51 protein-coding genes and 1 pseudogene (1 of these 52 running past the window's edge) are annotated in these 57,671 nt (G+C 40.8%); 23 read left to right on the top strand and 29 right to left on the bottom strand.

Annotation, left to right across the window (positions count from 1 at the left end; all coding sequences use genetic code 11):
• From BM380_RS17425 to BM380_RS17415, 3 genes are all read left to right on the top strand, one after another.
• Positions 1 to 1,695: the 3' portion of a S9 family peptidase gene (locus tag BM380_RS17425; protein WP_090495379.1), read on the top strand. Its footprint begins 477 nt before the window's first position; only the last 1,695 of its 2,172 coding nucleotides appear in the window; the start codon falls outside the window, past its left edge; the stop codon is at positions 1,693 to 1,695.
• Between the two features lie 159 nt (positions 1,696 to 1,854).
• The gene (locus BM380_RS17420; RefSeq protein WP_010392586.1) at positions 1,855 to 2,220 is read left to right on the top strand and encodes a DUF4870 domain-containing protein; all 366 of its coding nucleotides are present in this window, start codon (positions 1,855 to 1,857) and stop codon (positions 2,218 to 2,220) included.
• Positions 2,221 to 2,310: 90 nt separating this feature from the next.
• Entirely contained in the window at positions 2,311 to 2,751 is a 441-nt protein-coding gene (locus BM380_RS17415; protein ID WP_028834877.1) for a YqaA family protein, read from the top strand.
• Here the strand turns inward: BM380_RS17415 and folX are convergent.
• The 7 genes and pseudogenes from folX to ycaO form a co-directional block, all read right to left on the bottom strand.
• Positions 2,728 to 3,084 (bottom strand): dihydroneopterin triphosphate 2'-epimerase, encoded by a 357-nt coding sequence (gene folX, locus BM380_RS17410; protein WP_013463705.1) that lies wholly within the window; start codon positions 3,082 to 3,084, stop codon positions 2,728 to 2,730. The genes BM380_RS17415 and folX overlap by 24 nt on opposite strands.
• Before the next feature lie 3 nt (positions 3,085 to 3,087).
• Positions 3,088 to 3,642, bottom strand: a complete 555-nt coding sequence (gene folE, locus BM380_RS17405; RefSeq protein ID WP_008108996.1) for a GTP cyclohydrolase I FolE — start codon at positions 3,640 to 3,642, stop codon at positions 3,088 to 3,090.
• 23 nt (positions 3,643 to 3,665) lie between these two features.
• A complete protein-coding gene (gene folM, locus BM380_RS17400; protein WP_013463706.1) occupies positions 3,666 to 4,385 on the bottom strand; it encodes a dihydromonapterin reductase in 720 nt (239 codons plus the stop codon).
• A 127-nt stretch (positions 4,386 to 4,512) separates the two neighbouring features.
• Positions 4,513 to 5,349 carry an ammonia-dependent NAD(+) synthetase gene (gene nadE, locus BM380_RS17395; RefSeq protein ID WP_013463707.1) on the bottom strand — a complete coding sequence of 279 codons (837 nt, stop codon included), beginning with the start codon at positions 5,347 to 5,349 and terminating at the stop codon, positions 4,513 to 4,515.
• Positions 5,350 to 5,421: 72 nt separating this feature from the next.
• The gene (locus tag BM380_RS17390; RefSeq protein ID WP_175527479.1) at positions 5,422 to 6,054 is read right to left on the bottom strand and encodes a YceH family protein; all 633 of its coding nucleotides are present in this window, start codon (positions 6,052 to 6,054) and stop codon (positions 5,422 to 5,424) included.
• Between the two features lie 47 nt (positions 6,055 to 6,101).
• A pseudogene (locus BM380_RS17385) lies at positions 6,102 to 9,403 on the bottom strand (ATP-binding protein).
• A 118-nt stretch (positions 9,404 to 9,521) separates the two neighbouring features.
• Positions 9,522 to 11,282, bottom strand: coding sequence for a 30S ribosomal protein S12 methylthiotransferase accessory factor YcaO (ycaO, locus tag BM380_RS17380; RefSeq protein ID WP_090495378.1), 1,761 nt, complete (start codon positions 11,280 to 11,282; stop codon positions 9,522 to 9,524).
• Positions 11,283 to 11,438: 156 nt separating this feature from the next.
• On the opposite strand from ycaO, the gene BM380_RS17375 reads away from it, so the two are divergent.
• The 4 genes from BM380_RS17375 to BM380_RS17360 all read left to right on the top strand — a co-directional run bounded on the left by BM380_RS17375 (position 11,439) and on the right by BM380_RS17360 (position 16,590).
• Entirely contained in the window at positions 11,439 to 13,727 is a 2,289-nt protein-coding gene (locus BM380_RS17375; RefSeq protein WP_090495376.1) for a penicillin acylase family protein, read from the top strand.
• Positions 13,728 to 13,803: 76 nt separating this feature from the next.
• Positions 13,804 to 14,652: an MBL fold metallo-hydrolase gene (locus BM380_RS17370; protein ID WP_090495375.1), complete on the top strand. Its 849-nt coding sequence runs from the start codon at positions 13,804 to 13,806 to the stop codon at positions 14,650 to 14,652.
• An 88-nt stretch (positions 14,653 to 14,740) separates the two neighbouring features.
• A complete protein-coding gene (locus tag BM380_RS17365) occupies positions 14,741 to 16,273 on the top strand; it encodes a bifunctional GNAT family N-acetyltransferase/carbon-nitrogen hydrolase family protein (protein ID WP_016900226.1) in 1,533 nt (510 codons plus the stop codon).
• Positions 16,273 to 16,590, top strand: a complete 318-nt coding sequence (locus BM380_RS17360; protein ID WP_016900225.1) for a DMT family transporter — start codon at positions 16,273 to 16,275, stop codon at positions 16,588 to 16,590. The genes BM380_RS17365 and BM380_RS17360 overlap by 1 nt, the downstream gene beginning before the upstream one ends.
• Before the next feature lie 44 nt (positions 16,591 to 16,634).
• Here BM380_RS17360 and BM380_RS17355 read toward each other — a convergent pair whose 3' ends face one another.
• Positions 16,635 to 17,516 carry a DMT family transporter gene (locus tag BM380_RS17355; protein ID WP_013463714.1) on the bottom strand — a complete coding sequence of 294 codons (882 nt, stop codon included), beginning with the start codon at positions 17,514 to 17,516 and terminating at the stop codon, positions 16,635 to 16,637.
• Positions 17,517 to 17,759: 243 nt separating this feature from the next.
• On the opposite strand from BM380_RS17355, the gene BM380_RS17350 reads away from it, so the two are divergent.
• Complete coding sequence (locus BM380_RS17350) at positions 17,760 to 18,143, top strand: MAPEG family protein (protein WP_090495373.1); 384 nt, start codon at positions 17,760 to 17,762, stop codon at positions 18,141 to 18,143.
• A gap of 74 nt (positions 18,144 to 18,217) precedes the next feature.
• Here BM380_RS17350 and BM380_RS17345 read toward each other — a convergent pair whose 3' ends face one another.
• The 3 genes from BM380_RS17345 to BM380_RS17335 form a co-directional block, all read right to left on the bottom strand.
• The gene (locus BM380_RS17345; RefSeq protein WP_090495372.1) at positions 18,218 to 19,426 is read right to left on the bottom strand and encodes a M56 family metallopeptidase; all 1,209 of its coding nucleotides are present in this window, start codon (positions 19,424 to 19,426) and stop codon (positions 18,218 to 18,220) included.
• Positions 19,427 to 19,435: 9 nt separating this feature from the next.
• Positions 19,436 to 19,810, bottom strand: coding sequence for a BlaI/MecI/CopY family transcriptional regulator (locus tag BM380_RS17340; RefSeq protein WP_016900222.1), 375 nt, complete (start codon positions 19,808 to 19,810; stop codon positions 19,436 to 19,438).
• Between the two features lie 109 nt (positions 19,811 to 19,919).
• Positions 19,920 to 20,612, bottom strand: coding sequence for a pseudouridine synthase (locus BM380_RS17335; protein ID WP_090495371.1), 693 nt, complete (start codon positions 20,610 to 20,612; stop codon positions 19,920 to 19,922).
• A 91-nt stretch (positions 20,613 to 20,703) separates the two neighbouring features.
• Between BM380_RS17335 and BM380_RS17330 the strand changes: the two genes are divergently transcribed.
• Positions 20,704 to 21,009: a DUF6482 family protein gene (locus BM380_RS17330; protein WP_013463720.1), complete on the top strand. Its 306-nt coding sequence runs from the start codon at positions 20,704 to 20,706 to the stop codon at positions 21,007 to 21,009.
• Between the two features lie 41 nt (positions 21,010 to 21,050).
• Positions 21,051 to 21,470, top strand: coding sequence for a GNAT family N-acetyltransferase (locus BM380_RS17325; RefSeq protein WP_090495369.1), 420 nt, complete (start codon positions 21,051 to 21,053; stop codon positions 21,468 to 21,470).
• 14 nt (positions 21,471 to 21,484) lie between these two features.
• Here the strand turns inward: BM380_RS17325 and BM380_RS17320 are convergent, their stop codons facing one another.
• The 7 genes from BM380_RS17320 to BM380_RS17290 form a co-directional block, all read right to left on the bottom strand.
• Complete coding sequence (locus tag BM380_RS17320) at positions 21,485 to 21,844, bottom strand: HopJ type III effector protein (protein ID WP_033103666.1); 360 nt, start codon at positions 21,842 to 21,844, stop codon at positions 21,485 to 21,487.
• 97 nt (positions 21,845 to 21,941) lie between these two features.
• Entirely contained in the window at positions 21,942 to 22,652 is a 711-nt protein-coding gene (locus tag BM380_RS17315; protein WP_090495368.1) for an HAD-IA family hydrolase, read from the bottom strand.
• 10 nt (positions 22,653 to 22,662) lie between these two features.
• Complete coding sequence (locus tag BM380_RS17310; protein ID WP_090495367.1) at positions 22,663 to 23,607, bottom strand: tyrosine recombinase XerC; 945 nt, start codon at positions 23,605 to 23,607, stop codon at positions 22,663 to 22,665.
• A complete protein-coding gene (locus tag BM380_RS17305) occupies positions 23,604 to 24,215 on the bottom strand; it encodes a DUF484 family protein (protein ID WP_024601981.1) in 612 nt (203 codons plus the stop codon). Before BM380_RS17305 ends, BM380_RS17310 begins: the two co-directional genes overlap by 4 nt.
• Positions 24,212 to 25,042, bottom strand: coding sequence for a diaminopimelate epimerase (dapF, locus tag BM380_RS17300; protein ID WP_013463726.1), 831 nt, complete (start codon positions 25,040 to 25,042; stop codon positions 24,212 to 24,214). The genes BM380_RS17305 and dapF overlap by 4 nt, the downstream gene beginning before the upstream one ends.
• Positions 25,043 to 25,106: 64 nt before the next feature.
• Positions 25,107 to 26,360, bottom strand: a complete 1,254-nt coding sequence (gene lysA, locus BM380_RS17295) for a diaminopimelate decarboxylase (RefSeq protein WP_090495365.1) — start codon at positions 26,358 to 26,360, stop codon at positions 25,107 to 25,109.
• Positions 26,361 to 26,540 (bottom strand): LPS translocon maturation chaperone LptM, encoded by a 180-nt coding sequence (locus BM380_RS17290; RefSeq protein WP_013463728.1) that lies wholly within the window; start codon positions 26,538 to 26,540, stop codon positions 26,361 to 26,363.
• 148 nt (positions 26,541 to 26,688) lie between these two features.
• Between BM380_RS17290 and cyaY the strand changes: the two genes are divergently transcribed.
• The 8 genes from cyaY (at position 26,689) to add (ending at position 36,414) form a co-directional block, all read left to right on the top strand.
• Entirely contained in the window at positions 26,689 to 27,012 is a 324-nt protein-coding gene (gene cyaY / locus BM380_RS17285) for an iron donor protein CyaY (RefSeq protein ID WP_013463729.1), read from the top strand.
• Entirely contained in the window at positions 27,009 to 27,665 is a 657-nt protein-coding gene (locus tag BM380_RS17280) for an alpha/beta hydrolase (protein ID WP_090495364.1), read from the top strand. The genes cyaY and BM380_RS17280 overlap by 4 nt, the downstream gene beginning before the upstream one ends.
• 23 nt (positions 27,666 to 27,688) lie before the next feature.
• Complete coding sequence (locus BM380_RS17275) at positions 27,689 to 28,594, top strand: DUF2914 domain-containing protein (protein ID WP_028834864.1); 906 nt, start codon at positions 27,689 to 27,691, stop codon at positions 28,592 to 28,594.
• Between the two features lie 71 nt (positions 28,595 to 28,665).
• Positions 28,666 to 29,604, top strand: coding sequence for a hydroxymethylbilane synthase (gene hemC / locus BM380_RS17270; RefSeq protein WP_090495362.1), 939 nt, complete (start codon positions 28,666 to 28,668; stop codon positions 29,602 to 29,604).
• Entirely contained in the window at positions 29,604 to 31,445 is a 1,842-nt protein-coding gene (locus tag BM380_RS17265; protein ID WP_090495360.1) for a uroporphyrinogen-III synthase, read from the top strand. The genes hemC and BM380_RS17265 overlap by 1 nt, the downstream gene beginning before the upstream one ends.
• Positions 31,442 to 32,551 carry a heme biosynthesis HemY N-terminal domain-containing protein gene (locus tag BM380_RS17260; RefSeq protein ID WP_090495358.1) on the top strand — a complete coding sequence of 370 codons (1,110 nt, stop codon included), beginning with the start codon at positions 31,442 to 31,444 and terminating at the stop codon, positions 32,549 to 32,551. Before BM380_RS17265 ends, BM380_RS17260 begins: the two co-directional genes overlap by 4 nt.
• Positions 32,552 to 32,599: 48 nt before the next feature.
• The gene (locus tag BM380_RS17255) at positions 32,600 to 35,290 is read left to right on the top strand and encodes an ATP-binding protein (protein WP_090495357.1); all 2,691 of its coding nucleotides are present in this window, start codon (positions 32,600 to 32,602) and stop codon (positions 35,288 to 35,290) included.
• Between the two features lie 122 nt (positions 35,291 to 35,412).
• Positions 35,413 to 36,414, top strand: coding sequence for an adenosine deaminase (gene add / locus BM380_RS17250; RefSeq protein WP_024601988.1), 1,002 nt, complete (start codon positions 35,413 to 35,415; stop codon positions 36,412 to 36,414).
• 47 nt (positions 36,415 to 36,461) lie between these two features.
• Here add and BM380_RS17245 read toward each other — a convergent pair whose 3' ends face one another.
• The 5 genes from BM380_RS17245 to BM380_RS17225 all read right to left on the bottom strand — a co-directional run bounded on the left by BM380_RS17245 (position 36,462) and on the right by BM380_RS17225 (position 41,761).
• On the bottom strand, positions 36,462 to 36,875 hold the full coding sequence (locus tag BM380_RS17245) for a CBS domain-containing protein (protein ID WP_013463737.1): 414 nt from the start codon (positions 36,873 to 36,875) through the stop codon (positions 36,462 to 36,464).
• 171 nt (positions 36,876 to 37,046) lie between these two features.
• A complete protein-coding gene (gene fre / locus BM380_RS17240) occupies positions 37,047 to 37,760 on the bottom strand; it encodes an NAD(P)H-flavin reductase (protein WP_090495355.1) in 714 nt (237 codons plus the stop codon).
• An 86-nt stretch (positions 37,761 to 37,846) separates the two neighbouring features.
• Positions 37,847 to 39,313 carry a 4-hydroxy-3-polyprenylbenzoate decarboxylase gene (gene ubiD / locus BM380_RS17235; RefSeq protein WP_090495354.1) on the bottom strand — a complete coding sequence of 489 codons (1,467 nt, stop codon included), beginning with the start codon at positions 39,311 to 39,313 and terminating at the stop codon, positions 37,847 to 37,849.
• Between the two features lie 71 nt (positions 39,314 to 39,384).
• On the bottom strand, positions 39,385 to 41,415 hold the full coding sequence (locus BM380_RS17230) for a methyl-accepting chemotaxis protein (protein ID WP_090495353.1): 2,031 nt from the start codon (positions 41,413 to 41,415) through the stop codon (positions 39,385 to 39,387).
• A 67-nt stretch (positions 41,416 to 41,482) separates the two neighbouring features.
• Positions 41,483 to 41,761: an MliC family protein gene (locus tag BM380_RS17225; RefSeq protein WP_028834856.1), complete on the bottom strand. Its 279-nt coding sequence runs from the start codon at positions 41,759 to 41,761 to the stop codon at positions 41,483 to 41,485.
• Between the two features lie 122 nt (positions 41,762 to 41,883).
• Between BM380_RS17225 and BM380_RS17220 the strand changes: the two genes are divergently transcribed.
• The gene (locus BM380_RS17220; RefSeq protein WP_013463742.1) at positions 41,884 to 42,804 is read left to right on the top strand and encodes a DUF808 domain-containing protein; all 921 of its coding nucleotides are present in this window, start codon (positions 41,884 to 41,886) and stop codon (positions 42,802 to 42,804) included.
• A 15-nt stretch (positions 42,805 to 42,819) separates the two neighbouring features.
• Here the strand turns inward: BM380_RS17220 and BM380_RS17215 are convergent, their stop codons facing one another.
• From BM380_RS17215 to BM380_RS17205, 3 genes are all read right to left on the bottom strand, one after another.
• Positions 42,820 to 43,761, bottom strand: coding sequence for a tetratricopeptide repeat protein (locus BM380_RS17215; RefSeq protein WP_058153984.1), 942 nt, complete (start codon positions 43,759 to 43,761; stop codon positions 42,820 to 42,822).
• An 86-nt stretch (positions 43,762 to 43,847) separates the two neighbouring features.
• On the bottom strand, positions 43,848 to 45,251 hold the full coding sequence (locus tag BM380_RS17210) for a M20/M25/M40 family metallo-hydrolase (protein ID WP_090495352.1): 1,404 nt from the start codon (positions 45,249 to 45,251) through the stop codon (positions 43,848 to 43,850).
• 157 nt (positions 45,252 to 45,408) lie between these two features.
• On the bottom strand, positions 45,409 to 47,484 hold the full coding sequence (locus BM380_RS17205; RefSeq protein WP_090495350.1) for a TonB-dependent siderophore receptor: 2,076 nt from the start codon (positions 47,482 to 47,484) through the stop codon (positions 45,409 to 45,411).
• Positions 47,485 to 47,678: 194 nt separating this feature from the next.
• Here BM380_RS17205 and dbpA point away from each other — a divergent pair, with 194 nt between their 5' ends.
• Positions 47,679 to 49,067, top strand: coding sequence for an ATP-dependent RNA helicase DbpA (gene dbpA, locus BM380_RS17200; protein WP_024601994.1), 1,389 nt, complete (start codon positions 47,679 to 47,681; stop codon positions 49,065 to 49,067).
• Between the two features lie 9 nt (positions 49,068 to 49,076).
• Here dbpA and BM380_RS17195 read toward each other — a convergent pair whose 3' ends face one another.
• Positions 49,077 to 49,658 (bottom strand): DNA-J related domain-containing protein, encoded by a 582-nt coding sequence (locus tag BM380_RS17195; protein WP_090495348.1) that lies wholly within the window; start codon positions 49,656 to 49,658, stop codon positions 49,077 to 49,079.
• Positions 49,659 to 49,828: 170 nt separating this feature from the next.
• Here BM380_RS17195 and BM380_RS17190 point away from each other — a divergent pair, with 170 nt between their 5' ends.
• Entirely contained in the window at positions 49,829 to 52,651 is a 2,823-nt protein-coding gene (locus BM380_RS17190; protein ID WP_090495346.1) for a tetratricopeptide repeat protein, read from the top strand.
• A gap of 79 nt (positions 52,652 to 52,730) precedes the next feature.
• On the opposite strand, the gene rho is transcribed toward BM380_RS17190, so the two are convergent.
• Entirely contained in the window at positions 52,731 to 53,990 is a 1,260-nt protein-coding gene (rho, locus tag BM380_RS17185; RefSeq protein ID WP_013463749.1) for a transcription termination factor Rho, read from the bottom strand.
• A gap of 188 nt (positions 53,991 to 54,178) precedes the next feature.
• Positions 54,179 to 54,505, bottom strand: coding sequence for a thioredoxin TrxA (trxA, locus tag BM380_RS17180; protein WP_090495345.1), 327 nt, complete (start codon positions 54,503 to 54,505; stop codon positions 54,179 to 54,181).
• 91 nt (positions 54,506 to 54,596) lie between these two features.
• On the opposite strand from trxA, the gene rhlB reads away from it, so the two are divergent.
• Together rhlB and gppA are read left to right on the top strand one after the other, a co-directional pair.
• Positions 54,597 to 55,874 (top strand): ATP-dependent RNA helicase RhlB, encoded by a 1,278-nt coding sequence (gene rhlB, locus BM380_RS17175; protein ID WP_010392673.1) that lies wholly within the window; start codon positions 54,597 to 54,599, stop codon positions 55,872 to 55,874.
• A 45-nt stretch (positions 55,875 to 55,919) separates the two neighbouring features.
• The gene (gene gppA, locus BM380_RS17170) at positions 55,920 to 57,413 is read left to right on the top strand and encodes a guanosine-5'-triphosphate,3'-diphosphate diphosphatase (protein WP_090495343.1); all 1,494 of its coding nucleotides are present in this window, start codon (positions 55,920 to 55,922) and stop codon (positions 57,411 to 57,413) included.
• The last annotated feature ends 258 nt before the right edge of the window (positions 57,414 to 57,671 follow it).

Here is a 57,671-nt window from a genome sequence, read left to right as displayed (position 1 = left end):
AAGGAACATGATTATTATGCCGTAAGTGGTTTAGATGTAAGTCCAAACGGCAATTTAATGGCATATGGTGAAGATACCGTAAGTCGTCGTATTTATGATATAAAAATAAAAGACTTAAGCACTGGTAAATTACTCGAAGATACGCTTGAAGGCACAAATGGCAGTGTTGTTTGGGCAAACGACAATAAAACGCTTTATTACATAAAAAAAGATTTGCAAACTTTACTAGGTTACCAAGTTTATCGTCATACGCTCGGTACCCCACAGGCTGAAGATGAACTCGTTTATGAAGAAACAGATACCAGTTATTACATGGGTATTAGCAAAAGCAAAGACGATTCAGAAATTTATATTTGGCACAGCAGTACAACTGCGTCAGGTGTATCGGTTTTAAGTGCTGATGATGTTAAGGCTATGCCAAAACGCTTGATTGAACGTGAAGCGGATCTGGAGTATGGAATTTCTAAGCTGGGTAATACTTACTATATTGTCACTAATTTAAACGCAGTCAACTTTCAGTTAATGAAAGTAGATATTGATAAAGCTGGCGATAAAGCTAATTGGCAAACGGTGATCCCCGCTCGCGATAATATAAAATTAGAAGGCATCGACTTATTTAACGATTACTTAGTGTATCAGCAGCGTGAAATGGGTCAGTCGACTATTATTGCTCGTAACTTAACCACGGGTAAAGAGATACCGCTTAGCTTTAACGACAGTGCTTATACAATTAGCACCTACGGTAACAATGATTTAAATAGCGATACATTACGTGTGTATTATACCAGTATGACAACACCCGCTTCATCGTATGATGTTAATTTAGCTACTGGCAATAAAACATTACTTAAACAACAAAAAGTACTCGGTGATTTTAGTGCAGATAACTACGCATCAGAGCGAATTTTTGTCACTGCACGAGATGGTATTAAAGTACCGGTAAGCCTAGTCTATCGCAAAGACATGTTTAAAAAAGAGGGGACTAATCCGCTGCTACAATATGGTTATGGCTCGTATGGCGCGACCATGGACCCTACCTTTTCTAGCGCTCGCTTAAGTTTGCTCGATCGGGGTTTTGTATTTGCCATTGCGCATATTCGCGGTTCACAAATGTTAGGTCGCCCTTGGTATGAGGACGGTAAACTACTGACTAAAAAGAACACCTTTAACGACTTTGTAGATGTTACCAAGGCATTGGTAGAGCAAAAGTATGGTGCAAAAGATAAAATATTTGCTCAAGGTGGCAGTGCGGGTGGCTTGTTAATGGGGGCAGTGGCAAACCAAGCTCCTGAGTTGTATAAAGGTATGGTGGCTGCGGTTCCATTTGTTGATGTAGTGACCACGATGCTTGATGCAAGTATTCCACTTACAACCAACGAATACGGTGAGTGGGGTAACCCTAACGAGAAAGAATACTATGAGTATATGTTATCGTATTCACCTTATGATCAGGTCAGTAAGCAAGATTACCCAAATATGTTAGTTACTACTGGCTTACATGATTCACAGGTACAATATTTTGAGCCTGCAAAGTGGGTGGCTAAGCTGCGAGATTACAAAACAGATGATAACAAGCTACTGTTTAAAATCGATATGGAAGCAGGGCACGGAGGTGCATCAGGTCGCTTCAAACGCTTAGAAGATACTGCATTAAATTATGCTTTTATGCTTGATTTAGCGGGTGTGAATAAGTAACTGGTCTGGCAATATCAATAAGCGCAGCTATTTGCTGCGCTTTTTTATTTTTAAATATACACAAATGCTTTGCATTGGATAAATAAGCATTTACATTAAGGTGGCTAATGAGTGTGAATATTATTTTAGCGCAAAATAAAAACGAGAAGGGAGAGTGTAATGGAACAAAATCAAGAGATTAAAGTCGTCAATAAAGATGACCGCACATGGGCAATGCTATGTCATTTAAGTGCATTAGCGGGGTTTATTGTGCCATTTGGGTCGGTACTCGGCCCTCTTATTATCTGGTTAATTAAAAAAGATGAAATGCCAATTGTTGATATACATGGCAAAAAAGCCCTTAATTTTCAAATTACTATGGCTATAGCTTATTTTGTTTGTTTTTTACTAATTTTTGCAGCGGTTGGTTTACTACTGTTACCTATGGTGGCTATTTTTTCATTTGTGATGGTGGTTATCGCAAGCGTGAAAGCCAACGATGGCAAAGAGTTTAATTATCCCCTTAGCTTAAATTTGATAAAATAACTGTTTTTATTATTCAGCGCTTTGGTTTTAAGTTAAAAAATCGTCAAACCCAGCTAATTGCTGGGTTTAGTTTTTAGTCATAAGGAAAAAATGCTTTATATAACATTATTTTTTACAGCATTTATATCTGCCACGTTATTACCTAGCTCGTCTGAAGTATTGATGGGTGGCATGATCATGCAAGGCAATACTAACTTATGGCTGATTTGGTTTGCAGCAACCTTGGGTAATGTACTGGGCAGTTGTGTTAACTATTGGTTAGGGACGCAGGCATTGCGTTTTAAAGATAAAAAATGGTTTCCAGTATCTGAAAAAGGGCTTAAAAAAGCACAAAAGCAGTTTAATAAATATGGTGTTTATAGCCTTTTGTTTGCCTGGCTGCCCATCGTTGGCGACCCACTAACCGTTATTGGCGGCGTGTTTAAAGTTCGCTTTACTACGTTTTTAGTGCTGGTAACGCTCGGCAAGGGGTTACGTTATTTAGCGGTAATAGCCCTTGCCGTTGGATTATTTGTGCCAGTCGAGGGTTAAAGAAACCGAATCGGCAAAGCGCAACGCATGAGGTTTATCTACTCGAGCCTTAGCATAATTAACGCTTGGGTGTGAGTGGCAAACAGCAAGGATTTCAGCAACTAGTTTTTCTAACAATAAAAAGTGTCCTTGCTCCACTAAGCTAATTACCTCTTTAGTAATCACTTTGTAGTTAAGTGCTTGGTCTACTTCATCTGTTTCACAAGCTTGATCAGCAGGGTAGTGAATTTCAAGGTTAATGACCACATCTTGTTTTTTTTCACGCTCATCAGGATTAAAACCAATAAATGTGCGTAGTCGTAAATTAGTTACATTAATAATTGCGTTTGCCATACATTATCCTTTGATCAGCTGTAAAAACTCATTACGTGTTTTCGGATCGGCTCTAAAGTTTCCTAGCATTACCGAGGTACGCATGCTTGAGTTCTGCTTTTCTACACCACGCATCATCATACACATGTGTTTTGCTTCAACAATTACACCCACACCTTTTGCACCGGTTACTTCCTCAACCGCTTTTGCAATTTGATGGGTAAGCTGTTCTTGAATTTGAAAACGACGCGAAAACATATCAACAATACGCGCAAACTTAGATAAGCCTAATACTTTGCCATCAGGAATATAAGCAATATGACAGCGGCCAATAAAAGGAAGTAAATGATGTTCACACATAGAGTAAAGCTCGATGTCTTGTATCAATACCATGTCGTCAGCGTCAGAGGTGAATACCGCATTGTTAGTGATTTCGTTAAGCGTTTGACGATATCCTTGAGTAAGGTACTCCATCGCTTTTGCAGCGCGTTTTGGGGTATCAAGTAACCCTTCACGCTCAGCGTCTTCACCTACAGCAGTTATAATTTTTTGATAGCTTTCTTTTAATTCGTTATGCATAAGTTTCTCAGTTTTATTAGGACTTACTTAAGATGGCGACCACCATCAACAGGTAAAGCACGCCCTGTGATGTAATGGCTGTTCAGTAGTAGGTCTATACTATTGATAATTTCTTGGCATCCAGGTTCGATACCCATTAATGACTTTTTTAAAGTTTTAGCGCGATACTGCTCATCATCATGTTGGTTAAAAATAATTAATGATGGTGCGACTGAATTTACTTTTATGTTAGGTGCATATTTAGCACTAAATGATTTAGTTAAGTTATCCAGTGCGGCTTTACTGGCCGCATAAGCAAGATGCTTTGGACTGCCTGTTTCCACTACATAATCAGTCAAATGAATAATGTCAGCGGGTTTAGCATGCGACGCCTGATAATTTAATAGTAAATCTGCGCAGTGTAAGTTTACCAAGTACGGTGTTTTTGCATGAATGCGCATCATATTGTCAAACAGCTGCTCAAAGTGGGGGTTGTTAGCTTCACAGTCCCAGCTTGATGCATTATGAATAACGGCCCTTAGTGAGTCAGTGTGTGATTTAAGCAACGTAATAAAAGTATTAATGCCCTCATCAGTACTAAAGTCAGCATAAAGACAGGTAACCCCTTGTTGTTCCAACGAATCAACAGCCTCATGACGGGTCCGATAAGTAATAATGACCGCTTGCCCTTGGGCTATAAAGTGCTTTGCCAGCGCAAGCCCTATACGTTGTGCTGCACCAGTAATCAAAATAGGGGGTGTCATAAAATATAAAACTCTCTGTTGGCAAGCGTTAAGGTTAACTTTTAAAAATTTAAGCCACTTATTTTCACGTCATGTTTACGTAAAATACAAGCGGCTCGATCAGTTAAATCACGCTTATAATATTGATTTAAAAAGCATCGTATATTGTTGGAATAGGCTGGCGCTTATGTTGCGTGCGCTGGTAAATTGCAATTAGCGTTTCTTCTACATGACTTGAAACTGCTTTACCTTCTAAAAAGTCATCAATTTCTTCATAACTTAAGCCAAGTGCTTCTTCGTCTGTTAGTCCGGGTCTATCACTTTCTAAATCCGCTGTTGGTGCTTTCTCAACTAAAAGCGCAGGCGCACCCAATGTGGTTGCTAATGCACGAACTTGGCGTTTTGATAGGCCAAATAAAGGAGCCAAATCGCATGCACCATCACCAAATTTAGTGTAAAAACCAGTAATATTTTCAGCACTATGATCGGTACCGACCACTAAGCCTTGGCAAAAGCCGGCTATTTCATATTGCGCGATCATGCGTTGGCGAGCTTTGACATTACCTTTAATAAAATCGATTTTATCTTGCGAAGGGAGTGTTTGTTCGGTACCCGCGAGAGTTGCCATTGTCTGCTCATGCAGTGCATCGGTTGCGGGTTTAATGTTTACCGTCATGCGGGTGCTCGGCTTAATGAAATCAACCGCCATTTGCGCTTCACTTTCATCAGCTTGAACGCCATAAGGTAGGCGTACAGCAATAAATTGATAATGAGTGTCAGGGTGTTCTTGGTTTAGCTCATCAATAGCAAGTTGACACAAACGGCCACAGGTGGATGAATCTACACCACCACTGATCCCTAGTACAAGTGAGGTTGAATATGCCGCTTTTAAACGTGCTTTAATAAAATCCACTCGGCGTTTAATTTCAGCGTTTACATCAATCGAAGGCTGAACTTTCATTTCAGCCATAATCTCGGCGCGCATGGCCCGCTCCTTTAGTTAAATAATTTTTACGCTCTACATAGAGCAACTATTATGTGATTTCATATTTATGAATTAAAGCCCTAAGTGAGCTTTTATTTGTTTAAGCTGGACTTTTAGCTCATCAATTTCTGCAAGTAAGTCATTTAGCTCAGTGTTTTTTATATCATCAGTGTGTGTTTGTGCCTCAAGTGAAGCCTCGTTCACAGATGATTGATCTGCAAATAAATGAATATATCGACAATCCCGTTTACCTGATTCGCGCGGCATCTTTTTAACATGATTGCTTTGAATTAGTTGTTCAAGTGACTTTTCAACATCATCAATACGAGCAAAGTCGGCAAGGCGGCTACTACGTGTTTTTAATTCGCCAGGTGTTTGTGCGCCTCGCAATAATAATAAACAAATAATCGCCCTTTGCTGTTGATCAAATTGCAGGTGACTAAACTCAGTATTACAAAAACGATGATCGTATTTATTAACTCGCCCAGACAGCCCTTCATTTACAGTGACTAATCGCATACTGATTAATTCATCAACGGTTGTTTGAACTTGCTCTTCTGTATAATTAACAACTGGCGCGCGATTCGATTTTTGATTACAGGCATTTGTTAATGCATTTAACGATAAAGGGTAGTGCTCAGGTGTTGTGCTTTGTTTTTCTAATAAACAACCAATAACGCGTTGTTGCTCCATTGATAATTGCAATTGCATACCTTATCTCACCTAATAAATTCTATTTTTAGCTTACACTGTTATTTGCTTGTAAGCCATTGCTGGAGCTTAGAATGAAGAGTTGTGGCATTGAGGGGTTTAGTTAAATAGTCATCCATACCAGTGGCCAAACATTTGTCTTTATCACCCTGCATTGCGTTTGCGGTAAGCGCTATTATTGTTATGTTTTTATTTACCTTGCCTGCTTTGCCTTCTCTGATGGCAATAGTTGCTTGATAGCCATCCATCGTAGGCATTTGGCAATCCATTAATATTAATTGATAAGTGTTAGCTGGGTTTTGATTCAACTGTTCAACTGCCTCAGCACCATTTTCAGCAATCTCAAATGTCACGTTCAACTGTTTTAAAAAAGCAGCGGTAACAACTTGGTTAATTTTATTATCTTCTACTAATAAAACATGCGCCGCGAGTGTATCTGTCATAACCTCAGTGGCAGCAAGCGACTTTAGTTGTGTATCAACGTGTGTTTGCTCGATAGTGCTTTTTGCAGTCAGCGCATTTTGTAAATCAAAAGGGGTGAGTGGTTTAAATACGAGGGTTTCTTCGGTTAATGGTAAGGTCGCGTTTTTATTTGTATAACTCATGGGAGCCATAATAATTAAATGGCTATTACTTTTTGTTAAAAACTGCTTAAGTGCGAGTGCTTGAGCTTCGTATAATGGTTCAAATAAAGCACTGTCAACGAGCACAATGTTTGGTGGGGTATCTTCATGGCTATTAATGTAGGCACTTATAGACAGGTAATCGCAGATCGTGCTGACCTTAGCCCCCCAGCGAGTTAATTGTTTTTTGGCAATAGTGGTATTGAGTAAGCAATCATCAATAACCCAAATACGCTTATTTTTAATTGCTTGATATGCTTCGTGCTCTTGAACTAATTGAGGGATTATCTTTATAAAAAAGGAAAATGTACTGCCTTTATTTGGTGTACTGCTCACATTCACTTCGCCACCCATGAGCTCACAAAGCTGCTTTACAATAGCAAGACCCAGGCCTGTGCCACCATATTGGCGTGTGGTTGATGTGTCTGCTTGAGTAAATGAGTCAAATAAATGGGGCTGTTTCTCTGCGCTGATTCCTATACCTGAGTCAGCGATTGCACATTCTAAAACTGTGGCGTCAAGTGTGTGGGCAATTTTAGCGGTTATCAATATTTCACCGTTTTGGGTGAATTTAACGGCATTACCAATTAAGTTACTTAAAATTTGACGTAATCTATTCGGATCGCTAATAAATTCACTGCTGGTGATATGTGTTGCATCCAAAATTAACGTGGTGTTATTTTGCTCGGCTTTTAATGCAAATGACTCAACCACTTCACCCAGTAAGCGAGGTAAATTAAATTGAATATTTTCAATGTCTAACTTGCCAGCCTCTATTTTAGAAAAGTCTAAAATATCATTAATAATTCCTAACAATGACTCTGCAGATGATTGTGCAAGTTTAATATGATGCTTTTGTTGTTGATCTAATTGGGTTGCTTTAACAATATTAAGCATTCCCAACACCCCATTCATGGGTGTGCGAATTTCATGGCTCATACTGGCTAAAAACTCACTTTTTGCAATCACAGCTTGTTCTGCGGCTTCTTTTGCCTTGACTAGTTGTGCCTCTGTTTCTATACGTTGTTGGCTAGAGTAAAGGCTGCCAATTAAAGCCCCTACAGCAATTAAAAAGCTTTCTTCATTATGGCTCCATGTTCTAACTATATCTTGCTCAGCACAAACTATTCCAATAGAGCCACTGCTTGCAGGAATAAGAACACACAGCATCGCCTTTACTGAAAGCGGTTGAAGGTAGCTTTCTTTGATGGGGGCTAAGTAGGGATGTTGTTGAGCATTATCAACACAAAATATCGCTTTTCGTTCTATTGCGGTAAAAAAGTCAGGAATAGTTTCTTGCAGCCACGGAATATTATTTTCGCTACCTGAACGATTAAAACTCGCAAATTGAATTAGCTGGGTTCTTTGTTGATTAAACAATTTTATACTGGCGCAGTTTACATCAAGGGCTTGGCAAATAGACTGCGTGATTAATTCTTTAGATTGGCTTAGTTTGCCATTTAATATTTCATCACTCACCGTTAAGGAGGCCAAGGTTTCGTTAAAACGAGCAATTTTACGATTTTCTAATTCTACTTTTTTACGGGCATCAATATTTTGTAATGAACCAAATATTCTTACACAACGGCCATTTTTATGTTCAGCTTCACCGTGAACAAGTGCCCATACAGGCTGACCATTTGCATTGATCACTTCAAGCTCAGTTTCGTAACTTTCACCTTCTTTAAAATAGTTTAAATTTTCTGACCATTTTGGTTGCTCATCTAATGGGTATTCAAATATTTTTTTAGTCATATCTGACCAAAACACGTGTTTTTTTTCTAAGTTAAACGACCATGCACCGACTTGTGCTAAATTACTCATCACCTCAAGCATTCTTTCGCTTTCTTGTTCACGGTTGAGTATTTTTAGATAAAACAAAAAGGCAGAAATGAGCAAGCCTAACACGGTTAAAATAATGAACCGTAAAGGCCAAATCGAAGAACTCACTGGTTGCCAGCCTTGCTTGGGTATAACATAAAGCTGCCAAACACCTCCTTGAAAGTTTAAAGTAAATTCTAGAGGGTCTTGATCAGTAATAGAGGGGTCACCGAAAAAAACTCACCTTGCTTACCTAATCCATTACGTCCTTGTATTGCTATATTATAATTTTGCTGTAGTTCAATAATCCCCGAGTTTTCATAAACTTTTTCTATATCGAGTACCACTGAGAGCAATCCCCAAAAGGCGTTATTTTCTGGCAAGTATACTGGTACGCGCGCAATCAAGGCTTCGCTGCCTTGGACAAGCTGAAGTGGACCTGCCATCACGATCGTATTCGTGTCTCTTGCTTTAATGGCATCTTTGCGCTGTGCTTTATTTTCCAAAAAATTAAGACCTATCGCTTTTTCGTTACCTTTAAGCGGATGGGTCATTTTTATTACCATGTCTGGCGCCGCGCCAATGTTACGTAGCTCATTTGAGGTTTCAAAAAGTGGGGCTGCAATTTGTTCAAAGCGATTTTGATCTAAGTTTGGCTCAGCGGCAACAGCAATAGCTAAGCCACGAATGAGTTGAATATTAGACACTAATACAGCTTCAAGTTGTGCTCTATAGGTACTTACCTGCGACAGAGTGCGTAATCGATAAGCATCTTTCTCACGGTGATAATTGACGTGATCAAGCACCAAGCTGATAGTGATTATCAACACCAGCGATAATAAAAAAGTCAGCTTAGCGTTATTAATTCGGGTGCGTTTGTTTTTGCGCTGCGGGGACATAGAATGTAATTAAGTTGTTAATCAAGACAGGCTAACTATAGTCAATTTATCGAAGAAATAAAAATGGCGCAGTTAAAAATGCGCCATTTTATTTTTATAATTAGTAGTTTAGGTGTGGTTATGAGTCGCTAACTTCGCGCGCCCAATGCTGTTGCTTTGCAACGTGTAATTTGCGGTAACCATCAAGAAGTGCTGCATGCTTTTTAAAGCCCTCAAGCGATAAGCCTGGGAAAGTTAAGCCGTTAAATAATTTACGACCTTCAGCAATTTCAATAGCAAGCGTGACATTGTCGCTACCAAACATTAAACCTAATGCATCTTGATAACTTGCATATTCGCGCTCGTCATCATATTTAATTTCAAGGATTGCTTTTAAGCAACGAAAGTGACGCATCGCTTCGTCGTTTACTTGGCCGGTATGCAAAATCCAATCAACCCAGTCAATAGCTTCTTCATTACCCGCCGCTAAGCATAAATGTGCTTTAAGCTCACCAATGCGTAGTGTGTGCCAAGGTGTATCGGCGTCGGTTGCTAAGCCAATGAATTCAGCTGCGCGAATAATATCGCTGTGGCCTGCTTCTTCGAGGTTGTCGTAAATTTCCATCCATTGTTCGCTATCGTACTGATCAAGCGATAAGAAGTCTTCACGGAATTTAGCGCCTTCATTATTGTTGCGCCAAATTAACTCATCTACTGGATAAATGTCTGACATACCAGGAACTAAAATACGACATGCATACACGTTTAAGTGGGTGTAATCCATAATATATATATCGTGACCCATGCTATGAATTAAATCAGTACAGAAGTTGTATTCTTGCTCAGTTGAACCACTAAAGTCCCAATGTACAAATTCAAAATCTGCTTCAGAGCGGAAAAAGTCATGTGAAATTAAACCGCTTGAATCAATAAAGTGCAGTTCAATGTTCTCAGGAGTAGCGACTTCGTCGTTATCAAATGTAGCAGGTTGGAATACGTCTAGTTGATCTAGGCGACGACCTTGCAGTAATTCAGTAACGGTACGCTCTAGCGCTACTTCAAATGAAGGGTGGGCACCAAAAGAAGCAAATACTGACCCATCAACAGGGTTTATAAGCGTGACACTCATTACTGGGTATTTACCGCCTAGTGATGCATCCGCAATGCGTAAATGGAAGCCATGGCTACGCAGCTCTTCACAAGCTTCATGAATTTTAGGGTATTGTTTTACCACCTCTTCAGGCACGATTGGCAAGCTGATACCTTCGGCAATAATGCGGTTTTTAATAGCGCGCTCAAATACTTCAGATAATCCCTGAACACGGGCTTCAAATTTAGTATTACCGGCACTCATACCATTAGAAACAAAAATATTACCAATCACATTCACCGGAATGTAAATGTCTTGGTTGTCGCGCTGACGAGTGTACGGTACAGAACAAATACCACGTTCGAAATTGCCAGAGTTAAAGTCATAAAGGTGTGATGCGGTTAATTCACGCTCTGGGTCAAAATAATCCCATAAGCTTTCATTCATAATACCCTGTGGTATTTCATCGTTTTCAACTTTAAACCATTTCTCGTTTGGATAATGAGTAAAGTCATCATTGGCAAATTCTTCGCCTAAGTAAAAATCAGCAAAAAAGTAGTTACAGCTTAAACGCTCAAAATATTCACCTAGCGCAGAGGCGATAGAGGCTTTATCAGTGGCACCTTTACCATTAGTAAACATCACACCGCAGTCGCTATCTTTTATATGAACTGAATAACAGTTTGCTACAGGGTTAAGCCACAGCGCTTCTTCAATATTAATATTTAGCGCTTTTAGCTTGTTTTGCATGGTAGAGATAGACGATTCTAAATCGCGGTCTTTACCTTTAATAAATGTTTTTTCAGTCATTTTGATCTCAACTAGGTCTGCACAATACATGGACTGTGTATTATCGTGGATTTTGATGTTTATTTCACCCTTTACCCGCTTTTCGTAGCGTTTTTAATAGAACGAATATGAATATATGCTAATAATAGTTTATTGAAATAGTTAAAGGGTATGTTTATGTTTAAAGTAATCAAACGGTTGCTATTGGTTGTTGTGGTTTTAGCGCTCGCCAGTACTGCAATTGTTTACGGCGTTTTGACCTTAAGTTTGCCAGCTCTTGACGGTAAAGGCCGAAGCGATGCAGTAACACAGCCCGTTAAGGTCGCTCGTGATACGCTTGGCCAAGCCGTTATTACTGCAACTACTCGTCATGACGCTGCCTATGGCTTAGGGTATGCTCATGGGCAAGACCGCTTTTTTCAAATGGATTTATTACGTCGTAATGCGGCCGGTGAGCTAAGCGAACTATTTGGTGAAGCCGCGCTTAGGCTTGATAAAAAAATGCGTTTTCACCAATTACGTAAACGCAGCCAAGCTATTTTAAAAACCCTCCCGAAGGCCGACAAACAGCTGCTACGCAGTTATGCCCAAGGTGTAAATGAAGGCCTTGCACAAGTAGGGTACCCCAGTTTTGAATATTTACTCACGGGGGCTGAGCAAAAGCCTTGGCAAAGTGAAGACAGTTTATTAGTTATTTTTAGCATGTACCTTGATTTACAGTCATCTACATTTGAGCGCGACCAAGCTTTAATTCAAATAGAGCAGCAGTACGGGGCTGAAATGGTAAGTTTTTTAACTCAGCCTAGCCAATATCAAGCCGCATTGGATGGCAGTCAGCTCGCTCTTTTGAATAACCCAATCCCCGAGCTTTTATCGCAACCAATCACCGCGATTAAACCCATTACTGCTAACTTAGAAGTGGGTAGTAATAATTGGGCGGTCACCTCAAATTTAACCAACACTCAGGCTGCGATGCTCTCTGATGATATGCATTTATCAATGGCTGTGCCGGTTATTTGGTATCGAGCCCAATTAAACTATTCATTAAATAATAAACCCATGCAGGTAACGGGTGTCTCGCTTCCGGGAGCGCCGGCGATTGTAGTAGGCACAAATAACAACGTTGCATGGGGGTTTACCAACGGGTATTTAGATACCGCCGATTGGATTGCGCTTAATAGCGATAGCAAAATGTGGCAAGTAGATGAGCCTATTGCATTACCCAGTGGCAAAGTAGAAAGTTACTCTCTTACGCTCAGTGAATACGGTCCGGTAAAATACATTAATGAAAAGCCTTACGCACTGAGCTGGGCTGCACATCAACCATACGCCGTTAATATGCAGCTATTACAGCTTGAGCAAGCACAGAGTGTTGATGATGCGCTTGATATTGCAAGTGACGTAGGCATCCCTGTGCAAAACCTGCTGGTGGTCGATGACCAAGGAAATGCAGCATGGAAAAATATGGGCGGCATACCTGCGCGAACAACACCCAGTGAATTAGCCGTAAAAGAAGAAGATTACTCCGCGCTTTGGGAGCAAAACGAAATCGATCGACCTTTTATTAAAAATCCTGAAAACGGGCGATTGTGGACAGGTAATTCTCGAGTGGTATCTGCTGATGATAACGTCCGTTTTGGTAATGGCGGCTATGCGCTTGGAGCCCGTGCAACGCAAATTCGCGATAGGTTATTTGAAAAACAACGCTTTAATGAAAGTGATTTTTATCAGTTGCAGTTAGATAACCAAGCACGATTTTTAATGCCTTGGCATGCCTTATTGCTTGAGCAGTTAAAAAAGCAGCCCACGCGCTATAAAGATCATATAAATGCCCTCGAAAACTGGCAGCAATGCGCTTGCCCGCAATCAATAGGGTATACCTTAGTAAAGACGTATCGTGATGAACTGATAAATATTTTATTTAGCAGTATTGAGACAACACTCAACCAGCAAGATGGCACATTAAAATATGTGAAACGTGATTTAGAGCCTGCTGTTTGGCAGTTAATAAAGGCTCAGCCAACAAGTTGGGTTAATCCGCAGTTTACTAATTGGGAGCAGCAATTACAGGGTGCCTTTGAGCAAACACTCACGCAGTTAACATCAAGGTTTGGTAATAACATAAAAAACTGGCAGTGGGGAAAAGTAAACGAATTAGCGATTGAGCACCCGTTTGCTAAACAAATGCCCATACTAAGTAAGTTACTTAACATGCCAATAGCCCCCGGATTTGGTGACAGTTATATGCCAGCGGTGCAAAAACGTAGTTTTGGCGCATCACAGCGTTTTATTGTTCAGCCTGGGCACTTAAAGAATGCTATTTTAACGATTCCGGGTGGGCAATCAGGGCACCCACTTTCTGAGTTTTACCGAGCTGGTTTTGATGAATATGTAAAAGGCAAGCACACGCCATTATTACCGCAAGCATTAATGCATCAAATTGAAATTGCACCAATGAACGACTAGCCTTGGATGCAAAGTGAGCTAAATAAGTAGTAATAACGTTTTATAACCCAGATAAAGCAATTATAGGAAAACAAAAATGAAAAAATTACTACCGGCATTAATCACCAGTTTACTGTTAAGCAATTATGCATTTGCGGATGAAAACCCTGTTACGGCTACACAATTAAGTGAACATGTTTACGTGTTATTTGGTCAAGGCGGTAACATTGCCGCAAGCGTGGGGGATGATGGCATTTATATTATTGACGATCAGTTTGCCAAGCTTTCCGATGATATAAAAAAAACCATTAGCGAATTAAAGCCAGGCAGTGCGGAGTTTGTAATTAATACCCATCATCATGGTGACCATACTGGTGGTAACGAGAACTTTGCCAAAGCGGGCGCACATGTGATTGCTCACGACAATGTGCACAAACGCTTAAAAGAAAAACATGGTGAGGGTTCTGATTACTTACCGCGTATTAGTTTTGGCCATGATTTAAAACTGCACTTTAACAATGAGCATGCGCATGTTGTGCACTACTCAAATGCACACACAGATGGCGACTCGGTTATCTTTTTTAGTAACGACAACATAGTGCACATGGGCGATATATATTTTAACTTTGGAAGCTTACCTTTTGTTGATGTAGATAGTGGCGGTAGTGTTGATGGTGTTTTAGCGGCGGTTGATGATGTGATCAAACAAATTGATGAAAAAACAACCGTTATTCCAGGGCATGGCCCGATAAGCGACCGTTCAGGGCTAATGACGTATCGTAAGCTGGTACAAAAAGCGAAAGATGTTATGCTTAATGCTATGCAAAACGATGCCAGTTTAGAGCAAGTCCTCAAAGCCGATCCATTATCAGAACTTGGCCTTGAATATGCAAACTGGTTACCAAAAGAGCGTGTAACCACCCTTTTTTATCGCAGTTTAAAGTAGCGCCTAGCGCGAACCATAACGCATAAACCTAATTAAGCTGAGCATTTGTTCAGCTTTTTTGATTTTTACGTGCCTAAAGGAGTTGTATATGTCGGCAGAAAAAACCCATCTTGAAATTTGTAATTTAAGCAGAGAACAATACCCACAAATTAAAACCTTGATGGACGAAGCGTACCCTGATTTAGGCGGCGCATGGCCAAGCCATACAATTTTTAGACTTATAGATCAGTTCCCTGAAGGGCAAATTGGTATTGTTGATGATGGCGTGCTGGTGGGTTTAGCGCTGAGTGTACAAGTGGATTATGCACGTTTTTCAAACCCGCACACCTATGAAGATATTGCTGATGGCCATGACCGTGTATTTAGTGATACCACCGGTGACGCGCTATATGGTTTAGATGTTGCTATTAGTGAGCAGTACCGAGGCATGCGATTAGGGCGTCGTCTTTATGATGCCCGTAAAGAATTATGTCGCCAATATAACTTACGCGCTATTTTAGCGGGTGGCCGCATTCCGCGTTATTACAATCACAGCGACGATATGACGCCAATGGAATACATTGCCAAGGTGGATCAAAAAGAGATATACGATCCTATATTGAGCTTTCAATTAGCTAACGATTTTCAGGTAAAGCGTTTACTTAAAAAGTACCTTCCAGAGGATCAAGAATCAGTAGGTTATGCCACGTTACTTGAGTGGAATAACATTATGTTTGAGCCAACCGATACCGTTATTGAGTCGACTAAATCAATCGTACGTGTTGGGGCTGTGCAGTGGCAAATGCGCTGTGTTGAGTCGGTTGAAGAAATGCTTAAGCAAGTTGAATATTTTGTTGATACGGTGTCTGATTATAAAAGCGACTTTATTTTATTTCCGGAGTTCTTTAACGCGCCACTGATGGGGTTAACTGAGCAAAGTAATCAAACCGAAGCCATTCGTTATTTAGCTGAATACACTGAGACTTTTAAAAACGCGATGTCGCGTATGGCAATTGAGTACAACGCGAATATTATCACCGGCTCTATGCCGCTTGCCGAGGGGGATAAAATCTATAACGTGAGTTACCTGTGCCACCGCAGTGGCAAAATAGATGAGCAACGTAAAATTCATATCACCCCGCATGAGCATAATGATTGGGTGATTCAAGGCGGTGATAAAATAGCGGTATTTGAAACCGATGCCGGTCGCGTAGGGATTCAAATTTGTTACGATGTAGAGTTTCCAGAGTTGTCGCGTATTTTAGCAACCCAAGGTCTTGATATTTTATTTGTACCATTTTGGACCGACACCAAAAATAGTTATTTACGTGTTCGCCACTGTGCGCAAGCGCGGGCTATTGAAAACGAGTGTTATGTGGTTATCGCAGGTTCGGTGGGTAATTTACCCGAAGTAGAAAGTTTAGATGTACAGTACTCGCAATCTGCTGTTCTTACACCGTCTGACTTTTCATTTCCACACGATGCCACACTAAATGAGGCCACCACCAACACCGAAATGCTATTATTTAGCGACTTAGATATGGACAAGTTAAAAATACTTCACAGTGAAGGTACCGTGCGTAACTTAAAAGACCGCCGCAGTGATTTATATGAAGTGATATTGAAAAAGAGAGATGTTTAATGGCGTGGATGTACTTAATAATTGCAGGGTTACTTGAAATTGGTTGGCCAATAGGCCTAAAAATTTCACAAAACCCAGATACCCGTTGGCAAGGCATTGCAATTGCAATCGCGTTTATGGTCGCAAGTGGCTTCATGCTTTGGTTAGCGCAAAAGCAAATCTCTATGGGGACTTCTTATGCGGTATGGACGGGGATTGGCGCAGCAGGTACGTTTTTAGTTGGTATATTATTTTATGGTGATGCAGCCACTTTTGGCCGTATTGCTGGTGTATTAATGATTATTTGTGGTGTCATCACCTTAAAAATTAGTCATTAATTGTTAGATTAAAAAACAAGCGCAGATTTATACCTGCGCTTTTTTTAACTACTTGGCAGCATAACCAATATGGCAGCCACTGCAATCAGCACTAGCCCCGCACTGTCTTGGCGCTTTAGCGGCTGCTTTAGCCATAAAATAGAGATTAACATGGTAAAAAATACTTCTATTTGACCGAGCGTTTTTACATAGGCGACATGCTGTAAGCTCATGGCACTAAACCAGCCGACGGAACCTAAGCAGCTAAATACACTCACTGCACTTGTCATTTTCTTATATTGATACATCATTTTAAAGGTATGGCGCTCTTTTAAAGCAATGTATATACATAACATCAATGTTTGTAAGCTAATAATCAGTAACAAAACCCACGCGGGTGCATAAGGAAAAGCAATACCCGAGCTTAAACTCGCTTCGCGGATCCATGACGATGACAACGCAAACGAAGTACCGCAAGCAAGCCCTGTTAAGGCGGTTTTTAAGCTAAAATGTTTCACATTCGCAATGCCGCTTAATAGCAATACAGCGAGTGCGCCAATAAATACACCAATCCAACCTAAAAATGAAAGCGCCGAACCAAAAAATAGTAATCCTAATATCGCCGCCATTAGCGCTTCGCTTTTAGCAAGGCCCGCGCCTACTGCAAAATTGTTCATTTTAAACAACTTCACCATGAGCCCTGTGGCAATAATTTGCACTATGCTGGCTCCAATAATATAGCTAATAAATAAAGGATTAAATGAAGGGAGAGGCGCATCTTGGTAATAATAAAGCGCATATAAATACAGCCCTGCAATAGGGCTTGCGACAATAAAGCGGGCTAGAGTAACGCCAGCAACGCTGACATGAGCGCTTAATTTGCTTTGCAGCGCATTACGCCATGACTGCATAAATGCGGCAAAAATAGTGAGTAAAATCCAAATCATCTTAAACAACATACAAAAAAGTGGAGAGCTAATTTAGCAGTACTCTGGCATTAAAGCGACCATCAAAAAGGCATAATGAATATTCATCACCTGCGACAATTTGCCACAGTGACGCACTGCTTAAATCGGCTATAGTGTGAGGGATGTTACTGCTAGCCGCCAGAGCTCAGGTTATTTATATTTGGCGGCTTTTTTCTATTTGCTGTGTTATTTTGGGTCATAAATAATAACTCGAGAATTATAATGACGATTTTATTGGTTTGCGCCTTAATTGCAGTGATCATGCCTTATGTTGCGAGAATCCCAGCTATTATAGAAATGAATAAGCTCGGTGGTTACGATAATAAACATCCACGGCAACAACAAACACAACTTACAGGACTCGGAGCACGGGCGCTGGCTGCTCATCAAAACTGTTTTGAATCGTTAGCGGTTTTTGCCGTTGCTTTGGCTGCTGTATTAGGCACAAACAATGTTAATGCCGTAACCGAAACTTTAGCGATGACGCATATTGTAGCGCGTATTTTATTTTGTGCTTTTTATTATTTAAACCTCGATATTATTCGCTCGATCACTTGGCTGGTGGGAATAGGCACCGCTATTGGCATGATCGCCGTCAGTTTATAACGAGAATAAGCAAAAACCACAAAGCAAGCAGCCTAAAAGGGTGCTTGCTTTATAGTCTTAAACACTTATTCCCATTAATGCGATATGTTAACCCGCTCTATTAAATCACTTTTTGTAACTGTACTGTTGAGTGCAAAATCAAGTTGTATTAGTACGTTCTGTTGTCCCATTGATGAAGGCGTATATTGCCATTGCATCAGTGCTCTTTTTGCTTCTTTGTTAAAGACTGCTTCTGGTTCAGCTTTTACAACAGTAATGTTAGCTGTTTTACCTGCTGGAGTTATGTCGTATTTTAATACCACTGAACCGCTGATGCCTTGCTCCGCCGCTTGTTTTGGGTAAAGCGGTTCGATTCGCATTACGGGAGCAATAGATGTTTCTTTTTTAGCTGATGCTTCAGGTTGCTTTGCTACTGCTAAGCCACTGAGCAAGCTCGCAGCGATAAGTAACACGCTTCCTTTTGCTAGGCGCGAATGTGCGCCGTTATGTTTGATATTAGTAAGTCGTTGTAACATGGTTTTTTTATCTCCGTAGTGTGAATAAGCCATCAGACCCGCTGGCGCATTGGCAGCGCAGTTTATTAAGGCTTTGCTGTATAAAATTTGTTGCTGTGTGGTTTTATTGCTTAGTACCCGTTCATCACAAGTTAGCTCCTGCAAACGTCTACAGCTTGCGTAAGCCATCCAAGCCAGAGGGTTAAACCACAATAAAATTGTAGCCAGTAATAGCACCACATTTATAAGGTTGTCTTTGCGCTTTATATGCACGTTTTCGTGCTCTAGAATAAGCGCTAGAGTAGCATTATCAAACTGAGTATTATAATTGTGCGGCAATACCAGTTTGCTATTAAAAACACCAATGACCATGGGCGTAGCCACCTGAGCGCTGGTATAAGTTTTTACTCCTATTGTTACTTGCTTAAAATGGGCTAACTCAGTGAGCTGTAGGCCTTTAACAAATCGGGTATGGGTAACAACAGCGGCAATTAATAGGACCGTGGTAATAATGACATACAGTAGCGCCCAACTAACACTTAAGCCGTTTGTAAGTGCTTGATTAGGCGTAATTAAATGGTAACTAATGCCGCTATTTTGCAGTGGCTTAATTGCACTAGGTAAATTAGCCAACAGAACTGATACAGGTATTAACCAAGCTAATTTATACACAAAGCGTGAGCCAAGGGCTTTTAAGCCAAAGCGCTCAAGTAAAACAAACCCTGCAAACAACAGACTTAATAATAGCTGCTGTTCAATGAGCCAATTAAATCCTATTTGAATCGCCATGCTAACTCCTTACTTTTGATTCTTTTCCCAGTCATCAATAACTTTTTTAAGCTCGTTTATATCTTGCTGAGAGAGTTGCTCCGATTTAGCGAAGCCACTTACCAAAGGAGCAATACGACCACTAAAAAAGCGCTCTATGAAGTTCTTACTCTCTTTTAAAGTATAATCAGCACGGGCAATACATGGCGTATAAATATATTGGCGGCCGTCTTTTTCAAAGCTAAGCGCGCCTTTTTTTACTAAACGACCCAATAAGGTTTTAATGGTTTTTTCGTGCCATTGTTTATCGTCACTTAAACGCTCAATAATTTGGCTGGCTGTGGCGGGGTAGTTAATCCAGAGTGCATCCAGCACTTCAAATTCTGCTTTTGATAATTCGATCATTTTATTGCCTACAAGTGTAATCTTTCATTTAAGACTACACTTGTAATCTATTTTTGCAAGTTTATTTTTTGTTTTTTAATCACGCTAAAGGGAGGGGATTAGTGTGAGCTTATTGGCTTAAAATATCGTTTTTGTTAATTTTTATAAAGTGGTTTTCTGGGAGGTTTAAATTATCTAATAGTAATTCACTGATCTGTACGCGGTATAAATCAATGACTGTGTAGCCACAGTAATGCGCCATTTTACGTATTTGCCTGTTGAGCCCTTGTTTTAAAACAATACTAAATTGATTACTCGCTATTTTAACTACTTCACAAGGTCGTGTTATTTGCTTATCAACGGGGACGCCTGCTGCCATTTTTTCACAAAAATGCGCGTCTAATGGTTTATTCACAGTGACTAAGTAGCGTTTGGGTTGATGAAAGTCTGGATGAATCAGTTGATTACAAAAGTCTCCGTCGTTGGTCAAGATAATTAAACCACGAGAATCTTTATCAAGGCGGCCAATAGGGTAAACACGGGTAAGTTGAGGCAGGTGATGGATAAGGCTGCTGGGGTCGTGATGATTGAGTTTACAGTCAATCCCTACCGGTTTGTGGTAGGCAAAGTACATTAAATCGGCTGGGCCTTTAATGGCGTGACCATTAACGATAACACGGTCGTTTTCGTCCACATGATCAATATGATTAGCGGGGCGATTATTAACGATGACAACGCCTTCATCAATCAAGCGCGACGCTTGTTTTCGTGAGCAAATACCGGCATGAGCAATGTATTTAGCGAGTCGAATTTTTGTATCCATAATGCAGTGTAATTAAAAAATATTGATCGCGATTATAGCAAAGCTGCGTATTGATTACTTGGACAGTTAATTTAACAGTAGGTAGGTTACTATGGGTATTCAATTTTCAGAACTAAAAAAGCATCAGCCATTACAAAAAGTGGTTGTTCATTCACTGGAAATGGCCTTGTACCAAGTGTCTGTTGTCATTAATAATGTTGAATACTATGTACAAGAAAGTAATGGTGAATTTGTGAAGGCACTAAGCCCATTACATATTCAAAAACGCTTTGAAGATATCGCCTATGCACAAATGATGCTAAGGCACACCAGTGCTTATGATGAAATGTGTGGTCAACCAGAAAAAATTTCCAGTAATATGCTCGAAGTGCCCTTTGGGCAAAACAACCTGTTTTAATATCAGGTATTTGCTAATATAGGTTTATTTGGAATCATCCAATGTACCTATTACACCCCGATAATTCTGAGCAATTAAATCAAGCACTGCGCGCGCACATGCTTGAGTTTAATGCTCAGCACTTCGACGCACAGCGTCAACCTCTTGGCTTTAAATATCTCGATAAACAAGGTGAGTTAGTTGCAGGCATAAGCGGTCATGTGTTTGGTAACTGGTTGCTAATAAGCTGGTTATGGTGCGATGAATCGGTACGAGGCAATGGCTTGGCTGATTCGTTATTAATGTCATTAGAACACGCGGCAATTGAACAAGGCGCTGCTCAGGCTCAGCTTGACACCTTAGATTTTCAAGCCAAGCCTTTTTATGAAAAACGGGGTTACCAAGTTAAATATCAACTTGATAATTACCCACTTAATGGCACTCGTTACTTTATGGAAAAACCGCTAATAGGGGCTAAATAACGCTGATTGGAGCGTTATTTTTTTGCTGTTAATGGCGTACCATCAAAGGTAATACCTAAAAATGGGGTGGCTTCAGGCGCTAACATAAAGGTGCGAATATTCATGTGATCGTCTGCATCTGGGTTGTTTAGTACATCTTCGCGATAAAATGCCCCAAAACAATCTAATGTATTTTGCTTACTAAGACCATTGAGCTTAGCAAACGCAAAAATTTTGCATGAACCGTTATTCTCACTCGCAGAGCTCAATAACCCATGGTTACTAAAGCTGCATGCTGTAAAAGTATAATGCTCATCAATAACGGCCATAGTATCAGCAAAACCAATGCTTTTAGGCTCATTCGCGAGCGTTGTTAAGTAGTTTGTAAGCGTCATACGCTGTCCTTGTTATTATAAGATATTGTTAAGTAATTACCCCTAACCTATCTTATGATTGATTTATATTCAATTGAGCCAATAAAACAAGCATAGTTTATTTACCAATTAAGTGGGTTAACGCATGAATGTTGGTTATTTCAATATCAGCAAGTCCTTTGTAGCCATAGGCTTGTGCTTGATTATTTAACCACACAGACTGGCAGCCAGCGTTATTAGCACCTTGCACATCGCTATCAAGGCTGTCACCTATGTGTAAAATTTCACTGTTGTTAATACGCAAATGTGTTGCAGCTTGATCAAATAAGGTCGTATGTGGTTTAGCTTTACCGTGCAAGCCAGCTTGCAGCACCAGTTCAAACTTATCTTTTAAATTAAAACGCTCAACCTCTACATTACCGTTAGTAATGGCAATTAATTTGTAGTGCTGGCTTAGTTTATCGAGCAATGTTAGTACGTCTTCGCTCACTTCAATATTACTGCGCGCATCAGCAAATGCTTGATAAGCACTGTGTGCATGATGCTCTACTTCATCGTCTTTAAAACCAAGCTCAGACAAAACTAAGCGTAGGGTATGTTTACGCCACTGAGTGACGTTATCAATGAGTTCAGGTTGGTGTTGAACAACTCGCTCACGGCATTGTTGCCAAAACTGTGGCCCCTGTTTTTTATAGCCTGGCAGCGCATTTAAATAATCAATTTGCGCCTGAACGGCTGCGGTTATGATTGGGCGGTTGTCGTATAAGGTGTCGTCTAAGTCAAAGCTTAGTACAGAAAAAGGAGAAATTGCGCGATTAAATCGGATCATGGTTATTACCCTAATCGGTTCGTTTTTTAGCACGTGGATGGGTGTTGTCGTACACCTTAGCCAAGTGTTGAAAATCTAAATGAGTATAAACTTGGGTTGCAGATAAACTACTGTGGCCTAATAGCTCCTGTACTGCTCGTAAATCGCCAGACGATTCTAAAATATGCGACGCAAATGAGTGGCGTAATTTATGCGGATGCACTTGTGAGCTTATACCTTGTTTAATGCCCCATTCTTGCATTCGCAAACGGACTTGGCGCACAGAGATACGGTTTTTTTTACTACTTAAAAATACCGCGTGTTCGTCTGCGCCCATAAATAGCGGCCGAACCGCGAGCCATTTCTTTAATGCCTCAAGGGCCTTAGAGCCAACCGGTATTAGGCGTTCTTTTGCACCTTTACCACGTACCAGTATTTCACCATTACGGGCGTTTATATCCTGCATGTTAGCACCAACTAACTCGCTAATGCGCAGACCTGATGAATACATGAGTTCCATCATGGCTTTATCTCGAATGGCAAGTGGATCGTCATCGGGTATTTCGAGTAAACGTGCCATTTGGTCAACATCAAGATTTTTAGGTAAAGGCTTGGCAAATTTAGGGCCTTTTATCCCTTGCGCGGGGTTATGGTAATGCGGTTGCTCAGTAATATTTTTTGCTTTTAAAAACTTATATAAACTTCGAATGCAGCTTAGCTTTAAGCTGATTGTTCTGCCGCTCAGTTGCTTAGCGCGCAGCTCCATGCTGTAACGGCGAATGTGCTCACTTTGTACGGCAAACCAATTGTCGCATAGCTTATTAAAATACAAGGCGGCAAAACCTAATTGGCTAACATATTGATTGACGGTGTGCGCTGAATACTGGCGTTCAAATTTTAAGTAATCACTAAATAATGTAATGGGTGTACGCCAGCTATCGCTTAAGTCGCTAATATTTGGCGTGTTGTCGCTCATGCCAGTTCCAGTAACCGTATTTGTAATGAGCGTACAAAATCTAACACAAATAAGTTATCTTGTGAGGGCTCAAAGTGGTTCTCATCGTGGCTGCCAAAAGCCAAAATTGCGTAGGGGTTAGTGGGTTCGCCAATTAAATACAGGGCGGTCGATTGGGTATCATCGTTAAAGAGTAAGTCGCGCTCTTGCTGATTTACCCGCCCTAAATAATGATTACTATCTGACAATCTGTGCTTTACTAAGCCCTCAAACGCGCTGTCGTATCTTACGAGTTTGCACTCATTAATAGTCGGGCTCATGCAAATAATGTTGCGTAAGTTACTTGCCAAAGTATTAAAGTCGTAATTGCTCCAAAGCTGACGATGGCATTGACTGAACAAGCGGTACACGAGTTCATTTTGCGTGGCATGCTTGGTCATCGTCTCGATTTGATGTTTTAACTGAGTATTATGTTCACGTAGTTGACGTTGCTGAATATGTACTAACGAAGTCGCCCCCTGAACTTGCTGTTGTAACTCAAGTTGCGCTAATAGCGCAGGTTGATTTATTAAAAAATCAGGGTGCTGTTGTAAGTAATCTATTACTTGCTGTTTAGTTAATTCACTCATAGTGCAACTTGCCCATCAAATACATGTTCAGCGGGGCCTGTCATACGCACTGGGTGGCCTTCGCCACTCCAGCGAACTTGTAAGCTACCGCCTGGTAAATCAACTTGCACTGTGCTGGTGAGCTTGTTTTGAATAAAGCCAATCACCATAGCGGCACACGCTCCGGTACCACAAGCAAGTGTTTCGCTTACACCACGTTCCCACACTCTGAGTTTAATGTGTTCTTGAGAAATAACCTGCATAAAGCCAATATTTGCGCGCTGTGGAAAACGTTCATGATTTTCAAGCAACGGGCCAAGGGTACTCACTTGTGCCGTTTCAATGTCGTCTACTTCCATGACGCAATGCGGGTTACCCATAGAAACAGCACCACTAAAAACGGTATGTTCTTCTGCACGAATAATATAAGTCAGCTCACGTTTGGTTGCTTTAAGCGGGATTTTACTCGGCTCAAAATTAGGGTGTCCCATGTTAACCGTTACTTGGCCGTCTTTTTCAATATACAGGGTGAGGTTACCAGATTTAGTTGAAACGCTAATTTTATGTTTATTGGTTAAGCCTTTCATGCGCACAAAGCGGGCAAAGCAACGGGCGCCGTTACCACATTGTTCTACTTCGTGGCCGTCGGCATTAAAAATCCGATAGTGAAAATCGAGATCGGGTGAGTAAGGGGCTTCAACCATCAGTAATTGGTCAAACCCAATGCCGAAATGGCGATCGGCCAGCTTTTTGATTTGATCACGGGATAAAAAAACGTTTTGTGTAATATTATCAATCACAACAAAGTCGTTACCTAAGCCGTGCATTTTGGAAAAATTAACTAACATAGCGCTCTAATTCGGTTTTGCTCTGCGCTAATCATGCCACAGAGCAGCTAGGTAACAAAAACGTTTATGGTAAAATTTTCTCACCTTGGTACAGGCTCTCGATGGTTTCGCGTTCGCGAATAAGATGATGTTGCTCACCATCTACCATTATTTCGGCAACCCGTGGGCGTGAGTTATAATTTGAACTCATTGTAAAGCCGTATGCTCCAGCGCTACGCAGCACTAATAAGTCACCTTGTTTGAGTGCTAGAGGGCGGTCTTTACCTAAAAAGTCACCGGTTTCACACACCGGCCCAACTACATCATAGTTGTGGGTAGGTGTTTCGTCATCACGCACCGATACAGGAATAACTTTTTGCCACGCTTGATAAAGTGATGGGCGCAACATGTCGTTCATACCCGCATCAACAATCGCAAAGTACTTGTCTTGATTTTGCTTAATAAACTCAACCTGAGTCACTAAAATCCCAGCGTTGGCGGCAATAGCTCGCCCTGGTTCAAAAATCAGTTCAAGGTGGCGATAATTAGTAAGGCGCTGTGTTACTTGTGCTGCATACTCACTCGGGTGGGGAGGCTGTTCGTCGTTGTAGGTTACGCCAAGGCCTCCACCAATATCTAAATGGCTTAATTCAATACCTGTATTTTTTAACTCATCAATTAATGCCAGTAGTTTATCAAGCGCCTCTAAAAACGGTTTGGTTTGTGTCAGCTGTGAGCCAATGTGACAATCAACCCCAACTATATTTAAGCCAGGTAACGACGCAGCATGTTGATACACACTTAACGCGGTTTCGATACCAATGCCAAATTTGTTTTCTTTTAGGCCAGTAGAAATATACGGGTGTGTTTTAGCATCAATATCAGGATTAACACGAATAGAAATTGGCGCGTCTAGATTAAGCTCACACGCTACTTCTGAAATGCGCTCAAGCTCTGAGATTGATTCAACATTAAAGCATTTAATACCTAACTCTAACGCATAAGCAATTTCGTCAGCGGTTTTAGCAACCCCAGAAAACACCACTTTATTAGCTGCGCCTCCCGCTTTGATGACCCGCGCGAGCTCGCCTTTTGAAACAATGTCAAAACCCGCACCAAGTCGCGCCAGTATATTTAATACTGCAATATTTGAATTTGCTTTAACGGCGTAGCACACTAGGCTTTTATGATCTTGGGCTGCATTGGCAAACGCTAAATAATGGCGTTCAAACGTCGCTCTTGAATACACATAACACGGTGTACCATAGTGCTGTGCAATCGTTGCTACGCTGACATCTTCAGCAAATAGTTGGTTGTTTTTATAATTAAAAAAATCCATTTACTGCTCCTGTTTTTGCTCAATAGGTGTTTGCTTGTTGGGGGTGTCTGTTGGCTGATTTTGTTCAGTAGGCTGCTCTGGCAAGTACAGCGGGCCGCTTTGACCACAGCCAGCTAACGCACACAACAAAACGGTGCTGATTAATAGTTGTTTTAATTGTAAGGTATATGTCGCTTTCATTAGATTAATACGGTTGCTGGCTTTATAATCGCAGAGTAACAGAATATCTAAAAAATGCAGCTATTCGCGGATGATTTTATTCCTGTTACACTAGCTGTACAAACATGCACCCATTATTTAGGCGTCTTGCCTGCAAAGGAAATTAACGATGACTGATCACGAATATCACCAGTTAGCAGAAGCTCTTATGTTCACAATTGAAGAACAAGTTGATGATTGTGAAGCAGATTTAGATTATGAATCGGCTCAAGGTATTTTAGAAATTATTTTTCCAGATCGCAGTAAAATTGTGATTAATAAGCAAGCACCGTTGCATCAAGTGTGGGTGGCAACAAAATTTAATGGTCACCATTTTGAAATGCGTGATGGTCAATGGATTGATAACCGCTCAGGCGCAGAGTTTTGGAGTTTCATCAATGAAGCGTCAACACGTCAAGCGGGTCAAGAAATTAAGTGGCAATCATCGCTATGAGTTTAGAGTTTGTTCAATACCCAGCTCAGGGGATGCATAAAGCCACGGTTATTTGGCTACATGGTTTGGGTGATTCAGGTGATGGTTTTGCCCCAGTAGCGCCACAGCTCGATTTACCCAGTGAACTAGGTGTGCGTTTTATCTTTCCGCATGCGCCAATGCAGGCTGTTACTATCAACGGCGGTATGCAGATGCGCTCATGGTATGACATTAAATCGATGGATTTAGACAAACGTGCAGATGAACTAGGGGTTAGGGAGTCTGCAGAAAAAGTTGAGCAATTAATAACGCAAGAAATTGCTAACGGCATACCGGCGAACAAAATTATTTTAGCGGGATTTTCACAAGGTGGCGTCATATCGCTACATTTAGCCCCGCGTTTAGAGCAAAAGCTTGCTGGCGTTATGGCGCTATCAACCTATATGTGTGTGCCACATAAATTGGCTGATGAAGCAAAGCAAACACAGCTAAATATATTTATGGCTCATGGGAGCCAAGATGACGTTGTACCGCATAGCGCGGGTAGAAGTGCGTTTGAAGTATTATCAACGCATAACATGGATGTGAGTTGGCAAGAATACCCTATGGGGCATCAGGTTTGTACACAAGAGTTACAAGCTGTGCGCCAATGGTTAATTTCTCGCTTAAGTTAGTTTAGGAGCCGCTGAGGGTCAAAATGAGTCAAAAAATAGTAATAACAGCAAATGTAAAACGTGAACCACAGGTTAGCGAACCCAGCGTGAGCTATGAGTGGCATTGGCGTCGGATTGTGAGTATTTCTATGTTGGTGATTATGACCTCTGCAGCGGTTATTTACGGCCTGTCTAGCGCTGTGAATGCTGATCAAGGGGCGCCGCATCCTAATGAGCAGCTCGATTCTACTGAGCAACAAACAGCAATTGTGTCGTTAAGCGATGATACTGCAGCATCAGCAGAGAGTGAAAACGCAACAGATGCTGATGAGGAGCTGCTGAGCAGTGTCGCAATTGCAGCACCTAAAATCCTTTCCCCAGATGAGCAAAAACCAGCTCCTATTACCGAACAAGTAACATCAGAGCCTGAAGTTCAACAAAGTATTATTGAGCAAGAAGTAGAGCCAACGATCACTGCTGAGCCTGAAGAAGCAGCCATGGCTGCAACAGATAACCAAACGCCTGAAACCGAAACGGCCAGTGAAAAACCGGCTGAGCAAAAAGTATTTGCTGAATCAGCACAAGTTGCGAGTGTGGCCATTGGTGCCAAAATAGATACAGCTACTATTAGCCGCGCCGTATTGACGCGCAGTGTGAGTAATCGTGAACCAACCAATGTATTTGCCGCCGATGTGCGTTTAAGCCAATTTGAAGAATCATTGTCATTTTTTAGTGAGCTTAAAAACTTACAAGGTCAGCAGGTAAAGCATATTTGGTTATTTGAAGGCGAAGTGATGGCGGAAGTGTCGCTCAAAGTTACTTCTCCGCGCTACCGAACTTACTCAACTAAAAATATTATGGATTCCCAGTTAGGGAATTGGCGCGTTGATGTGGTTGATGAGCGAGGTTTACTCATTGCGCAAAAAGAATTTAGAATTTTAGCTGATTAAATCGCCCTCAGATAGAACAGGTTTTAATCCTGGAAGGTCAACAGACCCCAGTAATTATTAATGGATATTTTATGACTGAAAAAACAAAGTTAGTTCGCATTGCTACTCGTAAAAGTGCATTGGCACTGTGGCAGGCTGAATTTGTAAAAGCGCAGCTAGAGCATTTTCACGATGACGTGCATGTAGAGCTGGTGCCTATGTCGACTCAAGGTGACATTATTTTAGATACACCACTGGCTAAAATTGGTGGTAAAGGCTTATTTGTAAAAGAACTAGAACAAGCCATGCTTGATGGGCGAGCAGACATTGCAGTGCATTCAATGAAAGACGTGCCAGTCGAATTTCCAGATGATTTAGAGTTACACGTTATTTGTGAGCGTGAAGACCCGCGTGACGCGTTTGTCTCAAATAATTTTGCCAATATTGATGCGTTACCGCAAGGCGCCATTGTTGGCACCTCAAGTTTACGTCGCCAATGCCAAATCAGAGCGTTGCGTCCAGATTTAGAAATTCGTGACTTACGTGGCAATGTAAATACACGTTTAGCAAAGCTTGATAGTGGTCAATACGATGCGATTATACTCGCAGCGGCTGGGCTAATTCGTTTAGAAATGGGTGAACGTATTCGTGACTTTATTGAGCCAGAAGTGTCGTTACCTGCTAATGGTCAAGGTGCTGTCGGTATTGAATGCCGTATAAATGATGAAGTTACTAAAGCCTTATTAGCTCCGCTGGAGCACAGTGAAACTCGTATTCGTGTTAATGCCGAGCGCGCAATGAACCGCCACTTAGAAGGGGGCTGCCAAGTTCCGATTGGTGCTTATGCATTGGTTGATGGTGAGCAAGTACATTTACGTGGTTTAGTTGGGGCGATTGATGGCAGCGAAATTTTACGCGATGAAATTAGTGGGCATGTTGATGATGCGGAAAAATTAGGAGTTGAGCTGGCTAAAAAACTCTTAGCACAAGGCGCAGATAAAATCCTTGCTGACGTATATCGAGACGCATAATGAAACACATCTTGATAACTCGGCCCGAAGGAAAAGGCGCAGCCCTTGCACAGCAACTTGAGCAAGCGGGTTATCAAGCGTCTTTATGTCCTGTTCTAAAAATAACGTATTTAACCCCAACCAGCGTTGAGCTAAGCCCGTTGGTTAATGCCGACAAAATTATTTTTGTTTCGCAAGATGCAGTACATGCACTGAGTGCGCTTAAGCCTGCAATTAACACCAAAGCGCAGTTTTATGGTGTTGGCCAACAAACAGCCGACACCATTTATGAAGTATTTGGTGTACGTGCTGCTTTGCCAAAACAACATGACTCTGAGGGGTTGCTGGCGCTTAAGTCATTGGCTGAGGTTGATGGCAGTAATATCGTGTTGGTTAAAGGCATTGGTGGGCGGCCTGAGATAGCAAAAACCTTAAAACAACGCGGTGCTTTTTTAAATAATTGTGTGGTGTATCAGCGTGAGCCGGTAGCGCAACAACCCGCTGACTGGATAGACCACTGGCAAAGCCAGAATGTACACGGTATAGTCATTACTAGTAATGCCGCCGTTGATGCCATTTTTAATACCCTTACCGCGGCGCAACTAACATGGTTACAACAGTGCGAATTTTATGTTGCCAGTGAGCGTATTGGCGATTATTTACAACAGCAAAAAATAAATTCGACACATATACATACTGCGGCAGGGGCTAGCGACCACGCTATGTTTGCCTGCATTAATCAGCAAGGTAGCAAAATGAGTGAACAGTCAGCGACGTCAAAAGTAGAAAAAGCAGCAGCGCAACCAATAGCCAATAACACGTCTAATACCGCTAAAAACGACACTGCAAAAGCCAATAATCAAACGCAAAATAATACCCATAAAGTGAGTAAGGTGGGCAGTTTAGCGTTGGTGATTTCGTTACTTGTTGCTAGTGGCGTGGGTTATGAGTTTTATCAAAAGCTCAATGCCGGTAAAGTGCAAAATTTAGCGGTTAATGCATTAACAGAGAAAAATAAGATATTGCAGCAAGAGCTGCAAGCGCTTAAGTCTGAGCAACTCAGTCTACAGCAAGCGTTACAAAAGAGCGAAGAGCAAATTGCTATGGCGCTTAATGAAAACTCTGTAAAAAATCAGCAAGCATTAAAAGCAGCACTGCAAAAAGTGCAGCAAAGTGGTAACACATTAAACCCACAAGAAGTGACTAGCTTACAACGCATGGCTGAATTTAAATTGTGGGCTGAACAAGATTACCAAGGCACAAGTGCAGTGCTTAAACGTTTAGATTCACTTTTAAGCGACCACCCAGGCACGCTTGAGTTGCGCCAAGCAATTATACAAGACATACAAACGCTCGATAGCATTAAACCCGTTGCAACAGAGGCGATTTACTTACAGTTAAATAGTGTAAAAGATCGTATCGATAACTTGGTATTTAATGCGGTTAATTTGCCAGAAGAAGCGTCAGTAACTGACGAAAACGCGCTCTCTGAAAATATGAGTGATTGGCAGCAAAACATCCGAAATAGCTGGAATAAAATAGTTGATAGCTTTATTACAATTCGCCATCACGAAGGGGTATTAATAGAGCCGCTATTAACTGATAGAGAGCGCCACCTGATTAATCAGCGCATAAAGCTCAATATTACTCAGGCGCAAGATGCGCTAATGAGCAAGCAAGCCAGCATCTATTTTAGCGCCTTAAACGACACAAAACGTTTGGTTAATGAATACTTTAAGCAAGATGATAATGCCACAAAAGTGGTACTACAAACTTTAGTAAACCTTGAAAAAGAGCCGCTTAACTTTAACCCTGAGGTGACATTGCAAAGTACTGAGCAAGTTAAGGAGTGGGCACAATGATAGGGTTGATCATTTTTATTGTCGCTATTGTATTGGTATTAGCGATCACTCCTTTCGTGTTAGATGAAAAAGGCTATGTGCTGATTTCATTTAATAACACCACCATAGAAGGTACGATTGTTTCGTTTTGTATTATGGCGGCACTGAGCGCAGCGGCTTTGTATTTAACTTATAAACTCGTACGCTACTGTTTATCTATTTACAGAAATACCAAACATGGATTTTTTGCTCGCAGCCAAGAGCGCAAGCATGCAGCTATAGAGCAAGCACTGTGGAGCTTGATTAATGACGATTACGCGCAAGTGGAAAGCGCGTTATCAAGTAACAGTGTGCCAGCTAAATTTTTAGACATACGTTTGGCGTTACTAGCAAAAGCTGCACTGGCAAATAATCAACCCGATAAAGCGCTGGAATACTTGTTTGAAATAAGCCCTGAGCAGCAACTAAAAGTGGCTAAACTATGGTTAGCCAGTGGCGACAGCAGTGTTATTGAACCGCAAATACGGATGGCGGCTGAATCTAAAAAAGCCACGGTACTTGAGCTTAAACTGTACACTGAAGTGTTGGTGCAACAGCAGCACTTTAAAATATTAGAAGACTTTTTACCGCGCTTATTACGTAAAGATGCATTGAGCGATAAGCAGTGGCAGCAGGTGTTTTTAGCTTATTTTGCTGCTCAAGCAAGTGATCAGCTAACCAGTAAGTACCAGCAATTAGGTAAGAAATTGCAAGCACATGCGCACACTGCGTACTTAACTCAAATGGCAAAAACAGGGCAGTTGGCGAGTATTGAAAACGAGTTAATTAAAATGCTCAAACACGCTAAGCACCACACTGAACTTGCCGACATTTTACGTGAAGCTGCGCCAAGTAATGCTTACAAGCTGCAATCAAGCATTCAAGAACGGTTGAAAAAAGATGAGCACAATAACGCGTTATTATTAGCATTGGCGTGTTTAGCGAATGCCCAAGGTGATTATGATTTAGCTGCACGAGTATTCGACAAAGCGCTTAATAGTGATAACAAATCACAGTATCGACAACAAGCTATACTAAGCTATAAACACAGCGCACAATTAGATAAGGCGCTTGTGCTCTATCAATAATGGATTATATTTTATAAATCAATAATTAAAAGCGCAGGAGCGAAGGCTATGAAAAATGTGTTTACACTCTCTTTTAGTCTTGCATGCGCTTATTTTTTTACCGGTTATCTTAGTAATTTATTACTCGCAGTAGACGGTTATGCCGTGGCTTCTTGGCCACCTGCAGGCATTGCACTAGCCAGTTTTTTATTATGGCGCCATCGCGCTTACTTAGGCATTATTGCTGGTTCTTTACTGATTAATTTAATTCATTTAGACCATGTTACAGATATTTTAAACTGGCAAATTTTGTTACATGCAGTGGGCCTCAGCGGCGCTGCTTTTTTGCAAGCATGGCTTGGCGCGCAAATAATTACAAAAGTAATAAAAGCCCCTCTAGACCTTTCATCGATAAAATTGAGTATTCAAAGCTTAGTAATTGCAGGTCCTGTCTGTTGTGTTATAGGCGCCATTGCTGGTACGAGCTTATTAGTATTTAACCAGATCATCCCTGCTGCGAATGCGCTGGATAATTTTATTACTTGGTGGATAGGTGACAGCATTGGCGTATTAATTTTTACCCCATTACTATTAGCTGTATTTCACTATTCTGAGATGCGCCATCGACTACAAGTTATTGTTCCTGCATTACTTATTTATGCGATTATTAGTATTAGTTTTTATGGTGCAGCGAGTGTAAAAAAACAAAAAGACACTCAAAAACAAGAAACGAAAGTGCTTGCGACTCAAAGCGCTATAAATCAAAAGTTAGATGAGATCATTGCGCATCTATCTTTATTAAGTGGTTTTTTAGCAAATAGTGAAGACGTTAGTTTTAGTGAGTTTACGCAGTTTACAGCTAAACAATTAAGCTACAGTGAAGAAATACTTGCTTTTAAATGGGTTCCTGCGATTACTGATGATTCTCGTGCCGAGTATCAATCATGGATTGAGCAAGTTGATAGCGAAAACCCGTTTATCAAACAAAAATCAGCGAATGGGCAATGGCAAAAAGCCCCCTATCGAGAGCTCTATTACCCCGTAAAATATATAAACCCACTTAGGGGAATGAAAGATATTGTTGGGTTTGATTTAGGTTCAAACGAGCAAGTACGCACAGCACTCACTAAATCTAAAGTACTTAATGAATTGGTGATCAGTGAACCGACAGCACTGATACCGAATAACGATGGATTAAGTGTACTCTTTATGTATCCCGTTTTTGGAAATGTGGTAACAGAAGGCGATTTTAAAGGATTTGTTGTTGCCGTGGTTAGCTTAGCTAAACTTTCTAAGTCGCTGTCGTTTGACTCTAATGAGCGTATTGCGATTAGTTTTTTTGATATTAATAATGCTGAAAAACAGCAGGCACTTTATATTGCAGAGCATCATTCTATGGTGTTACTAAAAAAATATCAGTTGTTAATTGGTCAGCGAATGTGGCGCGTTGAGCTGCATCAACCCGTTTTAAAATCATCGTGGTTCATATACTGGCTAGCGCAAATAGTGGGTATGTTATTTGTGTGGTTGTTGATTATATTTTTGATCTCTGTGACGGCTACCAATATTCGGATTCGCGAACAAGTGGCAAAGCAAACACTCACGCTACGCCAAGAAAAACAAAAGGCCGATGAAGCCAGTGCTATAAAAAGTCAGTTTTTAGCCAACATGAGTCATGAAATACGCACGCCAATAAATGGCATAAAGGGTATGCACTATCTAGCGCTACAACAACAGGATTGGCAGCAAGCAAAAGGCTATATAGAGCAAGCTGATGGTGCTCTAAGTGTATTATTAAGAGTGTTAAACGATGTACTCGACTTTTCTAAAATGGAAGCCGGTAAACTTGAGTTAATGCAAGAGCCTGTGAACCTCAAGCAATTAGCCGAGGACATCGTCGGTTTAATGCAATTTGAGGTGGAGAGTAAATCGCTTTCTTTAAAATTAGAGTATGACAGCGATGCGCATTTAATTCTCAATACCGATCCTATTCGTTTAAAGCAAATTCTGCTTAATTTATTAAATAATGCAGTAAAATTTACCGCAAAGGGCTGTATTACGTTAAAGATTTGGCAATCATCAAAAATGACATATTTTAGTGTTAACGATACCGGGATTGGCATTAGCTCTGCAGCTCAAAAACAGCTTTTTAAACCCTTTTCTCAAGCAGATAGCTCAACGTCACGTCAGTACGGTGGTACTGGTTTAGGTTTGAGTATTTGTAAAAAATTGGTCGAATTGATGGGAGGGGCTATTGATTTAAAAAGCAGTGAGGGGCATGGATCTACGTTTACTTTTAGCTTACCAGTTCATTCATCGCTGCCAAAAGCCAAATACAGTGCTGATGCTTTATCAAAAATTGATGTCAGTAATATTTCTTTAGAAAAATATCAATTACTTATAGTGGAAGACAACCCATTAAACCAACATGTTGTAAGTGCTATTTTAGAAACTAAACACGGTATTGCTGATATCGCAAATGATGGCTTAGAAGCGATTGCGATGCTTAGCGAAAAAAACTACGACCTAGTATTAATGGATATTCAAATGCCTAATATGGATGGTTTACAAGCAACAAAAGTGATTCGTAATGAGTTAGGTTTTTTTGATTTACCTATTATTGGTTTATCCGCCAACGCTCACGAACAAGACGCTCAAAAAGCGATTGCCTCTGGAATGGATAGCTACATGACCAAGCCTATTGAAGCTGATGAGCTATTTAAAACGCTTTGGTATTATTTATCTCGCTTAGATAAGTAACACGTATTTTTGTACAAAAGGCAGACATAAGACCTCCAAGCGCCATTTTAAATATTCTACACTTGAAATATTACTGTACCTGCGTATCATTCGCGCAATTTTAACTCAACCGAGTAGCTACTATGATTAATAGAAAAATACCTTTGCTAGATATTCACCGTCACTTAGATGGGAATGTACGCGCGCAAACCATACTAGAACTTGGTCGTCAGTTTAATATAGCTTTACCAGCAGATAATGTTGAGGCACTTATTCCTCATGTTCAAGTTATTGATCCTGAGCCAAACCTAATGGCTTTTTTACAAAAGCTTGATTGGGGGGTTACGGTACTGGGTGATTACGATGCCTGTAGACGAATTGCAATAGAAAACATTGAAGATGCACAAGCGCAAGGCCTTGATTACGTAGAGCTACGTTTTAGCCCTTACTACATGGCACAAAGCCAAGGTTTACATCCTCAGGGCGTTGTTGAAGCCGTGGTCGATGGTATTAAAAGTGCAACAAAAGATGCTGATATTAAAGCAAACTTAATTGGTATTTTATCTCGTACTTACGGTGTTAAAACCTGTCAACACGAGCTGGATGCTTTACTTGCTTTTAAAAATGATTTGGTCGCGGTTGATTTAGCCGGTGACGAAATTGGTTACCCTGGTGAACTGTTTGTTGATCACTTTAAACAAGTACGCGATGCATATTTAGCGGTTACTGTGCATGCTGGCGAGGCATTGGGTGCTGCCAGTATTTGGCAAGCATTAAACGAGCTTGGCGCAAGCAGAATAGGGCATGGCGTTAAAGCGATTGAAGACTCAACGCTAATGGATTATTTACGTGATAACCGTATTGGTATTGAATCGTGCTTAACCAGTAATATTCAAACCAGCACAGTGAATGATTTAACTAAGCATCCGCTTAAACAGTTTTTAGATCATGGCATTTTGGCTAGCATTAATACCGATGATCCGGCTGTTGAAGGGATTGAAATTGAGTACGAATACGCAACTGCAGCGCCACAAGCTGGTTTATCGCAAGCTGATATGGAAAAAGCGCAAGCCAATGCACTTGAGATTGCGTATTTAAGTGATGCAGATAAACAGGCACTCAAAACCAAAGTCGCACAGCGTTAATCACCTGTACTATAAAAAAATGCCACTGTTTACAGTGGCATTTTTTTTTATATGTGAGTTTGACAGCTAACGTAATTATCATAAAGTGCTTTTAAAATATCGGCACGGCTGATCATGCCAACTACAACGTCACCATCAACCACAGGGTAATTCTTTGGCTTACCGGGTTGCATTTGTTCTGCTAATTCCATGATATTGGTATCACCGCTGACCGTCACAACTTCTGTTTGCATCAACTGCGATACTTTTACCATACCGTCACAAAAATAACTGCTTTGCATTAGGGGTTTAAGTAGCTCTTGCTCAGAGATAAAACCTACTAGCAACTTGTTATCGTCAAATACTGGGGCACCAAGCAATTTAAATTTTTGTAGTTCTGCAATGGCGGTCGTCATTTCTGTATTAGGGGTGATATGAGGCAACTTGTGTTGCATAAAATCTTTTACTTTTGTATTTAGCATTTAGGTTTCTCCCGCTGAATGTTCTATACAAAGTATGGTTTATAGATTGGATTTTAGGAAATTGTTTATGTTGATGAGTTTAATAGGTAATAACAATCATCGCAGCGGTAATGGCGGGCAATAAAAACAATTAAGGCACCCTAAGGTGCCTTAAAAATGATGCATTTGCTGTTATTTTATAAAAGCAAATGCATCCGCGTACATGTTTTCGCGAATGGCACCGTGGCTAATAAAGTCATCGCGCACTATGCCTATCATGTCAAAACGACCTGCCATGTAAATATCGTAAGGTTCAAGCGAGATGATATCGTCCATTACCGCTTTATGCACATAACCAGTATGGCCAGTCCAGCTGTCAGTAGGATTTTCTACCACAGGAATAAATTCGAAGTGCTTATGACTATCTGCCCAAGCTTTCATTTCGCTGTGTGCATACAGCGCAGACTCTTCTTTAACACCCCAATAAAATAGCACTGGGCGCTGACAATTTATTTCAGCAAGGTGATCGGCCATTGATTTTGCGTAAGAGAAGCCTGTGCCGCCAGCAAGTAAAATAATGGGGCGCTCGCACTGCAAACGTAGTTGAGAAACACCTAAGCCCGCTTCAATAGTCACTGTTTGATTATTATTGTGGGCATTACGAAGGTGCTCTAGCGATTGCATAGCATATGAGTCAGCAACTGAAGCACCAATATGTAATTCTAAAGCATCCCTTTGTGAAGGACGGCTTGCAATTGAAAACGCACGTTTATCTTTTTCACCTAAAACCAATTGTAAATATTGGCCAGCTTCAAATGTGACGGGTTGCTGCGGCTTTAAAATAACTTTATGAACAAATTCTGTTAGTGGACTGATAGAAACAACGTCAGCGTGTAATGTTTGCATGTTTTACCTTAAATTAGCGGATACGCACTTTATTTGAGCAATAGTAGCATATCCGCAGGGTGAGTTTATAGCCTAGACCAAAGTCGTTAAAGAATACCTAGGCTATCCCAAAGTTCATCAACGCGATCTTTAGTGGCTTGATCCATAACAATAGGTTCGCCCCACTCACGGGTTGTTTCGCCAGGCCATTTGTTGGTTGCATCCATGCCCATTTTTGAACCAAGGCCAGAGACAGGCGATGCAAAGTCTAAATAGTCTATTGGCGTGTTTTCAATTAACGTGGTGTCGCGTGCAGGATCCATACGGGTAGTAATAGCCCATATTACATCGTTCCAATCTCGGGCGTTAATGTCATCGTCGCAGACAATAACAAATTTAGTGTACATAAACTGTCGTAGGAATGACCAAACCCCCATCATTACGCGCTTGGCGTGCCCGGGGTATTGTTTTTTCATCGTAACCACGGCCATACGGTACGAGCAGCCCTCTGGCGGTAAATAAAAATCAACGATTTCTGGAAACTGTTTTTGTAAAATTGGCACAAATACTTCGTTTAAAGCCACCCCTAAAATAGCTGGCTCATCAGGCGGACGACCCGTAAAGGTACTGTGATAAATAGGGTCTTTACGATGAGTAATATGAGTGACTGTCATAACGGGAAAGTCATCGACTTCATTATAGTAACCCGTATGGTCGCCATAAGGGCCTTCAGGTGCCATTTCACCTGGCATAATATGCCCTTCAAGCACGATTTCTGCGCTGGCCGGTACTTGTAAATCATTCGAAATAGACTTAACCACTTCCGTTTTACTGCCACGCAATAAACCGGCAAAAGCATATTCGCTTAATGTATCGGGGACCGGAGTAACCGCCCCTAAAATTGTGGCAGGATCAGCCCCTAATGCCACTGATACCGGATACGGCTCACCAGGGTGTTCTTTGCACCACTCTTGAAAATCAAGCGCGCCACCACGATGAGATAACCAACGCATAATAATTTTATTTTTGCCAAGTAACTGCTGGCGATAAATCCCTAAATTTTGACGCTTTTTATAAGGCCCTTTGGTAACGGTTAAACCCCAGGTAATTAAAGGCGCAGCATCACCAGGCCAGCAATGCTGAATAGGAAGCTTGGTTAAATCAACATCGTCACCTTGTAAAATAACTTGTTGGCAGGGCGCTTTTTTTACTTCTTTGGCTGGCATATTAAGGACTTGCTTAAATACCGGAATTTGTCCAAGGGCTTCTTTAATGCCTTTCGGTGGCTCTGGCTCTTTTAAAAATGCCAATAACTTACCAACTTCTCGTAATTCACTGACATCTTCTTGGCCCATACCCATTGCTACACGCTTAGGTGTACCAAATAAGTTAGCTAGAACAGGCATGCCATACCCTTTCGGGTTTTCAAATAATAAAGCGGGGCCTTTAGCACGCAGTGTGCGATCGGCAATTTCGGTCATCTCAAGATACGGGTCGATTTCTTGGCTGATGCGTTTTAATTCGCCTCGTTTTTCAAGTAAATCGATAAAATCGCGTAGATCTTTGTATTTCATTGTGGGCCGTTACTTAGCAAAAAGTTAAAAGTATTATACCCAGTTCATGCAAGCCAAGTCATTACTTGCACTTAAAACTTAAAGCGCTCTACCGCACCTTTTAAAGAGTGTGCAAGTTGGTTAACATCTTCACTTTCGCTTGCTAGGGTCGTCGCATTGTCGGCATTTAAGGTGGCATGATCGGTTACCTTAGCCATTATTTGTTGTATATCAGTGCTGTTTGCAAGTTGTTCATGCGATGCATGGGCAATGTCTTTGCTCATTGCATTGACCGATACTAACGTGCTTTTGATACGCTCAACGGCTGCATTTAGTTCAGTACTGTTTTCAACACAATGTTTGGCTTGTTGTTGACCATCATTTATTTCAGCTTGGGTAGTCTGAGTATGTTGTTGTAGTGTGTTGATCATGGTGGTTATTTCGCTAGTGGAGCTTTGTGTTCGTGCTGCAAGCGAACGCACTTCATCGGCCACTACGGCAAATCCTCGACCATGTTCACCGGCTCTTGCTGCTTCAATGGCCGCATTAAGCGCTAGCAAATTGGTTTGCTCTGCAATACTGCTAATCGTATCAACAATCGCGCCAATCAGTTGGGTGTATTGTGCAAGCTCTTCGGTGCTGCTAACTGCTTTATCTAGGCGGCTTAAAAGAGATTCAATACTTTGGCTATTGTTGTTTGCAATGTCATTGACATCATTTGCAAACTGCGAGGCATTCGTTATTTCATTTGAGGTACTCTGCGCTTGTTCGTAAACGGCTTGTGAGCTTTGTAGCATACGTTGCGCTAATGAGGTTGCTTGTGCGCTGCGTTCCAGCTGTTGCTTAGCAACGATGGTCATTTGTTGCCCTTTTTCACTGGTTTGAATGGCTGAATTATCGAGTTCGTAGGCGTCGTTACTGATCCCTTTTATTAGGTGAGTTAAATCATCACAAAGCTTATTGGTATTATGCAGCAGGGTACCAAATTCGTCTTTACTTAGAGGATTACTACGCTGTGAAAAGTCACCTGAGGCTATGCGTGCGAGTTCTTTATTCACCTTTTTAAGTGGTTTTAGCATGGCGTTAGTAGTAAACACTGAAATAATAACCAGCAAAACAATTAAAACAAAAGCAATAATAATAACTAAGCTAGAGCCGGTATTGATTGCTGACTTAGCGCTCTCTTGCAGGGAGTCAAAGCGCGTGTCTGCAAGTTTATTAAGCTCAATTAGCTGATTTTCTATAATGATAAAAGCATGTTGAAAACTTTCAAACCGCTGATCAACCTTGTCTTTGCTATTGAGTACAGTGTTCTGCAATGCATACAGCCCATCAGGGTTATTTAATAGGCTGCTTAAATCGTTAAACGCCGCTATTAACTCATTGGCGTTGAGCTTATTTGCAATAGGAGAGGCTTGTTGCTCTAAATAACTAAGATTAGATTGAATATTATCGAGTAAAAAAGAAGTGTCCTGTTGGTGGGCATTGATATCTTCAGAGGTGGTTACTTGCCCGATGCCTTTGACATTATTGTTTAGAGTAAATAATAAATCATCAATTCGAGTCGCTGTGCCAAAGACTGCATTTAAAAGCGATTGCTGGTTGCCTGCTACGTTTATAAGCTCTATATCAAGTAATTGGTTACTCAGATCGCGAAGCTGTTCATTAAAGGTAACTGTCAGTGCTGCGGCGGTACTTTGCGCCTTAAAGCGTTGCTCTTTTGCTGCCAGCATGTCGTTGCTTATTGTATTTAGCTCAGTGAAGTCATTATGAATAGTAACAAGTAATGTTTGCATACTTTGTTGCTTGGCAACTTGCGCTTTTAGCGTCTCTAATTTATTAAAAAACTGTGTTTGCTCTGCGTGTGCTTGCTTTTTATTTTGCAGTAGTAAATCAAGTTTAGTTTGGCTGTAAGCAATGGCGTTAAATTTAGTAATTGAAAGTAGCGATAAACGCAGGTCTTTACTCGCTTGCTGTACCGGAACCGCTAACGTTTCTATGCGCGAGTTAGTGGTACTGATTTGATGGAGTGACCAGTAAAAAAATATGCAGCTGGTAAGCATTAACAGGCCAATAGCTGAAAAGGCTAAAATTATTTTATGTTTTATAGCGATAGAATGCATAACTTTATCAACAATATTAAGACTTTTGTTAGTGTAGCAAGTTTTTTAATATGTTGTTAGTTAATGGTTAATTGCTTATGCATTGATATTTTTTACCGTCAATTATTAGCATAGCTTGCTCGCCCTTACTCCAAAACAGTACCTTGGTATTAATATATTTGCTACCAGAAGCACTCACCTCATGAGTTAATAAATAATCATGCTTATTAAAGCGGAGCGTCGCCTGTTTGTTGCTAATAATATCTAGCTGTGCAGCGGTGTTATCGCACATGTAGTTAGTTGTAATGGGTTGCTCATTGCATGCAACCAGCGCTATTAAAGCAATAGTAATGGCGTAGTGTTTCATTAGGCTGTGTTTTACTTATTTAGTCGCTTGGTTAATTAAGAGCTTAGCAAAGCTAAATTAACCGTTGGTGAAAATAAGGCTTTACGTTATGTTTAAGCTCTTATTTTTAGCTAGGGAATATCATGGCTGGCACTAACCTCTTAACATTACTTGATGATATAACGACCTTACTTGATGATATTGCGACCATGAGTAAAGTTGCGACTAAAAAAACGGCAGGCGTACTAGGAGATGACTTGGCGCTCAATGCGCAGCAAGTTACAGGGGTCACTGCCGATAGAGAGCTGCCGGTAGTATGGGCGGTGGCAAAAGGGTCGTTTTTAAATAAAGCGATATTAGTCCCTGCTGCGTTATTAATTAGTGTGTGGTTGCCTTGGCTAATTACGCCACTTTTGATGATGGGTGGTTTATTTTTATGTTTTGAAGGCGCTGAAAAAGTATTTGCTCGCTTTTTACCTCACCATGAGGAAACGATAGATGATGATGAAAAGTTAGATTTAGTTGAATATGAAAGGCAAAAAGTAAAAGGTGCTATTCGTACTGATTTTATTCTTTCTGCTGAAATTATTGTAATTACCTTAGGGACTGTGGCTGGGGCTACGTTAATGAATCAAGCACTGGTGCTAAGTGTTATTGCCATCATCATGACAATTGGTGTTTATGGACTGGTAGCTGGAATTGTAAAACTTGATGATGCAGGATTGTATTTACTTAACCAATCAAAGCTCTCTGCGAATAAATTTAAAGAATTACTGGGTAAAGGCCTACTTGCAGCAGCTCCCCGACTTATGCAGTTTTTAGCCTTTGCAGGTACAATCGCCATGTTTTTAGTTGGGGGTGGAATTTTAGTGCATGGTGTTGAGTTACTGCATCATACGCAGATTGATATCACACATTACGCCCAGTCAACTTTAGGTGGGGTAGGTGAGATGCTAGCCCCTTTAGTATTTGATGGCTTACTTGGTGTGGTTGCGGGTTTGGTTATTGTTATTATGCATGTAACCTATACTAAGCTCTTTAAAACCCATAGTAGCGCGGCGTAATCGCGCTACTTTACATTATTCACATTGTGCACTTTTACATAATTGCTCAAGCTCGTGTTTAGCTTTGCTATTACCTTGAGCAATGGCTTTTTTATACCAATAAATAGCTTGTGGGGCGTTTTTCTCTGTGCCTTGCCCGTCGCGATACATTTGCGCCAGATTTAGTTGCCCCCATTGAGAACCTGTTTGCGCTGCAAGAGTAAAGCTTTCTAGCGCTTCATCGTATTGCCCATCTTTGTGGTACATAATTCCTTGTTGATTATTTTTATCGAGCTTTACTCCTTTATATAAAGGTTTTGGCTGTGGCGGAAACATCACAAATCCACCATATAAACTATTTGCATAGGGGCGCAGCACGTCGAATATAATGTCATCCTTGTATAAGCGTTTTATTTCATTACGAGGTAGGGTGATGGTTTTAGACGAAAAGTAATCTCTTTGCACTAATAAACTGGCACGCATTGCTGTGGTTATAGCGCTGCTGCGCTTATAGCTGTAATTACTCACCTGAAACGTTATAAATTGCTGATCAAAGCTCAGCACTTGCGCTACTTTTAAATTAGTCAGTGTCCACGGTTCATGAGTGAATTTATCGGCCTTTACTAAATAGGTATCGTAGGCTTTGGGGTTGGTTAAATAACTTTGTTTTAGCGCCTCAGCATTAAGGTGTTTTTGGTAAAAAAATAACAATACCCACAGCAATAAAACTAACCCAATACAGTATTTGGGTAGGCTTAGCTTTTCGAACAGGGGTAACTTTTTAATGCTTGTAGGCTCACAATGTCCACATTGATAGCACTCGCGTTTATAGCTCAACTTTATCGGAAATATAGGAAGAATAGTAAAGCGCAAAAAGCGGCTTTGGTTAACTAAGTGATAGCTGTTACTTTTGCAATTAGGGCAGCACTGTACTTGTGTAAAATGAGGAAAAGACTGACTGGTATTGAAAAGCAGCATGAAAATACGCTCCCTGTTTTAATTCTCTTTAAGTTAAAACAATGAGCGTATTAGTTAAAGCAGCAAACTGTAAGTAATTATGTCTGTTACTCTTTAGTGCGTGCTTTTGGTTTAATAGTCGTTTTAGCGTCGGCGGCCATTAACGCAAATACAGCATAAGCAGCGGTGTTTTGACGAAGTTTAGCGGGGGTTACTTTATCAAGGGTGTCATCCGCTGTATGGTGGTAATCAAAGTAGTCAGTACCATCTTGTGCCAGTTCAAAAATAGGTGCAGAAACTGCATTTTTAAATGGGATGAGATCGGGTCCGCCTTTAGCTTCATTTTGGCCAATGTATTCAATATTTAATGGCGCAAGCTCTTTGGCAATCGCGCGCACTACTGGCAGTGAAGCTGCGTTTACATTTGATTCAAAGCCATAAACTACATCAGCACCAAAGTCAGACTCTGCAGCAGCCACAATGTTATTAAGCTCATTTTTATGCTTTGCAAAATACGCTTTTGCGCCCCAAAGGCCGAGTTCTTCAGCTGCAAAAAGCACAACGCGAATACTGCGCTTAGGACGTTTTACATCACTAATATGCTTTGCTGCTGCCATGGTTAAGGCAACGCCAGCGCCATCATCCAGAGCGCCAGTACCTAAATCCCACGAATCTAAGTGTCCACCAATAAGTACATATTGCTCAGGGTTTTCAGTACCATTAAATTGGCCAATGACGTTATAACCAGTGCCCTCGCCTAGGTTTTCGGTTTGTACATTAATATTAACCGACACGTCTTTGTTTAATGCGACTAATCGTGCTATTTGGTCAGCATCAGGATTGGCAATAGTCACGTTAGGTATTTTAGTTACCCCTTCTTTATAATAGCTACCGCCGGTATGTGCAAAGCGATGGTGGCCAGTGCTAACTGAGCGCATCATATAGGCAACGGCGCCTTTTTTAGCCGCTTCAATTGCTCCGGTAGCACGGGCTTTTACCGCGGGGCCATAACCATTGCCGTCAATATCACGGTTCATACGGTAATTAATATAAGCAATTTTACCTTTTAAGCTATTCGCCGGTGCAGCTTTTAATTCGTCAAGGGTTTCGAATAAGACGACAGGTGCGCTGATCCCCTCTTTGGGTGTACTAATGCTGTTACCCAGTGCTGTTAAATGCAGAGGTTGCTCGCTTGGAGTGAGTATTTTTCCGCTTTCGCTATAGCGACGCCATTCAGGGAAGGTTGCTTCTTCTAACCAGACTTTATCAAAGCCCAATTCATCAAACTTTGCTTTTGCCCAAGCAACGGCTTTCTTATCGTTTTCGGTGCCTGGTAGGCGCGGGCCTATTTCAGTGGTGAGTGATTCTAGTAATTGATAGCTTAAATCACTTTTAAGGGCGGTGGTGCGCACCTCATCTACTTGTTGTAGCTGTTTTGCAGTGAATTCACTGTTGTTGGCGCTTACCGTCATGCTGGTGGTAAATAGGAGTGCTGTGAGCAATCGTTTCATATTCAGAGAGCCTTTGTAATGATTAACACCATTAAAGCATGTAACAAACAGGATAAAAAATAGATGAGATGAGTAGGCTATTCAGTGGGTTCAAAAGTCAGTTCAAAAAAAAGCCCACCTCAAATTGAGGTGGGCTATGGGTTTTTAAAGTTTGTATTTAAAAGCTAAATTGCGCTGCTAAACGCACGTTTGTGCCTTCACCTACCGTCACGTTATTTAATCCACCACCGGCTAGGTAGTTTTTATCGAATAAGTTTTCAATGTTTAAACGCAGGTTAATATCTGTATTACTTACCTTAAGTGCGTATGTTGCGCCAACATCAACACGGGTATATCCCTGTTTTGTTACTGTATTGGCATTATCGGCAAAACGTTCACCTTCATAAAAAGCGCCGGCATTAAAAGCAATGGCGTCGTTGAGTTCATAACGGGTCCAAAGTGAGGCAGACCACTTTGGTGCATCGGTTGGGCGCTTACCTTCTAATTCTTCATCTCGTTCATAGTTAGCATCTAAATACATGGTTGATGCCATAACAAATAAACGATCGGTAGCAGCACCTTGTGCAGAAAGTTCAAAGCCTTTATGGCGTTGTTCACCTGCTTGCGTGGTTATGCTGGTTATATCACCAATAGGGTTAATCAGATTTTCGCTCACTAAGGTGCCTGTTTTACTAATATCAAATAGGGCGCCGCTGAGCATTAATCGATCATCAAACAGTTGCCATTTAACCCCAACTTCTCGTTGCTCAGAGGTAATGGCATCGAGTTTCATGCCATTATTAACATCATTTTCATTTTCTAATGTTTCGTTTTGCGGCTCAAACCCTTCCGAGTAACTTGCATATACGGTTGCTGAGGCATTTGGATGGTAAAGTACGCCGACCTTAGGTACGAACGATTCGTTATTGCTGTTTTCTTTATTTTGTTTATCGTAACGACCACCTAGTGATAGTTGCCATTTAGGCGAGAACGAAATCAAATCTTGGATATAAATCCCGTAGTAGTCGTAGGCAGATGAGCTAACAGTATCATCTGATTTGTAACTTATATTAGGGCGATTAGGCTCATTTTGACCGGCAGAAAAATTAATCGTATCAGCAGAGGTGCGTAATTGGCCATAGTAATAATCCAGTGAGTTAACGCCTACAAGTAATTGATGATGCACACCCACGGTTTCAAATTCGCCAATAAAGTCGATAAAAGCAGTTTTAAACTGCCAATCATCAAAGCGATCGTAAGGGCGTGACTGATAACTATCGCCTTCGATAAAGTCACTTGGCTTACGTGGTGCTGACTCAAAACGCTGGCGCTCAAATGTTTGTTCATTGTAGCCAAGTTTTACTTGCCAGTTATCGGCTAAAAATACATTAAAATCAATGCCCATGTTTTCAACGGTGATGTCGGTAAAGGCCCAAGACATGTCACGAATTGTTTTATCGTTACCAATGATATTGGCATCATTATCGATCCAAGCACCCGTATCTAGACCTGCTTCGTCATCGGTACGGTCATAGTGAACACGTACTAAGGCATTATCGCTAATATCGTAATCAACCACTAATGCACCTAAAAAACGATCGCGTTCGCGGTTATCACCGTTTTGATACTCACGCCAATATTCAACATCTTGTTTTACTAATACGCCACGGGCACGTAAATCTTCAGCTTCAGTCAATGCGCCGCCAGCATCAAGCATAAAGCGAGTTGAGCCATGTTGATCGACATCGGCACTGGCATTAAATAACGTTTGTGCGGTTGGCTTTTTGGTCACCATATTTACTAAGCCGCCAGGGCCCGATTGGCCGTACAAAATACTCGATGGTCCTTTAATTACTTCAACTTGCTCTAAAATTTCAATGGGTTGTTGATAGTGCGACCAATGCTGGTGGCCATCACGCAGGTAGCCGGTTGATGAACTTAACTCAAAACCACGTAAGTTAAATACTTCACGATTACGTTGCTTAGATCCTGGCGTTAAACTCGCATCGTTACTTAGTACTTCACCTAAGGTGGTTGCTAGTTGCTCATTTACAATTGTATCTGTAATAACAGTGACTGATTGTGCGGTATCGAGTAATGAGGTTGAGGTTCTCATTGCACCACTGGCATTATCTACTTTGTAGTCGTTGAAGTAACTGCCTTTTACTTCAATGCGCTCTATATTTGCGGTGTTGGCGAATACATTTGCAGAGGTACTGGCTAAAAGTGCGATAAAAAGTGGGTTAAGTTTCATTAGTAGCTTCCGGCTTAGAGTTATTAGAATAGTAAAACGCCGCAGATCTTAATGAAAATAACTATCATTTGCAATATCTTTATTTGCACTTTTTATCGTGCGTTGTTAATGGTTGCTAATTGTTAAATCTGCTATTATTAGCCGCATATTTATTGAGACTTTTCTCAAGTTATTTTTTTGCTATGGAATTTACTGTGACTGCAACTGCTTTTTCATCGTTGGCCTTACCTTCTGGGTTAGTTGATAATTTATCAACACTCGGCTACACCCAAATGACTCCTGTACAGGCACAAAGCCTGCCTCCTGTTTTAAGTGGTAAAGATATTATTGCCCAAGCTAAAACAGGCTCAGGTAAAACAGCGGCATTTAGTCTGGGCGTTTTAGCCAAGCTGAATGTTAAGCGCTTTCGTATTCAGTCGTTAGTGCTGTGCCCAACCCGTGAGCTTGCAGAGCAGGTAGCGGTTGAAATGCGTAAATTAGCACGCGGTATTCATAATATTAAAATTTTAACTTTGTGTGGCGGGGTATCAATTGGTCCTCAAATTGGCTCACTTGAACATGGTGCGCATATTATTGTAGGTACACCAGGGCGAGTTGACGACCATATTCGTAAAGGTACATTGCGCTTAGATGATGTTGAAACGCTGGTACTTGATGAAGCCGACCAAATGCTTGATATGGGTTTTCAAGACACCCTCGATGCCATAATTGAGTGTATTCCAACAAATCGTCAAACATTGTTATTTAGCGCGACTTTTCCAAAATCAATCGAAGCCATTGCAAAGCGTGTTCTGAGCAACCCTGAAATGATTAAAGTAGAAGAGCAGCAAGAAAAAAGCACTATCAAGCAATACTTCTATAAAATGGATAATAATAAGCAACGTTATCCAACCCTTAAATTACTATTACTTAAATTTACCCCACAAAGTTGTGTGGTGTTTTGTAATACCAAGGTAGAAACACAGCAAGTATGTGATGATTTAGCCGATGAAGGCTTCAGCGCCGTTGCATTGCATGGAGATTTAGAGCAGCGTGACCGTGAGCGTACACTGATTCATTTTGCCAATAAGAGTGCGTCTATTTTAGTGGCAACCGATGTAGCAGCACGCGGCTTAGATATTGATGATATGGACATGGTAATTAACTATCACTTAGCGCATGATCCACAAACGCATGTTCACCGTGTAGGGCGTACCGGGCGAGCGGGCAAAAAAGGCATTGCGTGTTCTATTTACGGTGATGCTGAGCAATTTAAAGTAGCGCAAATTGGTGACCACTATGAGCGTGATTTTACCCCTGAGCCAATGCCATCATATAACCTACTTGATAAGCCTCCATACAAACCTGAAATGGTGACATTGATGATAGATGCGGGTAAAAAGCAAAAAGTGCGCGCGGGTGATATCTTAGGGGCATTAACAGGTAAAGATGGTATAGCAGGGCGCCAAGTGGGTAAAATTAATGTACTTGATAACGTGGCTTTTGTCGCGGTAGAGCGTAACTCATCTAAACCCGCGTTACGTAAATTAACCGAAGGCAATATTAAAGGGCGTAAAATCCGTGCTCGTCGCCTGACGCGCTAGTTTTACGTTTTAAGATGAGCAGCTCGCCTTGAGTTGCTCATATTCCATTTTTAATTGTTTAAACACTTCATTATCACCCCCTTGTTTGTCTGGATGATGCTGAACGGCTAGTTGTCGCCAACGCTTTTGTAATGTGTTTAAGGTAATTGGTTGTACTAATTGCCAGCGAGCGATTAATTGCTGATGTTGCTGAGCACTTAAAGGCGCTTCATGTTGTTTAGGCTTACTGAAACGTTGCCAAAAGCTATCTAATAATGCGTTAATTTCTGCTGTTGATGTTTCAAAGTTTTGCCAGTTTAAGTAGTAGTCACGCAGCGGATCGTTTGGGTGAAGTTGGTTTTGGCGAGGGTCGCTCACCAGTTCAATGTGTAAACTTTTAATCAGTAGCTGCTGTTTTGGCATAACTTGCTGCTGTAACTGATAAAGTGCATTCATAATTAAAAAATTACGTTTAAATAAATCACGCCCAGGATCAGCTGCTAAGGTATCAAGTAACCCACGTTCTTTTAGTTCCGATGCTAAAGTATGAACCATCCACACTTTATTATTGATTAATAGTTCAAAAATCTCATCTATCAGTGGGTTAAGCATTGTTTACAATCTATTAATTGGTGTATCTTGAACAAATTATCATACACCTAAGTAACATTAAACCCCAAGGAGTGGGCGTGAATGCCTATTTTATATTGGTCTAAATTAGATGTTTATATATTGTTTGGGTGTCATTTTATTATGGCTAGCAAGGATTAAAGGATATTTTTATGCTGACTCGGTTAAAGCGCATCTGCTTTATTGGTCTTTTGGTTGTACTGAGTGGTGCATCAAACGACGCTTTATCCAATGAGCAGACAAGTTTGTTTGAGCAGTTCGATCTTGAGCAAACATGGACTGAAAAGCACCGCCTTGCAATAGACATATTAGCTAACCCTGATCTTCCAAATTTACAACGCGTGACCATTTACAGTGACTTAGCGGAGCTGGCGTTTACACAGAGTGATTTAGCTAATGCACTAAAGTATTTTAAATTACTAGAGGCGAATAGCACCCTTAAAGAACAGCCAAAACTTTATTTTCGTGCAATTAAAATGCAAGGCGTGGTGCTTTATTATCAAGGGTTAGTGCAACAAGCGGTCGTTGATTATAATCGCGCGTTAAACATTGCCATTACCCTTAAAAGCCCGATTAAACAGGCTAACTTACTCAGTAATATTGGGCTCGCTTACTTTGATATGTATAACATGGAGCTAGCCCTCGATTATTATCAGCAAGCCAAAGTCATTTATGAAAAAGAGGGGAGCGCACAAGATAAAGCCGATATATTACATAATATCGCCGGTATTTATATTCGTCTCTCTCGGTATGAGTCCGCGCTTGAGATGTATCGTGAGGTTTTAAAAGTTTTTCAAGAGCTTGGTGATGACGATGGCGTTGCACAGGTATACGGTAACATGGGTGTGGCGTACACTGAATCGAGGCAGTACCAGTTAGCGTTGCATTACAACCAATTAGCTTTGCGCTACTATCAAAGTGTTAATAACGCCTTTCAGCTTTCGACTAAGCACACCAATTTAGCCACAATTAATCTTAAATTAAATAAATTTGATGTCGCGTTATATCATGCTAATGCAGGGCAACAGTTTGCACTTGAGGCTGATAATAAGTCGTTACTAGCGGCTGCCTTACACGTGTTATCGACTGTTCAATTTGTGCAAGGCGATACAGAAAATGCCAAAGAAACCTCAGAGCGTTCAATTACGCTTGCCAAAGAGTATAATAATGGCATGCGCATAAAAGACGGTTTGGGGGTTGAGGCGCTGATCCATGCTAGCTTAGGGGATTATGAAAAAGCGTTAAATTTGCATCAACAGTATGTTGATTATCAGCGCAGTGTTAATACCGAAGAAGCCTCAAAAGCGGTCAGTCAATTTCAAATTCAGTTTGAATCAAATCAGCTAAACCAAGAAATTAAACAATTAAAACAGCAACAATACTTACAAGAATTACAAATAGCTAAACGTTCACAGCTGACGTTCTTATTGGTGATTGTTGCCATATTGATTTTAATTACAGTAATTGCTGTTTATAAACGCCGAACAGAAAAACAAGCGAAGTTAAAGCTGAGTGAGCAAGTTGAACAGCGCACCAAAGAGCTGCAAAGTGTGGCGCAAGAACTGCGTGAAGCTAACGAGGTTAAAAGCCAGTTTTTAGCGAATATAAGCCATGAAATTAGAACGCCATTAACCGCTATTTTGGCGCAAACAGATGATCTTATTAGTGGTCAGTATAAGGCTGAGCAATTACAAGATGAGCTTAGGGTAATACAACGACAAAGTGAGCATTTAAGAAGCCTGATTAATGATGTGCTTGATTTAAGTAAAATCGAAGCAAACAGGCTAGAACTTAACATTAGCTGTTTTGATATGGTGCAATTGATCAACGATGTTCATGCTATGTTTTCTCCACAAACTAAAGCGAAAGGCTTGTCACTGATATTAGAGAGTCAGTTAGGTGATACCTATTTTACGCGGCTAGATTTAACTCGAGTAAAACAAATACTTATTAATTTATGCGCCAATGCCATTAAGTTTACTCATAAGGGGCACGTAACAATTGCTGTTAGCAAAACGGATCAAGGGCTGCTCTTTTGTATTCAAGATACCGGAATTGGTATGAGCTCCTCACAGCTTAAGCTTATTTTTGAATGCTTTAGCCAAGCCGATAACAGTATTAGTCGACGTTTTGGTGGCACAGGACTAGGTTTGAGCTTGTCGCAGCAATTGGCAGCGATGATGGGTGGCTATATTAGCGTGCAGAGTGAGTTTAAAAAGGGCAGTGAGTTTTCGTTCTATTTGCCCTGTATACAAGTTGAAGAGCAAGTTTGCCACGATGATATGCAGGCTAAATCGGCTGCAGGGCATAGGTTGTTATCCGGTAAGGTGGTGCTTGCTGAGGATCACAGTGATAACCGCAAACTGATCAGTCGTTATTTACACTCCCTAGGACTTGAAGTGATTGCCGTTGAAAATGGTGAGCAAGCCGTAGAGCAAAGTTTAAAACTGTATCCGGATTTGGTGCTTTTAGATATTCAAATGCCCGTTATGGATGGTATTTCTGCGTTTGAACTACTCAAACAATGTGGCTATGAGCAGCCTATTTTAGCGTTAACGGCCAATGCCATGAGCCACGAGATTGACCACTACTTATCACTTGGTTTTAGCGATTATTTAGCAAAACCAATAGACAAAGAATCTTTTTACACTGTTTTAGCTAAATACTTAAGCTCAGCAAATGAGGATTCATCGACAGAAAGTATCCATGTAGATATGAGTGATTTAGTAGCGAGTTTTAAACAAAGCCTGATTACAGAAAGTGAGCTAATTGAACAGCATTTTAAAGTTGGAGATTATAAATCGCTGCAAAAAGATAGCCACCGAGTTTTAGGTGCGGCACAAATGTTTGAGTTTAAAGAAATAGCATTAGTGGCAAAAGCACTAGATGATGAATTACTTCAGTCACAAATTAACACTCAAAAGTTAACAACATTAGTAAATGACTTGCTGGTACTGCTTAAGCAATACGGATAAGCTGATTTACTCTAAAAATAAAAAAGACACCATCTGGTGTCTTTTTTATTTAAAAATGTTTATTTCACCAGCGTTCAGATTACTGACGTTTCATCGAATCAAAAAACTCATCGTTGGTTTTACTCATTGATAGTTTATCGATTAAAAATTCCATGGCATCAATTTCTGACATGTCATGGACTATCTTACGTAAAATCCACAGCTTTTGGAGCTCATCAGGCTTAGTAAGTAATTCTTCACGACGCGTACCAGAACGGTTAAAGTCGATAGCTGGGAATACACGTTTTTCCGCAATTTTACGGTTAAGGTGTAGTTCCATGTTACCCGTACCCTTAAACTCTTCGTAGATAACTTCATCCATTTTAGAGCCGGTATCAATAAGCGCAGTCGCAATAATTGTTAAGCTACCGCCTTCTTCAACGTTACGTGCAGCACCAAAGAAACGTTTAGGCTTATGTAATGCATTAGCATCTACACCACCGGTCAATACTTTACCTGATGATGGAATAACGGTGTTGTAAGCACGTGCTAAACGTGTGATTGAATCAAGTAAAATCACCACGTCTTTTTTGTGCTCAACTAAGCGCTTTGCTTTTTCGATAACCATTTCAGCAACCTGTACATGGCGAGATGCTGGTTCATCGAATGTTGATGCAATAACTTCACCTTTTACTAGGCGTTGCATCTCAGTCACTTCTTCCGGACGTTCATCAATAAGTAAAACCATTAATGTAACATCAGGGTGATTATGTGTGATTGATTGCGCAATATTTTGTAGCAACATGGTTTTACCCGCTTTTGGCGGTGCCACTAATAAACCACGTTGGCCGCGGCCAATGGGTGACGCTAAATCAAGAACTCGTGCGGTAATATCTTCTTTACTGCCGTTACCACGTTCCATACGAAAACGTTCGTTTGCATGTAGTGGTGTCAGGTTTTCAAAAAGTATTTTAGTGCGAGAGTTTTCAGGTTTATCAAAATTAACTTCGTTTACTTTAAGTAAAGCAAAGTAACGCTCACCATCTTTCGGCGGACGAATAAGACCTGAAATAGAGTCGCCAGTACGCATACTAAAACGGCGAATTTGGCTTGGAGATACATAAATATCATCTGGGCCAGCTAAGTAAGAAGCTTCTGATGATCTTAAAAAGCCAAAACCATCTTGCAAAATTTCTAATACACCACCGCCGAAGATATTCTCTCCGCCTTTGGCATGGGATTTAAGAATAGCAAAAATAATGTCTTGCTTTCTTAAGCGGGCTACGTTTTCGAGCCCCATGGACTCAGCTAAGTTTACAAGCTCTTTTATAGACTTGTCTTTTAATTCGCGTAAATGCATATTGGTGGGTTCTTTATTACAGTTGTCATACTCAAAATCGCTTTATTAGATCGTTGAGTGAGGTTTGTTGAATATAACTAAGGATTAGTTGGCTTTATAAACTAGCAGGTCATTACTGCAGCGTCCAGTACTTCTGTAAAATAAATAATAAAAAAAGGGCTGAGCGCCCTTTTTTTATAAATTTACACTTAGATGTTGTTTTCTAAAAACTCAACTAATTGTGTTTTTGATAGTGCGCCTACTTTAGTTGCAGCCACTTGACCATCTTTGAAAAGTAGTAGTGTAGGAATACCACGAATACCAAATTTAGGTGGAGTACCTGCGTTTTGGTCAATGTTTAATTTAGTAATCGTTACACGGCCATCAAATTCCTCAACAACTTCGCTTAGAATTGGGGCGATCATTTTACACGGTCCGCACCATTCAGCCCAAAAGTCTACTAGTACAGGTTTGTCTGATTGTAATACGTCAGCTTCAAAGCTATCGTCGGTAATTTGGATTATTTTCTCGCTCATTGCGCTCTCCGGTTTAGTTAGGCGAAATATTTAGTGCGTATTTAAACACTCTTGTTTCTTATTGCAAGTTTAAACGTTATGCTTAAACGCTATGACTAAGACACATTTGACCGATAAAAAGTTTTCAGACTTTGCTATTGCACCGGAAGTGGTTGCCGGGTTAACCGAAAGTGGGTTTGAATATTGCACACCCATTCAAGCTAAATGCCTACCGTTTATTTGTGAAGGGCGCGATATTGCGGGCCAAGCACAAACAGGTACAGGCAAAACGTTGGCGTTTTTAACCGCCACATGCCACCGGTTATTACAATCTAGCAAAGCACCTAGTAAACATCCAAGAGCCCTGATCATGGCCCCAACTCGGGAGCTTGCGATTCAGATACACAAAGATGCAAAAATTTTAGCGCCGCACTGTAATCTTAACTTAGGTTTAGTATATGGTGGCGAAGATTACGAAAAACAACGTGCACAACTAGAAAAAGGCGTTGATATTTTAATTGGTACTACAGGTCGCCTAATAGATCTGTACAAGCAAGGCTGTTACACCCTTAATGAAATTGAGGTAGTCGTGCTAGATGAAGCCGATCGTATGTTCGATTTAGGCTTTATTAAAGATATCCGTTATATGTTCCGTCGTATGCCGGATACATCAGAACGTTTAAACTTATTATTCTCTGCCACACTGTCGTATCGTGTACAAGAGCTTGCATTTGAACACATGACAAACCCAGAGCATGTGCAAATAGAACCCGATGTAAAAACGGGTAAGCGTATTCAAGAAGAGCTATTTCATCCTTCACAAGAAGATAAAATTAAGCTGTTGTTAACCTTGATTGAAGAAGAATGGCCTGAGAAAGCCATTGTTTTTGCAAATACCAAACACAGCTGTGAAACTGTGTATGCATGGTTAAAAGCAGATGGACATCGAGTGGGTATGCTCACCGGTGATGTAAACCAAAAGAAACGTCAATCAATACTCGCGCAATTTAGTAAAGGCGAGCTAGACTTTTTAGTGGCTACCGATGTTGCTGCGCGTGGTTTACATATTCCAGAAGTAAGTCATGTATTTAACTTTGACTTACCTGATGATTGCGAAGATTACGTTCACCGTATTGGTCGTACAGCTCGTGCAGGCGCTTCGGGTCATGCAATTAGCTTTGCGTGTGAGCAGTATGCTTATAACCTTCATGAAATTGAAGAGTACATCGAGCACAGCATCCCTTTATCGCATTACGATAAAAGTGCATTGCTAGATGATTTGACCAAGCCGACTATTCACAGAAAACGTAATTTTTCTACCGGTCCACGTAATCGTAGTAATAACAACGGACGTCGCCCAAATAATGGTTACCAAAAAGGACGGTCTTAACCGACCGTTAGTTTGATAGTATTCGTAACTAGAGGTTTTTGAACGGTGGGGCAACTTAAACCGCAAAAAAATGTATATGCAGTCATTGATTTGGGCTCAAATAGCTTTCATATGCTTATTGCCAAATCAGTGGCGGGTGGCTTGCAAACAATAGGTCGCGTCAAACGCAAAGTAAGACTCGCCGCTGGGCTTGATGATAATAATCTATTGAGCTTAGAGGCTATGCAACGAGGCTGGGAGTGTTTGGCCTTGTTTGCGGAACGTTTGCAAGATATTCCCAAGAAAAACATCACCATTGTTGCCACTGCAACACTTCGTTTAGCAACCAACGCCGACGACTTTAAATTACGTGCTGAAAAAATATTAGGCCATAAAGTTAATGTTATTAGTGGTGAGCTAGAAGCGCGAACTATTTACAAAGGAGTTGCGCACACTTCTTCATGTGCGGGCAAACAGCTAGTTATTGATATTGGTGGTGCGAGTACTGAAGTGGTGATTGGCCAAGGCTTTGAAGCACGTCACTATAAAAGTCTTAATATAGGGTGTGTTACTTACCTTGAACGCTACTTTAAAGATTGCCAGTTAAATGAAGCAAACTTTAATACTGCTATTAAAGCCGCGCGTACTGTTATTGATGAAATAGCGCCTGAGTATAAAACGGCTGGTTGGCAACTTGCCTCTGGTGCGTCAGGGACCGTACAAGCTATTCAAGAAATCATGGTGGCACAAAATTTAAATGAAATGCTCACCCTTGAAAAGCTATACACCATTAAACAACAATCTATTGCTTATGAGACTATAGCTGAACTCGACTTGCCAGGGTTAAGTGAAGAGCGACGTTTAGTGTTTGTATCTGGGCTGGCTATCTTAATTGCACTGTTTGAGTCACTAGAAATAGAACAAATGGGATTGGCGGGTGGCGCACTTCGTGAAGGTGTTTTATATAGCATGCTACCGGAACTGCATAATAACGACATTCGTCAACGTACGATTGATGGTTTTATGAATCGTTATCATGTGGATCAAAAGCAAGCATCGCGAGTATCCGGCTTAGCTTTACAATTAGCTAGCGAGGTTAATCACTATTGGCCGATAGAAGCATTAAGTGGATTACCGCTTTTAAATGCGGTGGCGCAACTTCATGAGATTGGTTTATTAATAGAGTACAAGCAATACCACAAACATACCGCTTACATTTTAGAAAATACCGATATGCCAGGTTTTTCGCAATCAGAACACAAAGTGATCGTTGCGATTGCCAACAGCCATCGTTCAGACCTTCAAAAAGGATGTTTAGATCATTTAGGTGCGCACAGTAACGTTGCAACGTATATCGTTCGACTATTACGTGTTGCCGTTATTTTATCTATGCGCCGCCAAGATGATGTCTTGCCTAACTTTAAGATAACAGCTGAAAATGAAGAGTTAGCTATTCAATTTGAAAACGATTGGTTAAAAAACCACCCATTAATGGCAAGTGAGCTAAATCAAGAGATTAAGTATCAGAAAAAATGTGGTTGGAAACTTAAAGTAAACTAGTTAAACCGCTCTTTACCACAGTTTTTAGTGGTTAAAATGAGCGTTTAGTTGTAATTTTGTTCGAACAGTCATTTATTTCAAGTTTTCTTCAAAAAAGGGTTGATCTGTTTTCGGATCTCCCTATAATGCGACCCCACTGAGACGGCAGAGCGCAACGCTTAGCGAGGCACGAGCTACTCAGTGAGTTGAGTAAAACTTAGTTTCGAAAACTTTCAAGTTTAACAAAATTAAGTGTTGACAAAAAAATAGGAAAGCGTA

This window comes from Pseudoalteromonas sp. DSM 26666 (assembly GCF_900116475.1).
GTDB lineage: Bacteria > Pseudomonadota > Gammaproteobacteria > Enterobacterales > Alteromonadaceae > Pseudoalteromonas > Pseudoalteromonas tetraodonis.
Note: the sequence above shows the minus strand (reverse complement) of the source record. Positions and strands in the feature narration are given on the sequence as shown.

What these genes read in the sequence shown, in the direction of transcription:
- BM380_RS17420 (WP_010392586.1), top strand. Translation starts at nt 1,855, where the DNA reads ATGGAACAAAATCAAGAGATTAAAGTCGTCAATAAAGATGACCGCACA.
- BM380_RS17415 (WP_028834877.1), top strand. Translation starts at nt 2,311, where the DNA reads ATGCTTTATATAACATTATTTTTTACAGCATTTATATCTGCCACGTTA.
- folX (WP_013463705.1), bottom strand. Translation starts at nt 3,084, where the DNA reads ATGGCAAACGCAATTATTAATGTAACTAATTTACGACTACGCACATTT.
- folE (WP_008108996.1), bottom strand. Translation starts at nt 3,642, where the DNA reads ATGCATAACGAATTAAAAGAAAGCTATCAAAAAATTATAACTGCTGTA.
- folM (WP_013463706.1), bottom strand. Translation starts at nt 4,385, where the DNA reads ATGACACCCCCTATTTTGATTACTGGTGCAGCACAACGTATAGGGCTT.
- nadE (WP_013463707.1), bottom strand. Translation starts at nt 5,349, where the DNA reads ATGCGCGCCGAGATTATGGCTGAAATGAAAGTTCAGCCTTCGATTGAT.
- ycaO (WP_090495378.1), bottom strand. Translation starts at nt 11,282, where the DNA reads ATGACTGAAAAAACATTTATTAAAGGTAAAGACCGCGATTTAGAATCG.
- BM380_RS17375 (WP_090495376.1), top strand. Translation starts at nt 11,439, where the DNA reads ATGTTTAAAGTAATCAAACGGTTGCTATTGGTTGTTGTGGTTTTAGCG.
- BM380_RS17370 (WP_090495375.1), top strand. Translation starts at nt 13,804, where the DNA reads ATGAAAAAATTACTACCGGCATTAATCACCAGTTTACTGTTAAGCAAT.
- BM380_RS17365 (WP_016900226.1), top strand. Translation starts at nt 14,741, where the DNA reads ATGTCGGCAGAAAAAACCCATCTTGAAATTTGTAATTTAAGCAGAGAA.
- BM380_RS17360 (WP_016900225.1), top strand. Translation starts at nt 16,273, where the DNA reads ATGGCGTGGATGTACTTAATAATTGCAGGGTTACTTGAAATTGGTTGG.
- BM380_RS17355 (WP_013463714.1), bottom strand. Translation starts at nt 17,516, where the DNA reads ATGATTTGGATTTTACTCACTATTTTTGCCGCATTTATGCAGTCATGG.
- BM380_RS17350 (WP_090495373.1), top strand. Translation starts at nt 17,760, where the DNA reads ATGACGATTTTATTGGTTTGCGCCTTAATTGCAGTGATCATGCCTTAT.
- BM380_RS17345 (WP_090495372.1), bottom strand. Translation starts at nt 19,426, where the DNA reads ATGGCGATTCAAATAGGATTTAATTGGCTCATTGAACAGCAGCTATTA.
- BM380_RS17340 (WP_016900222.1), bottom strand. Translation starts at nt 19,810, where the DNA reads ATGATCGAATTATCAAAAGCAGAATTTGAAGTGCTGGATGCACTCTGG.
- BM380_RS17335 (WP_090495371.1), bottom strand. Translation starts at nt 20,612, where the DNA reads ATGGATACAAAAATTCGACTCGCTAAATACATTGCTCATGCCGGTATT.
- BM380_RS17330 (WP_013463720.1), top strand. Translation starts at nt 20,704, where the DNA reads ATGGGTATTCAATTTTCAGAACTAAAAAAGCATCAGCCATTACAAAAA.
- BM380_RS17325 (WP_090495369.1), top strand. Translation starts at nt 21,051, where the DNA reads ATGTACCTATTACACCCCGATAATTCTGAGCAATTAAATCAAGCACTG.
- BM380_RS17320 (WP_033103666.1), bottom strand. Translation starts at nt 21,844, where the DNA reads ATGACGCTTACAAACTACTTAACAACGCTCGCGAATGAGCCTAAAAGC.
- BM380_RS17315 (WP_090495368.1), bottom strand. Translation starts at nt 22,652, where the DNA reads ATGATCCGATTTAATCGCGCAATTTCTCCTTTTTCTGTACTAAGCTTT.
- BM380_RS17310 (WP_090495367.1), bottom strand. Translation starts at nt 23,607, where the DNA reads ATGAGCGACAACACGCCAAATATTAGCGACTTAAGCGATAGCTGGCGT.
- BM380_RS17305 (WP_024601981.1), bottom strand. Translation starts at nt 24,215, where the DNA reads ATGAGTGAATTAACTAAACAGCAAGTAATAGATTACTTACAACAGCAC.
- dapF (WP_013463726.1), bottom strand. Translation starts at nt 25,042, where the DNA reads ATGTTAGTTAATTTTTCCAAAATGCACGGCTTAGGTAACGACTTTGTT.
- lysA (WP_090495365.1), bottom strand. Translation starts at nt 26,360, where the DNA reads ATGGATTTTTTTAATTATAAAAACAACCAACTATTTGCTGAAGATGTC.
- BM380_RS17290 (WP_013463728.1), bottom strand. Translation starts at nt 26,540, where the DNA reads ATGAAAGCGACATATACCTTACAATTAAAACAACTATTAATCAGCACC.
- cyaY (WP_013463729.1), top strand. Translation starts at nt 26,689, where the DNA reads ATGACTGATCACGAATATCACCAGTTAGCAGAAGCTCTTATGTTCACA.
- BM380_RS17280 (WP_090495364.1), top strand. Translation starts at nt 27,009, where the DNA reads ATGAGTTTAGAGTTTGTTCAATACCCAGCTCAGGGGATGCATAAAGCC.
- BM380_RS17275 (WP_028834864.1), top strand. Translation starts at nt 27,689, where the DNA reads ATGAGTCAAAAAATAGTAATAACAGCAAATGTAAAACGTGAACCACAG.
- hemC (WP_090495362.1), top strand. Translation starts at nt 28,666, where the DNA reads ATGACTGAAAAAACAAAGTTAGTTCGCATTGCTACTCGTAAAAGTGCA.
- BM380_RS17265 (WP_090495360.1), top strand. Translation starts at nt 29,604, where the DNA reads ATGAAACACATCTTGATAACTCGGCCCGAAGGAAAAGGCGCAGCCCTT.
- BM380_RS17260 (WP_090495358.1), top strand. Translation starts at nt 31,442, where the DNA reads ATGATAGGGTTGATCATTTTTATTGTCGCTATTGTATTGGTATTAGCG.
- BM380_RS17255 (WP_090495357.1), top strand. Translation starts at nt 32,600, where the DNA reads ATGAAAAATGTGTTTACACTCTCTTTTAGTCTTGCATGCGCTTATTTT.
- add (WP_024601988.1), top strand. Translation starts at nt 35,413, where the DNA reads ATGATTAATAGAAAAATACCTTTGCTAGATATTCACCGTCACTTAGAT.
- BM380_RS17245 (WP_013463737.1), bottom strand. Translation starts at nt 36,875, where the DNA reads ATGCTAAATACAAAAGTAAAAGATTTTATGCAACACAAGTTGCCTCAT.
- fre (WP_090495355.1), bottom strand. Translation starts at nt 37,760, where the DNA reads ATGCAAACATTACACGCTGACGTTGTTTCTATCAGTCCACTAACAGAA.
- ubiD (WP_090495354.1), bottom strand. Translation starts at nt 39,313, where the DNA reads ATGAAATACAAAGATCTACGCGATTTTATCGATTTACTTGAAAAACGA.
- BM380_RS17230 (WP_090495353.1), bottom strand. Translation starts at nt 41,415, where the DNA reads ATGCATTCTATCGCTATAAAACATAAAATAATTTTAGCCTTTTCAGCT.
- BM380_RS17225 (WP_028834856.1), bottom strand. Translation starts at nt 41,761, where the DNA reads ATGAAACACTACGCCATTACTATTGCTTTAATAGCGCTGGTTGCATGC.
- BM380_RS17220 (WP_013463742.1), top strand. Translation starts at nt 41,884, where the DNA reads ATGGCTGGCACTAACCTCTTAACATTACTTGATGATATAACGACCTTA.
- BM380_RS17215 (WP_058153984.1), bottom strand. Translation starts at nt 43,761, where the DNA reads ATGCTGCTTTTCAATACCAGTCAGTCTTTTCCTCATTTTACACAAGTA.
- BM380_RS17210 (WP_090495352.1), bottom strand. Translation starts at nt 45,251, where the DNA reads ATGAAACGATTGCTCACAGCACTCCTATTTACCACCAGCATGACGGTA.
- BM380_RS17205 (WP_090495350.1), bottom strand. Translation starts at nt 47,484, where the DNA reads ATGAAACTTAACCCACTTTTTATCGCACTTTTAGCCAGTACCTCTGCA.
- BM380_RS17195 (WP_090495348.1), bottom strand. Translation starts at nt 49,658, where the DNA reads ATGCTTAACCCACTGATAGATGAGATTTTTGAACTATTAATCAATAAT.
- BM380_RS17190 (WP_090495346.1), top strand. Translation starts at nt 49,829, where the DNA reads ATGCTGACTCGGTTAAAGCGCATCTGCTTTATTGGTCTTTTGGTTGTA.
- rho (WP_013463749.1), bottom strand. Translation starts at nt 53,990, where the DNA reads ATGCATTTACGCGAATTAAAAGACAAGTCTATAAAAGAGCTTGTAAAC.
- trxA (WP_090495345.1), bottom strand. Translation starts at nt 54,505, where the DNA reads ATGAGCGAGAAAATAATCCAAATTACCGACGATAGCTTTGAAGCTGAC.
- rhlB (WP_010392673.1), top strand. Translation starts at nt 54,597, where the DNA reads ATGACTAAGACACATTTGACCGATAAAAAGTTTTCAGACTTTGCTATT.